This is a genomic window from Pseudomonas agarici (genome assembly GCF_001543125.1).
Taxonomy (GTDB): Bacteria; Pseudomonadota; Gammaproteobacteria; order Pseudomonadales; family Pseudomonadaceae; genus Aquipseudomonas; species Aquipseudomonas agarici.
Genome location: NZ_CP014135.1, coordinates 2972081 through 3028212, shown reverse-complemented (window position 1 = coordinate 3028212; position 56132 = coordinate 2972081). Strand labels below are relative to the sequence as shown.

Genomic DNA, 56132 nt, shown 5'->3' with positions numbered 1-56132 from the left:
TGCTGCACAACCCGGACCCGAAACTCTTCCCACCGCCCAAGGCTACCATCAGTCCGTGGGGTCTGCCGCTGCTTAACACCATCCTGCTGGTCAGTTCCAGTGTGACGGTCACCATTGCCCACCATGCGTTGAAGAAAGGTCATCGCGGGGCGCTGAAGATCTGGCTGGCGCTGACGGTACTGCTGGGCCTGGCTTTCCTCGGGTTCCAGGCCGAAGAATACCTCCACGCCTATCACGAACTGGGCCTGACCTTGGGTTCGGGCGTCTATGGCGCGACGTTCTTCATGCTCACGGGGTTCCACGGCGCCCACGTGACCATCGGTACGCTGATCCTGTTCGTGATGCTGGTGCGGGTCATGCGTGGGCACTTCAACGCCGACCATCAGTTCGGCTTCGAAGCGGCGGGCTGGTACTGGCACTTCGTGGATGTGGTTTGGATCGGCCTGTTCGTTTTCGTCTACGTGCTGTAGCTGCGCCTGCCTACCAGGGGGCACTGGACACCAACTGGCCGCTGTAGAAGCCCCAGCTGATCAATGCCAGGGTGGCGACGGCCAGACCGACGCGGACCGTCAGCGCGGTGAGCAGGCGGCGAGACGGTCCCTCGTCCTTGACCAGAAAAACCAGGCCGCTGAACAGGCTGATAAGCGTGGCTATCAGCATCAGGACAATCGCCGCTTTGAGCATGGTGAGACTCCGGGGGAGATACGCGTGTATTTGAGTATAGCGAGTCGAGTTGCTGCCAATGGAGTGCCGTCATGAGGCGCTTTCACCCCGGCGTGGCACCGACGCTGGTGGTGCTGGTGGTGTTGCCGTTGCTGGTACTGCTGGGTTTCTGGCAGTTGGCGCGGGGCGAACAAAAGCGCGTGTTGCTGGACAGCTATGCCCAGCGCCGCACGGCCGAGCCGCTGAGCGGCGAGCAACTCAAAGGCAGTGCCGACCCGGCTTTTCGCCGCGTACAGCTACGTGGCCAGTTCGATGCCGAACACAGCTACCTGCTGGATAACCGCGTGCGTAATGGTCAGGTGGGCGTCGAGCTGATCCAACCCTTTCACGATTTAGCCAGCGGGCTCTGGTTGCTGGTCAATCGCGGCTGGTTGCCCTGGCCGGAACGGCGCACGCCGCCGGTCTTCGGCACGCCTGGGCAAGCGCTGAATATCGACGCCTGGGTCTATGTCGCTCCGGGCAGCACCTTCCAGCTCCATGCCGACCCGCTGAACGCACTCTGGCCGCGCGTGGTGACAACGATTGAGCCCGGCAAACTGTGGACGGAACTGGGCCGTGAAGGCTTCGCCTACGAGCTGCGCCAGGAGCCCGGTCCTGGCGCCTATGAAACCGGATGGCCAGTGGTGGCCGAAGGCATGGGCCCAGAAAAACACCTCGCCTACGCCGTGCAATGGTTCGCCATGGCCTTGGCGCTGTTGGTCCTTTACCTCTACCTCGGATGGCATAACGCTAGGGAGAAACACCATGGGAGCGGCCTTGAATCGACTCAACACAGTTGAAGCCCGACGGCCGGGAGGACGCGCTCGCGGGCGCTGGCAACTGATCCTGATCGTACTGATGGTCGTTGGCCCGATGATCCTTGCCACCGGCATGTACAAGCTGCAGTTCTGGGTGCCGCAAAGCCGCAGTTATCACGGCGAACTGATTGGCAATGGCCAGGGCCGTGCCGACCTCGGCGTACAGGCCGACGAACAACGCTGGCAAATGCTGGTGACGGCCCCCCAGGAGTGCTCGATGGATTGCCAACAATTGGTCTATCTGGCGCGGCAGATCCAGATCGGCCTGGGCCGTGACGCTTCCCGGGCCAGCCATGCCCTGGCGACTGCGCAACCACTGGACCGCGAGTACGGCGTCAAGCTGCAACGCGAATACCCGCAACTGCAACGTTACCCGCTGAACCTTCCCGCCTACACCCGGGAAGCTCGGGGCAACGGTGCGCCGCAGCTGTGGATCATCGATCCGCACGGCAACCTGGTGCTGCGCTACGACGCCCAGGTCAAGGGCAAGGACTTGCTCAACGACCTGCGCCAACTGCTGAAACTGTCGAATATCGGATAAGGGCATCGTCATGGCCAAACCTGGATTTCGCCTCGCTGTGTTCGCCACCCTGCTGGCACTGATCGTCGTGCTGCTTGGGGCCTATACCCGCCTGACCCATGCCGGTCTCGGCTGTCCGGACTGGCCGGGTTGCTACGGCTTTATCAGTGTGCCCAAGAGTGAAGCCCAACTGGCCCATGCCGAGCTGCACTTCCCCGATACACCGGTCGAGGCCCACAAGGGTTGGAACGAGATGATCCACCGCTATTTTGCCGGCACCCTGGGGTTGTTGATTGTGCTACTAGCGAGCCGCTCCTGGATGGAGCGGCGGCGCGAGGGGCAGCCGCTGAAGTTGCCGTTACTGCTCCTGGCAGTGGTATTCGCCCAGGCTGCGTTCGGCATGTGGACGGTCACCCTCAAGCTCTGGCCACAGGTGGTGACCGGGCATCTACTGGGTGGTTTTGCCACCTTGAGCCTGTTGTTTCTGCTGGCCTTGCGCCTGTCCGGCGTGCTGCCGGCGTTGGCCGTACCGCGACGGTTGCAGCGCTGGGCGAGCGCCGGGCTGCTGCTGGTGATCTTGCAGATCGCCCTGGGCGGCTGGGTCAGTTCCAACTATGCCGCCGTCGCCTGCATCGATCTACCCACGTGTCACGGTCAATGGTGGCCATCAGCCGACTTTGCCAACGGTTTCCACCTGACCCAGCATATCGGTCCGAATTACCTCGGCGGCCAACTGGACAGCGATGCCCGCACAGCGATTCACTTGACTCATCGTGTCGGCGCCCTACTGGTGACGCTGGTCCTGTTGGGGCTGGCCTGGCAACTGCGGGTGGTTGGCATGAGTCGTCTGGCCGGGCTGCTATTGATTGCCCTGGTGGCGCAGATCAGCCTTGGCCTGAGTAACGTCTACTTCCATTTGCCGCTGCCCGTGGCCGTGGCCCATAACGCCGGCGGCGCAGCCCTGCTGCTGACCTTGGTGCTGATCAACTATCATGCGCGGACCGCCCTGGTCCGGGTCCGGCAACGGACGCCGGTACGCTGGCGACTCAGCCCGCGCAAATCCGTCCACGGCCCGATAACAATAAAAGGAGAAATGCCATGGCGACTGTAGTCGTTGAACGTCACCGCCAGGCGATCTGGCGCGACTACCTGGAGCTGACCAAGCCCAAGGTGGTGATATTGATGCTGATCACTTCGCTGGTCGGCATGTTTCTCGCGACCCGTGCCGGCGTGCCGTGGACAGTGCTGGTGTTCGGTAACCTGGGTATCGGCCTTTGTGCGGGCGGTGCGGCGGTGGTCAATCATGTGGTGGATCGGCGCATCGATGCGGTCATGGCGCGGACCCACAAGCGGCCGATAGCCGAAGGACGGGTATCGCCGCTGGCGGCGCTGAGCTTTGCCCTGCTACTGGCGGTGCTCGGGCAGGCGGTGTTGCTGGCGTTTACCAACCCGCTGACGGCCTGGCTGACGTTGGCTTCGCTGCTTGGCTATGCGGTGATCTACACCGGCTTCCTCAAGCGCGCCACGCCACAGAATATCGTCATCGGCGGCCTGGCCGGGGCGGCTCCACCGCTGCTGGGCTGGGTGGCGGCGACCGGGCATGTCAGCGCCGAACCGCTGTTGCTGGTGCTGATCATCTTTGCCTGGACCCCGCCGCATTTCTGGGCCCTGGCGATCCATCGCAAGGACGAATACGCCAAGGCCGATATCCCGATGCTACCGGTGACCCATGGCGAGCAGTACACCAAGGTACATATCCTGCTGTACACCTTTGCCTTGCTGGCGGTCAGCCTGTTGCCGTATGTGATCCACATGAGCGGCATGCTCTACCTGCTGTGTGCCCTGGGCCTCGGCGCACGCTTCCTGCAATGGGCGTGGGTGCTGTACCGTGGCGTCCAGCCGCATGCGGCGATCAACACCTTCAAGTATTCTATTTACTACTTGTTCCTGCTGTTTATCGCGCTGCTTGTCGATCACTACTTATTGTTGAATCTATGACTCGAACTCAGAAAACCGTCTTTATTCTCGTCGCGCTGGTGGCCCTGGTCCTGGGGTTGACGGTCAACAAGGTCCTGAGCGGCAAGGGCCAGGGCGATCCCACGGCGCTGATCGATGCGGGAATTATCCTGTTACCGCAGAGCCGTTCCCTTCCTGATGTGCAAATGACCGATCAGGACGGCCAGCCGGTGCAGGTCAACCAGTTGAAGGACAAGTGGACGATGTTGTTCTTCGGCTATACCTTCTGCCCGGATATCTGTCCGACTACTCTGGCGCAATTGCGTCAGATCAAGAGCGAATTGCCCAAGGATATCGTTGGCAAGTTGCGGATCGTCCTGGTCAGCGTCGACCCCAATCGGGACAATCCCAAGCAGCTCAAGCAGTACCTGGGCTACTTCGACCCCCAGTTCACAGGGTTGACCGCGTCTTCCATCGAGGACCTGCAGAAGCTGGCGAATGCGGTGAGCATTCCGTTTATCCCGGCCGATACCAGCAAGCCGAACTACACCGTCGACCACAGCGCCAACCTGGCGATTGTCGGACCCGACGGCAGCCAGCGTGGGTTTATTCGGGCGCCCTTGAACAACCAGAAGTTGGTGGCGCAGTTGCCGGATCTGCTCAAGCGCCAGTAACTGTGATGTCTGTTGCGGCCTCTTCATGACCTTGCCCGCGAAGAGGCCCTGGCGGTCTCAGATGATCATTTGGCGAACATCTGCCCGATATCCTTGAACGCCTTGAACTCCAACGCATTGCCGCAAGGATCGAACAGGAACATGGTCGCCTGTTCCCCCACCTGCCCTTTGAAGCGCACATAAGGCTCGATCACGAAGCGCGTGTCCCTGGCTTTCAGGCGTTCGGCCAGGGCTTCCCATGCCTGCCATTCCAGTACCACGCCAAAATGCGGCACCGGCACGTCATGGCCGTCCACCGGATTACTCAAGGCGTGTTCCTGGGCGGCGCTCTTGGCCTGATGGTGGATGACCAATTGATGGCCGAAGAAATCGAAATCCACCCAATGATCGCTGCTACGTCCTTGCGGGCAGCCGAATACCTCGCCGTAGAAGTGTCGGGCCGCTGCCAGGTCATGGACAGGGATTGCCAGATGAAAAGGAGAGAGTGCCATGGCGGATACCCAGAAAGAGGACATGAGCTTCTAGTCTAGAGCTAATGGCCTGTGTGGCTAGTGGCTTGTACGGTGAGTTCGTTAGCTCAAGTTCGGATGCCATAAGTTCATGGCTAAGGCGCTGTGACGAGTCATAGCCGGGCTATGGCGAGGAACAGCAACGCAAGCCAGGGATTTATGGCGCCGAAATTGACTAATAGAACTAACCACACAGGCCACTAGTTCCGCGAGTCAATTTCGGCGTCACCAGCCGGCCCCTGTTTTTTGTTTACGCCAGCTATTTACGCGAAAAACGTGCCACCAACTTGTCGCCGAGGCTTTGCAGCAGTTGGACCAATACCACCAGCATGACCACGGTCACCAACATGACATCGTTCTGGAAGCGCTGATAACCATAACGGATTGCCAGGTCGCCGAGGCCGCCGGCACCCACCACACCGGCCATGGCGGTGTAGCCCACCAGGGTAATGGTGGTCACGGTGATTGCTGCCAGGATGCCTGGGCGAGCTTCCGGCAGCAGGGCATTGAAGACGATCTGGCGGGTGGTCGCTCCCATGGCCTGGGTCGCTTCGATAATGCCGCGATCGACTTCCCGCAGCGCGGTTTCCACCAGCCGCGCGAAAAACGGCGCAGCACCGATCACCAGGGGTGGGATGGCGCCGGCCACGCCCAGCGAGGTGCCGGTGAGGAACACGGTGGTGGGGATCAGCACGATCAGCAGGATGATGAATGGCAGCGAACGCACCACGTTCACCACGAACGCCAGGGCCGAATAGGTCGCTTTGTGCTCCAGTAGCTGGCGCGGGCTGCAAAGAAACAGCAGCACCCCCAGCGGCAGGCCGAGCAGCACGGTGAACAGCAGCGAACCGCCGAGCATCAGCAGGGTGTCGCCGGTGGCTTCCCAGATATCCATCCAGTCGATATTGGCGAAAAAGCTCAGAAACAGGTCCATCAGCGCAGTACCTCCATATGGACGTCCGCCGCGATGAAGCGGGCGAATGCTGCGTCTATGTCGCCGCCGGTGATGGCGAGCGTCAGTTGCCCATAAGGGGTGTCCTTGATGCGGTCGATGCGCCCGGCGAGGATGCTGTAGTCCACGCCGGTTTCACGGGCGATGGTGCCCAGCAAGGGTGCGTAGGTGGCCTCGCCCTGGAAGGTCAGGCGCACGATACGACCCGGCACATGGGCGAAATCGTCACGTTGTTCGCTTTCGTCGATCTGTTCGTCCTCTTGCACGAAACGCCGGGTAGTCGGGTGCTTGGGGTGCAGGAAGACCTGCGCCACCGGCCCCTGCTCGACGATCACGCCGGCATCCATCACGCCGACCACGTCGCAGACCCGACGGATCACATCCATCTCATGGGTGATCAGGACGATGGTCAGTTTCAGCTCGCGGTTGATCTCGGCCAGCAGTTGCAGGACCGACGCAGTGGTCTGCGGGTCGAGGGCGCTGGTGGCTTCGTCGCACAGCAGGATCTTGGGCTTGGTCGCCAAGGCGCGGGCAATGCCGACGCGCTGCTTCTGGCCGCCGGATAACTGGGCTGGATATTTCTTCGCATGATCGGACAGGCCGACGCGCCGCAGCAACTCGGCGACGCGCTGGTCGATGTCCCGGCGGGACAGCTCGCCGGCCAGGGTCAGCGGCAGCGCAACGTTGTCGGCGACGGTCTTGGAGGCCAGCAGATTAAAGTGCTGGAAGATCATTCCGACCTGTTGGCGAAAGCGCCGCAGGCCGCTGGCGTCGAGGGCGGTGACTTCTTCACCGTCCACCGTGATCGTACCGCCGCTGGGGGCCTCCAGGCGATTGATCAGGCGCAGCAGGGTACTTTTGCCCGCGCCGGAATGACCGATCAGGCCGAACACCTGGCCATCCTCGACACGCAGGCTCGTCGGATGCAGGGCGGGAATATCCTTACCGGCGACCCGGTAGGTTTTATGGACGTTATGAAACTCGATCACGTAGCGAACCTTGTGGGGCGCAATGGAAATAGGTCAGCGGTTAGCCGGGCGGGTATTTTAGCCTGTCCGTATAGAGGCGATTAGCATTTATTTCGCATTCAATCTGTCATTTTGGCAATAACGCGATCAATGGTCGGAAAAAAGGAACGACGCAAATTAGCGACAGTCACTCGTAAGGCAACTCGAATCCTGCCCCATTGTCCGGCATCGCCGGGCGACTGCAAACGAGGAGTCAGTCTGATGAGTACCAAGAAAACTTCTGCTACCCGACACGCGACCACCAAGAGTCAGCTGGCGGGAACCGATACTCTGGATCGCAGCAACACCAACGGCAAGCTCGAAAGTCTGGAACCCTTCCGCTCGGATGCCACCGGGCAGGCGTTGCGCACCAACCAGGGGGTGAAGGTCGCCGATAATCAGAACACGTTGAAGGCCGGTGCTCGCGGGCCGTCGCTGTTGGAAGACTTCATCATGCGTGAAAAAATCACGCATTTTGACCACGAGCGGATTCCGGAGCGGATCGTTCACGCCCGAGGTACGGCTGCCCATGGTTACTTTCAGGCCTATGAGAACCATGGGGCGCTGACCAAGGCCGGTTTCCTCCAGGACCCTGAGGCCAAGACGCCGGTCTTCGTGCGTTTCTCCACGGTCCAGGGCCCACGGGGTTCCGGCGATACGGTGCGGGACGTGCGGGGTTTTGCGGTGAAATTCTTCACCGATGAGGGCAACTTCGACCTGGTTGGCAACAACATGCCAGTGTTCTTCATCCAAGATGCGATCAAGTTTCCTGACTTCGTCCACGCGGTCAAACCCGAACCTCACAATGAAATACCCACGGGCGGCTCCGCCCACGACACCTTTTGGGATTTTGTCTCGTTGGTGCCGGAGTCGGCCCACATGGTGATCTGGGCCATGTCCGACCGAGCGATCCCGAAAAGCCTGCGGACCATGCAAGGTTTTGGCGTGCACACCTTTCGCCTGATCAACGCCGAGGGCCGCTCGAGTTTCGTCAAATTCCATTGGCGCCCGACTGTCGGCACCTGTTCGCTGGTGTGGGACGAAGCGCAAAAGCTGGCGGGCAAGGACACCGATTTCCATCGCCGCGATCTCTGGGAATCGATTGAGAGTGGCGACTACCCTGAGTGGGAGTTCGGCGTGCAGATCATTGCCGAAGAGGACGAGCACGCGTTCGACTTCGATATCCTCGACCCGACCAAGCTGGTCCCCGAGGAGCTGGTGCCCATCACGCCCCTGGGCAAAATGGTGCTCAACCGCAACCCGGACAATTTCTTCGCCGAGACCGAGCAGGTCGCATTCTGTCCAGGGCATATCGTGCCGGGGATCGACTTCTCCAACGACCCGCTGCTGCAAGGTCGGTTGTTTTCCTATACCGATACACAGATCAGTCGATTAGGTGGCCCGAACTTCCACGAGATTCCGATCAATCGGCCCGTGGCGCCCTTCCCTAGTAGCCAGCGCGATGCCCTGCATCGAACGGTGATCGACAAAGGACGGGCCTCCTATGAGCCCAACTCGATCGATGGCGGTTGGCCGAAGGAAACCCCGCCCGCTGCCCGCGACGGCGGTTTCGAGAGTTACCCGGAGCGTATCGATGCGGCCAAGATCCGTCAGCGCAGCGAGTCCTTCGGCGACCACTTTTCCCAGGCGCGATTGTTCTTCAACAGCATGAGCCATCATGAGCAGGAACACATCATTGCCGCCTACAGCTTTGAACTGGGCAAGGTCGAGCGGGAGGCTATTCGCGCACGTCAGGTCAACGAGATCCTGGCCAATATTGATTTGGAATTGGCCGGACGTGTCGCTGCCAACCTCGGCTTGCCGGCGCCGAAAGCCGGCAGTGTGACGCCGCGCAAGACCAGTCTGGAGCGGTCGCCGGCGTTGAGTCAGGCGAACCTGCTGTCGGGGAACATCAAGACGCGCAAAGTGGCGATTCTGGCGGCCAACGGCGTCGATGGTGCGGCGATCTCGGCGTTGAAGAAGCTGCTGGCGGCAGAAGGCGCCCATGCCCGGCTGCTTGGACCGACGTCGGCCCCGGTGACCACTGCCGATGGCAAGAGCCTGGCAGTGGACGGTTCGATGGAAGGCCTACCGTCAGTGGCCTTCGATGGGGTTTATGTGCCGGGTGGCGCGGCTTCGGTCAAGGCGCTCGCGGGCAACGGGGTGGCTTTGCACTATGTGCTGGAGGCCTACAAGCACCTGAAGGCGATTGTCTTGCACGGTGAGGCGAAACAATTGTTGGAGGTGCTGCATGTGCAGGCGGATGCGGGGTTGATCGTCGGCAGCGACGCCAAGACGCTGAAGGCGTTTGTGACGGCGCTGGCCCGGCATCGGATCTGGGCGCGCGAGGAAAGGGCCAAGGCGGTGCCGGCTTGAGCGCTTTGGTGGCATCGATCACTATCGCCGGCAAGCCGGCGTTAGCGGTTTCAAGGCTTGCGCGGACTCAAGACCACTTGGGCGCGCACCTGCCGGTCGATCTGCTTGTTCATCTGCAAGGCGAAGTCCGGGTCGAGCTTCTTCACTCGTTTCTCCAACAGGGTCGCTAGCCATGGGTAGTCCAGGGTGCGCGGGACTTGGAAGGTGACCGTACACTGGTAATTCACCACGTCCGCCGCCAGCGCATCCATCTGTTTGCGCAGGTGCGCGATGTCGTGGATATTCAGGGCGATGGTGCTGCTTTCGGCGCTGGGATCGATCAGCCGGGCAGCCGGCTTGGCTTCGGCGGCCTTGAGGGCAGCCTCGACCTTCTCCAGCTCGGCCTTGCGGGCCTGGGCAATGGCGCCGTCGACCCCACCCGTCAAGGCCGGGGCCTTGGGCATCAGGGCTCGGGCACGGCTCAGTGCGGTGGCTGCGGCGTTGACGTCACCCTTCTGCAGCACGATTTGGCTGCGTTGCAGATAGGCTTCGGCCAGTTGCCGCTGGTAGGGCACGAGCTGCGGGTCGTCTGCGGACGACACTTGCAGGGCGACCAACTGATCTTCGGCGGTGGCCAGTTCGTTGCTGTTGATGTTCTGCTCCAGCGCGGCAATCGCCGAGGCCCGGACATCGAGCACGACGGTATCGGCCGGCGGGTTACTTTGGCACGCACCCAACAGCAGGCAAACTGCGACAAGGAGCAGATAACGGAAGGCGGAAAGCTTCATTCCTGCGACTCTCTAATTGCGCAAAAAACGAGCAAGTCTACACCCCTCTGCGTGGCAGGACAAAACTCAGCAGAAATAGACCGGCGGCGCTGACCACGATCGACGGGCCGGCGGGGGTGTCCTTGAACCAGGAAAGCGCCAGCCCGCCGCATACCGCGAACATCCCCAGGAGGCTGGCACCGAGGGCCATCTGTTCCGGCGAGCGGGCATGGCGCTGGGCCGCCGCCGCCGGAACGATCAGCAGTGAAGTGATCAGCAACACGCCGACGATCTTCATCGCCACCGCGATCACCACCGCGATCAGCAGCATCAGCGCCAGGCGCAAGGTCGCGACCGGCAGGCCTTCGACCGTTGCCAGTTCCTCGTGCACGGTGATCGCCAGCAGCGGTCGCCAGAGGCTGACCAGCAGCACCAGCACCGCCGCGCTGCCGCCGAGGATCCAAGTCAGGTCGGTGCTGCTGATCGCCAGCAGGTCGCCGAACAGGTAGGCCATCAGATCGATTCGCACCTCGTGCATGAAGCTCAGGACCACCAGGCCAAGGGACAGGGTGCTAGGGGCGAGAATCCCCAGCAGTGTGTCGGAAGCCAGTGGTTGGCGCTGTTGCAGGGTCACCAGCAGCACCGCCAGCAGCAGGCAGCCGACAGTCACCGCCAGGGTCGGACTGACATCCAGCAAAAAGCCCAGGGCCACGCCGAGCAAGGCGGCGTGGGACAAGGTATCGCCGAAATAGGCCATGCGCCGCCAGACCACGAACGAACCCAAAGGGCCGGCTACCAGTGCCAGAGCCAGGCCCGCGAGCAAGGCGTAGAGTAAAAAATCAGCCATGCTTGCAGCTCTCTCCGTGAACGTGAGCCGCCGGGGCCTCTTCGCTGACCACCGCGCCATGTAGGTCATGGGCGTGGTCGTGGTGATGGTGATAGATCGCCAGGCTCCGTGCGTTCTTGCCGAACAACTCGACGAAGGCCGGGTCGCCGCTGACCTGCTCGGGGTGCCCGGAGCAGCAGACATGGCGATTGAGACAGACTACCTGGTCGGTGGTGCTCATCACCAGGTGTAGATCGTGGGAGACCATCAGCACGCCGCAGCCGTGACGGTCGCGCAACCGGGTGATCAGGCCGTAGAGCTCGGCCTGGCCGGCGACGTCGACACCCTGGACCGGTTCGTCGAGCACCAGCAGCTCAGGTTGGCGCAACAGCGCTCGAGCCAGGAGCACGCGCTGCATTTCACCGCCGGAGATGCTTTGCACCGGGCTGTCGATCACCTGCTCGGCGCCGACCTCGCTCAGGGCGGCAATCGCCTGGGCTCGGTCGACGCCCGGCACCAGCCGCAGGAAGCGTAGCACCGACAGCGGCAAGGTCGGATCGACATATAGCTTCTGCGGCATATAGCCGACCCGCAGCTTCGGCTTGCGCCAGACACTACCGCGCTCGGGCTTGAGCAAGCCGAGCACGGCGCGTACCAACGTGGTCTTGCCCGCGCCGTTGGGGCCGATCAGGGTGACGATCTGCCGGGGCTCGACGCTCAGGTGAATGTTGTCGAGCACGTTCTGCCCGGCAAAGGTCACGCCCACCTGTTCAAGGCGAATCAGCGCAGTGCTCATTAAGCCCCCTGGCAGCCCGAGCAGAGCCCGACCACTTCCACGGTCTGGGCTTCGACGATGAAGCCGACATCCCTGGCGCCCTGGATAATCGCGTCGCTGATGGTCTTCTGTTCGAGCTCGATGGCCGCGTGACAACTACGGCAAATCAGAAACTGACCCTGGTGGGTGTGTTCCGGGTTGTTGCAACCGATAAAGGCGTTGAGCGAGGCGATGCGGTGGACCAGGCCGTTGTCGAGCAAGAAGTCCAGCGCTCGGTAGACTGTCGGCGGCGCGGCGCGGCGGCCGTCTTGCTCGCTGAGCACGGCGAGGATGTCGTAGGCGCCCAGCGGCTTGTGGCTCTGCCAGACCAGTTCCAGCACCCGTCGTCGCAGGGCAGTCAGGCGCAGGCCTTGCCGTGCGCACAGGGTATCGGCCTCGGACAGCGCGCTGTGCACGCAGTGAGAGTGATCGTGGGGACGGCTGGCGAGAGGGGTTTTAGGCATGTGAGCGACGATTGTGGTGAGAGACGTTATTATGTTACCTGTTCCTGTCGCCTTGAGTGCCCATCGTGTCCCGTCTTTTTAGCTTTTTTATCGTTTTAAGCACCGGTTTGTTGATGATCGGCCCTGTCCAGGCCCAGGTCAGCGTCCTGACCAGTATCAAGCCGCTGCAACTGATTGCCGCAGCGGTGCAGGATGGCGTGGACACGCCCGAGGTGTTGTTACCGCCGGGTGCTTCGCCGCATAACTATGCGCTGCGGCCTTCCGATGTGCGCAAGGTGCAATCGGTGGCTCTGCTCTACTGGATCGGTCCGGACATGGAAAGCTTCCTGCCACGAGTGCTCCAGGGGCGCGGACTGCCGAGCGTGGCGGTGCAGGATTTGCCCGGCATGAAGTTGCGCCGCTTCGCCGAGAGCGGCCACTCCCATGCCGAAGGCGCGAATGAGCACGACCATGACCACCGTCCGGGCTCGGTGGATGCGCACTTGTGGCTGTCGACCATCAATGCGCGGGTGATTGCCGCGCGTATGGCCAGTGACCTGAGCGAGGCCGATCCGGCCAATGCCCAGCGTTATCAACACAATGTCGAAGCTTTCGACAGTCGTCTGGATGCGTTGGATGCCCGTCTGAAAGCGCGCCTGGCTGGCGTTGCCAACAAGCCGTACTTCGTTTTCCACGAGGCTTTCGATTACTTCGAAGATGCCTACGGGCTCAAACATACCGGCGTGTTCAGCGTGGCTGCCGAAGTGCAACCGGGTGCCCAGCATGTCGCGGCGATGCGCACGCGGCTGCAGGAAGTCGGCAAGACGTGTGTGTTCAGCGAGCCGCCGTTGCGTCCACGGCTGGCCGAGACGCTGATATCCGGCCTGCCGGTGAAGCTGGCGGAACTGGATGCGCTGGGCGGCTATACGCCAGCGGCTGCCCATGGTTATGAGCAGGTGCTGGAGAAGCTCGGCGACGACCTGGCAGGCTGCCTGGAGTCCCTGTAGGCATTTTCCGTGGCGGGAGGGCTTGTCAGGACACCGCATCGCCGCCCTGGGCTGAAACCACAGAATAGTCCCAGCACCTGGAAAACCGTTTGTTACATTGCCAGCGGCAACGGTGTGCTGATCTTCTGCCGCTGTGCCAGGCGCAATTGGAACTCCATCGGGTCGTGAATCAGTACGTCCTGTCCGGCAAAGGACTCGGCGGCAATCAGCCGTGACAGCCAGAATCGCACGCAGGCCACCCGCAGCAGGGTCGGCCACAACTCGGCCTCCGCCGCGGTAAATGGTCGCAGGCTGGCATAGGCTGCCAGCAGCGCCCGCGCCCGTTGGCCGTCGATCTGGCCGGCGTCATCCGAGCACCAATCATTCAAGGCAATGGCAACGTCGTACAGCATTGGCCCGGAGCAGGCGTTGTAGAAGTCGATCAGGCCGGTCAGGTGCGTGCCTTCGAACATCGCGTTGTCGCGGAACAGGTCGGCGTGGATATTCGCCCGTGGCAAGGCCAGGATCTGCGCCTTGCGTCGGCTGATCTCGTCCAGCGCCGCCTGCAGCAGCGCCTGTGGCTCGGCGTTCAGGTGCGACATGAGCTGAGCACCCTCTTCGAGCATCCAATCCAGGCCGCGATCGGTTTTGCGTTCGATGGGCTGGTCGCGGGTTGCCAGGTGCAAGTGACCGAGCAGTTCGCCCACCTGCGCGCAATGCTGGGCATTGGCCTGCTTGATGTGCTTACCAGCCAGGCGCGGTTGCAGCAGCGCCGGCTTGCCGGCCAGTTCGCGTAAGGCCTGGCCATCGGTGGTGCGCAGCGCATAGGGCACCGGCAGATCGGCGCCATGGAGCACGTCCAGCAGATCGATAAAGAACGGCATTTCCTGGACCGGTCCACGTTCCACCAGGGTCAGGACGTACTCGCCCTTCTCCAGGCTGATAAAGAAATTGGTGTTTTCGCTACCGGCGGCAATTCCCTGGAAATCGAGCAAGCGACCGAGCCCGTAAGGGGCGAGAAAGGTTTCCAGCTCAGGTCGAGCCAGGGGGGTAAACACAGACATGGTGAGAACTGCCAGTACGGGCGCCGCGATTGAGCCGGCGCCGATCAAGGTTAAAGGGTTATTTCCATTCGAAGATCTTCCATGACGGAATCAGCATATCCGGCTGATCCGAGCGGATAAAGTTTGCATCAGTTCCGTCGGCGCGCACCAGGAAGTAAGGCGGGGCACCCTTGGGAGTGACCTTGATGGCGTACAGAAAGCCATTTTGCCGGTATTCCTGGATGACTTTATCGCCTTCCGTGCGGATGGTGACTTCTGGATCGGCCGAGGGTGCGCCCTCCGCGGCGATGGCCGCCAACGGAGTGATTGCAAACAGGCCGGCCAACAACAGGCGATTGGGTGTGCGCATGATAACCTTGTCCCTTTGTCGTCAACGGTTCCGCTATTCTAGCGCCGGACCCGCCGAAAAGGTTGATCGTACTCATGAGCAAAGCCCCTCTCGTCCTGGTGGACGGCTCTTCATACCTCTACCGCGCGTTTCACGCGATGCCGCCGCTCACCACTTCCAAAGGCCTGCCGACCGGCGCGGTGAAGGGCGTCCTGAACATGCTTCGCAGCCTGCGCAAGCAATACCCGGACAGCCCGTTTGCCGTGGTGTTCGACGCCAAGGGCAGCACCTTTCGCGACGAGATGTACGCCGATTACAAAGCCAACCGTCCGAGCATGCCCGATGACATGCGCGTGCAGATCGAACCGCTGCATGCCAGCGTCCGCGCCATGGGCTTCGCGCTGTTGTGCGTGGAAGGTGTGGAGGCCGACGATGTCATCGGCACCCTCGCGCGCGGCAGCGCGGCGGCGGATCGCCCGGTGGTGATCTCCACCGGCGACAAGGACATGGCGCAGTTGGTCGATGAGCACATTACCCTGGTCAACACCATGAACGAAACGTCCCTGGACGTAGGGGGCGTGAAGGCCAAGTTTGGTGTCGCGCCCGAGCAGATCATCGATCTGTTGGCTTTGATGGGCGATTCTTCCGATAACATTCCTGGGGTCAAGGGCGTGGGCGAGAAGACCGCCGTCGCCCTGCTGGTGGGGGTCAACGGTGGCCTGAAAGAGCTCTATGCCAATCTCGACCTGGTGCCGAGCCTGCCGATCCGTGGGGCGAAAACCCTACCGGCCAAGCTGCGCGAACACGAGGAGATGGCGTTCCTGTCCTATCGGCTGGCAACGATCAAGGTCGATGTGCCGCTGGATATCGGGCTCGATGACCTGCACCTCGGCGAGCCAGACCGGGAAAAGCTAGCTGAGCTGTATGCCACGCTGGAGTTCAAGAGCTGGATCGACGAGTTGCAGCGTGAGGCCAAGCGTGCCGAGCTCCAGGCCAATGCCGAGTCTGCCCCGGCGCTGCCCGAGGAGGCCACCCAGGGCGCGGTCGAAGTGACGGAGCCGGCTTCCAACGAACCGCAGTACGAAACCATCCTGGATCAGGTGCGCTTCGAGGTCTGGCTGCAGAAGCTCAAGGACGCCAAGCTGTTCGCCTTCGATACCGAAACCACCGGGGTCGATGCCCAGCAGGCGCAGTTGGTTGGGCTCTCCTTTGCCGTGCGGGCCAATGAAGCGGCCTATATCCCGCTGACCCACTCCTATATCGGCGTGCCGGACCAACTGGACCGCGACAACGTGCTGCTGGCCTTGAAGCCGTTGCTGGAAGATCCGGAAAAACTCAAGGTCGGCCAGCACGCCAAGTTCGACATGAATATCCTGGCCAATTGCGCCATCGGTGGCGATCAGTCACAGGGCATCACCGTGCGCGGTATTGCCTTCGACACCATGCTCGAATCCTATGTGCTGAACGCCACCGCGACCCGCCACGACATGGACAGCCTGGCGAAGAAGTACCTTGAGCATGACACGGTCAGCTTCCAGGACATCGCCGGCAAGGGCGCCAAACAACTGACCTTCGACCAGATTGCCCTGGAACAGGCCGGTCACTATGCAGCAGAAGACGCCGATGTGACCCTGCGCCTGCACCAGGTGCTGCATGAGCAACTTGCGGCGATCCCGAGCCTGGCCAGCGTGCTGAGCGATATCGAGATACCGTTGGTGCCGGTGCTGGCTCGGATCGAGCGCCAGGGTGCCCTGGTCGACAAGGACCTGCTGGGCGTGCAGAGCATCGAGCTGGGCAACAAGTTGGTCGAGCTGGAGCGCCAGGCGTTCGAGATCGCCGGTGAGGAGTTCAATCTCGGGTCGCCCAAGCAGTTGGGGGTTATTCTCTACGAGAAACTCGGCCTGCCGGTGTTGAAGAAGACCGGCAAGGGCCAGGCTTCCACTGCCGAGGAGGTCCTCGCCAAGCTGGCCGAAGACGACTATCCGCTACCCAAGGTGCTGATGCAGTACCGCTCTATGAGCAAACTCAAGAGTACCTACACCGATCGCCTGCCGGAGCAGATCAATCCGCGCACCGGGCGTATCCACACCTCTTATCACCAGGCCGTGGCCGCTACCGGGCGCTTGTCCTCCAGCGATCCGAACCTGCAGAACATTCCCGTGCGCACCGCTGAGGGGCGGCGGATTCGCCAGGCATTTGTCGCGCCCAAGGGCTACAAGTTGCTGGCGGCGGACTATTCGCAGATCGAGTTACGGATCATGGCGCACCTGTCGAAGGACGAAGGCCTGCTCAATGCCTTCCGCGACAACCTCGACGTGCATACGGCTACGGCGGCCGAGGTGTTCAAGGTCGAGTTGGACGACGTCAGCCCCGATCAGCGACGTAGTGCCAAGGCGATCAACTTCGGCCTCATCTATGGCATGGGCGCACAAAAACTGGGCAAGGACATCGGCGTCGGCACCAAGACCGCCAAGGCCTATATCGATGTCTATTTTGCCCGTTACCCTGGGGTTCGCGAGTATATGGAGCGTACTCGCGTCCAGGCGTCGGAGCAGGGCTATGTCGAGACCTTGTTCGGTCGCCGGCTGTATCTGCCGGATATTCATTCCAACAAGCCCCAGGAGCGCGCGGCGGCCGAGCGCACCGCGATCAACGCGCCAATGCAGGGCACCGCGGCGGACATCATCAAGAAGGCGATGGTCAAAGTGGATAGCTGGCTGGCCAGTTCAGGACTGGACGCCAAGGTCATTCTCCAGGTACACGACGAACTGGTGCTCGAAGTACGCGAGGATCTGGTAGCCGAGGTCAGCGAGAAGATTCGCGAACACATGAGCGGTGCGGTGCGACTGGATGTGCCGCTGCTGGTGGAGGTCGGAGTGGGCAACAACTGGGACGAGGCGCACTGAGCCTGGATCGGCCAGATAGCCTGCGAAGGGCATCCATTCTGAAATGTTCAGGAGTTATGCCAAATAGTTTTTGAAACCACTCGGAACTAAATCGATGAAGTCGGACTCAGAGTTACCGAATGGCTGATGAAGCCCTTCGATGCTCCTATGTTGTGTTAAGTGTTGGCAGATATCTGGATCCCGCCCTAGCGGTCCGGAACTTGGACCCCGAACTTCCCCTCCCCATACGAAGTCCGGGGTTTTTTTTTACCCCCCAAACGGTCTGTGGCGTGCTCAGGCTGCGTTAAAGGCGCGGTTCGAAATGCTCATTTAGGCCGCTAAACTCCGCTTTCGAACCGCGCTTTTGCCTTGTCTGAGCGCACCACAGGCCGTTTGGCGTAAGCCTGCCGAGTCTCAAAAAAGCGGGGAGCGGGTTACTCGTTGGCTTCGCTGCCGTTGTCCGCCAGTTTCATCCAGTGCGCCAATACGGTGTAGGCTTCTTCCAGGCCCATGCGCTTGGGTGCCGAGAACAGTTGGAGGGTCACCGCGTCGCCCCAGCCCTTGCGGATTTGCGACTGGACCTTGAGCAAGGTGTTCTTCGCTGCCCCATAGGTCAGCTTGTCGGCTTTGGTCAGCAGGACGTGCATCGGCATGCCGCTGGCAACCGCCCAGTCGAGCATCAACAGGTCGAAGTCGGTCATTGGATGACGGATGTCCATCATCAGAATCAGGCCCTTCAGGCTCTCGCGGCTACCCAGGTAGGCTTCCAGGTGACGCTGCCAGTGTTGCTTGAGCGGGATCGGTACTTTTGCATAACCGTAGCCCGGCAGGTCGACTAGACGGCGTTCATCGTCTAGCTTGAAGAAGTTCAATAGCTGTGTGCGTCCCGGAGTTTTCGAGGTGCGCGCCAGGCTGGCGTGGGTCAAAGTGTTCAAAGCGCTGGATTTGCCGGCATTGGAACGGCCGGCAAAGGCCACTTCAAAGCCTTCATCGTCCGGGCACTGGTCGACTTTGGCCGCGCTGAGCATGAAGGTGGACTGTTGGCACAGGCCGAGAATGGGATTCTTCAGTTGCATGGGATTTCCGATGTGGGCGGTGCCGGGGAGGCGCGAGAAGCTGTGTCGTTTCCGTTTCAGTAGCACCAGTATATAATGCCGCAGATTTTGTGTGCGCTTTGTCCCAACGTAGGATAAAGAACACGGGAGCGATTGACCTAGACTGCGCGATAGAACGCGGTACGTTCCCAACCCTGAAAAGGTCGTTTCATGACTAGATGGCTGCTCGTTGTCGGTGTCTTGATGCCGCTTTACGGCGCTCAAGCCACACAGGATCCCGAAGCCGTGTACAACCGTGTTTGCAGTGCCTGTCATGCCGGACAGTTGCCGATGGCCCCACGCAAGGGCGATCAGGCCGCCTGGAAGCCAAGAATGGCCCAAGGCATGAACGTGCTGGTACAACACGTGACTCAGGGTTTCCAGGCGATGCCGCCGCGTGGTTTGTGCGTGGACTGCAGTACCGAGGATTACCGAAGCATCATCCGATGGATGAGCGAGTAAGCCCGGTCCATAACTCTTAACCCTTAGCCGTAGTTGGATTAGCTGATGAACAAATTGATCGTGAGTCTGCTGTTGACCCTGGGGATCGCCGGCCTTGCTCATGCCGCGGGCGACGCCGCTGCCGGGAAGGCCAAGGCCGCCGTGTGTGGTGCCTGTCATGGTCCTGATGGCAATAGCATGGCGCCCAACTTTCCGAAACTGGCGGGCCAGGGTGAGCGTTACCTGACGAAGCAACTGCACGACATCAAATCGGGCAAGCGTACCGTCCTGGAAATGACCGGCTTGCTAACCAACCTCAGTGACCAGGACATGGCCGACATCGCCGCTTACTTTTCCAGCCAGAAAGGCAGTGTTGGCGCCGCCGATCCGAAGGTCGTAGCTCGCGGTGAGGCATTGTACCGTGGTGGCAATCTGGATCAGGGCATACCGTCCTGCACCGGCTGCCATTCGCCCAACGGCGCGGGCAACGCCGCCGCCGGCTTCCCGCACCTGGGGGGCCAGCACGCGCAATACGTTGGCAAACAACTGACCGACTTCCGCGAAGGCGCTCGCACCAATGACGGCGATGCCAAGATCATGCAGAGTATCGCCGCGAAGCTGAGCAACAAGGATATCGAAGCGGTCTCCAGCTATGTGCAGGGTCTGCACTAAAAGGGCGATTGGACACGCTGATGAAAGAGGCAAGTCTTTCTGCGCGTTAATGATCGATTAATCCTTGGCTGCGACAATAGAGGGGTGGCCTTGGCCGCCCTTTTTTGTGGCCGCTGCCGTTACACTAACGAACTAGAGCCCGCTCGGTCTGTCTGAAATACAGGTCGCGAGGGAAGCGACGTCCCAATGTCCAGGAGTAAAGCATGCGTAATCTGATCCTCAGCGCCGCACTCGTCACCGCCAGTCTGTTCGGCATGACGGCCCAGGCCGGCGAACCGATCGAGGCCGGCAAGCAGTATGTCGAACTGAGCAGCGCTGTACCTGTTGCGGAGCCAGGCAAGATCGAAGTGGTCGAACTGTTCTGGTACGGCTGCCCGCATTGCTACGCTTTTGAGCCGACCATCAACCCGTGGGTCGAGAAGCTGCCGAAGGACGTCAACTTCGTGCGTATCCCTGCCATGTTCGGTGGTCCGTGGGATGCCCACGGCCAGTTGTTCCTGACCCTGGAAGCCATGGGTGCGGAGCACAAGGTGCACGCCGCGATCTTCGATGCTATCCAGAAAGGGCACAAGCGACTGACCGATCCTAAGGACATGGCGGACTTCTTGGCTACCCAGGGTGTCGACAAGGACAAATTCCTGAACACCTTCAACTCCTTCGCCGTCAAAGGCAAGATTGTCCAGGCCAAAGAGCTGGCCAAGAAGTATGAAGTCAGCGGCGTACCGACCCTGATCGTCAACGGCAAGTACCGCTTCGACCTCGGCACCGCCGGCGGTCCAGAGGCTGCGCTGAACGTGGCCGATCAACTGATCGCCAAAGAGCGAGCGGCCGGCGCGACAGTCGCCAAGTAAGGCGCCCGGCCATGGCTCGCTGGGGTTCGGAACGCGTCGTTGGCCTTCATGAGCCGAAGGTCAACGAACACCACCTGAAAGCCAGCGGCCTGCCGGCGGACAACCGCCTGAGGTTGCTCAGCTTCAATATCCAGGTAGGTATCAGCACCCTGCGATACCGGCATTACCTGACCCGTGGCTGGCAGCACCTGCTGCCGCACACTGGAAGGGCCGACAACCTGCAGAAGATCGGTGGCCTGCTCGGTGATTTCGATCTGGTGGCCTTGCAGGAAGTCGATGGCGGCAGCCTGCGCTCGGGCTACGTCAATCAAGTTGAGCATCTGGCTCAGCTTGGGTCCTTTCCCTACTGGTACCAGCAACTCAATCGTAACCTCGGCCGTCTGGCCCAGCACAGCAACGGCGTGCTCAGCCGCCTGCGTCCCTGGGTGATCGAAGATCACCCGCTGCCCGGCCCTGCCGGTCGCGGGGCTATCCTGGTGCGTTTCGGCGAAGGTCCGGACGCGCTGGTGGTGGTCATGATGCACCTGGCGTTGGGCGCTCGTACACGGACCCGGCAATTGGCATATATTCGCGAGCTGATCGGCGGTTTCAAGCATCAAGTGCTGATGGGCGATATGAACACCCATGCCAGCGACTTGCTGCAACACTCGCCCCTACGTGATCTCGGGCTGATTGCACCGCAGGTCGAGGCAACCTTTCCCAGTTGGCGTCCACAGCGCTGCCTGGATCATATCCTGCTCAGTCCGACCCTGACCCTGGAGCGGGTCCAGGTGTTGGCCCTGCCGATTTCCGATCATTTACCGGTTGCCGTTGAAATTCGCCTGCCAGGTGCCATCGGTTCTGATACGTTGCCGGCCTTGAGTCGCTAAATCTCGCGGACGCCGTGTAATGAGCAGCGAAGAAGCCCTGCGCTGGAAAGAGAAGTACCTTAAAAGCATCGAACAACAGGAAAAGCTCGAGCGCCGCTGGGAGGCTCGCCTGGATTTGCTTCGCCGTGGGCTGGTGCGCAGCACCCTGGCGGCGGAAGGCAGCGATCGCGCGGTCGACCAGTGCATGAAGGAAATGCGCGAAGTGGTGCGCACCGACGATATGGACGGGCCTCTGGCCGCGCTGCTGCCACGCCTGGAAAAAGCCGTGCTCGACTCCGAGCAGCGCCGTGAGACGCGTGTCGAACAGATCGGCGTCGCCTTGTTGGCCCTGGTCACCCAGCTCCAATCCCTGCCGCTACCGCGAGAGGTCAGCAGGCCGCTGAAAAACTTCGCCAAGCAGCTCGATGGCCGGGTCGGCCAGGCCCGCGAGATTCCTCTGCTGCTCAGCGAGTTGAGTGGTTTGCAGGGCAAGGCGCTGACACAACTTGAACAGCCTGTCGGACCGGAGCGCCCGGGATTATTGCAGCGCTTGTTCGGGTCCAAAGAGACGGCGGAACCGACGACCGACACCGCATCGGCCCAGGCGCCGGTCGCTGCCCCTGCGGCCGCCACGTCAGTTGTCGCGCGAGCGTCGATTGAGGCGGCGGCGATTGATAGTACACCGCCTGCTCCAGGAGTCTCGGCGGTCGAGCCGGAACCCGGATCGGAGTCGGAGGCAGCATTACCGGCGCCCCCCGTGGAGGTTGTCGCCTACAAGCCTCCCGCCGGGCTATCCGAGCCGGCAGCCGTGCCCCTTAGCGTGCCTGCGCCCGACGCCCCCTTGGTTGTAGCGGCCACGCCAGTGATCGAGGCTGCCTGCGTGGCATGGGTACCCGTAGAGCCTGTTGAGCCTCTCGATCAGCCCGAGGCGATCACCCCCGTGCCGCCACCTGTGTTGGCACCCCTCGACAGCGAGCCGTTGCCTTCGGTGATGGCCGAGACCCCGGCGGCGGTCGATCCCGAGCCGGAGGTGTCCTATGCGCTGCCGGAGTCGCCGGAACCGTCCTACAGTTCCGTGGCCGAGCATATCGCGTCCACCTTGCTCGGCCTGCTGGGCGACCTGACGCTGCCCGAGCGTCATCGGCCCCATGCCGAAGCCATGCGTCACCGACTCGACCACGGGCTCAACTGGTACGAATTGCTGCCGATCCTCGATGATCTGGCGGTGCTGATGCTGGCGATCAACAACAGCGGCCAGCATGAGTTCGAGACTTATCTCAGGCAGCTCAACGAGCGGCTGGAGTCATTCCAAAGCCATCTCCAGGTGACCCGCGAAGATCATGCCGAGGGCTGCTCGCAGGCGGATAAATTGCACAACCGGTTGCGCGAGCACGTTGGTGGTTTGCAGAGCGGCGTGCAGGACGCCGTCGATCTGGAGAGTCTTAAGCAGGTATTGGAAAACCGCCTCGAAGGTTTGCTGGGTACCCTGGACCAACATCAGCAGCAACGCGATCTGCGTGAGCAGGACGCCGCCGCCCGCCTGCAAAGCCTGGCCGAGCGTGTCGCGCACATGGAACAGGAAGCCCAGGGCTATCGCGATCATCTCGAAGAGCAACGGCACAAAGCCCTGATTGACCCGCTCACCGGCCTGGCGAACCGCGCCGCTTGGAGCGAGCGTCTGGACCATGAGGTCGGGCAATGGCAGCAGCATGGCAACAACCTGTTGATCGCCATGCTCGATCTCGACCATTTCAAGCGGATCAACGACAACTACGGCCATCTGGCCGGCGACAAAGTGTTGAAGATCATTGCCAGCGTGCTGCGTGAACGCCTGCGCCCCGGCGATTTTATCGCCCGCTTCGGCGGTGAGGAGTTCGTCCTCCTGATGCCGGAGACTCCGCTGGCTGTGGCTCTCAAGCTGATCGAGAGCATGCGAGCGGCTATTGAAGCCAGCCCTTTCCACTTCAAGGGCGAGCGCGTCACCATCACCGCATCGATTGGGGTATCGGCGTTCCAGGCCGGCGAGCGTAGCGATCATGTGCTCAAAAGAGCCGATGAGGCGCTCTACAGGGCCAAAGGTGCCGGACGCAATCGGGTGGAGCTGAGCTGAGCAGGACCTGCTGTTTTGTGACAGGGTCTTGCTTTGGCCGGTACCGCTGCCTTGGTTACGTTATACTAATGCGTTACCGTCTTGGCCTGTCATCTCTCATGAAATTGCTCTCCCTTCTGTTCGCAGCCCTGGTGCTTGCGGGTTGCTCCAGCGGTCCACGCATCGATAACAGCCACCCGTCGGTCAATCATGATAATCGCGTGCAGTTCGTCGTCGTCCACTACACCTCGACGAACATGGACAATTCACTGCGCCTGCTGACCCGTGGCCAGGTCAGCAGCCATTACCTGATCGGTGACAACAACCCTGCGACCCTCTATCAGTTGGTGGATGAGAGTCAGCGCGCCTGGCATGCGGGCGAAAGCGAGTGGCGAGGACGTACCTGGCTCAACTCCAGCTCGATCGGTATCGAAATCGTCAATCCGGGCTTTCGTGACACGCCTGCCGGGCGCGTCTGGTATCCCTACAGCGAGGCCCAGGTGCAAGCGTTGATCGTCCTGCTCAAGGATATCGTCAAGCGCAACAATATCGAGCCGCGCGATGTGATCGGCCATAGCGATATCGCTCCGCTGCGCAAACAGGACCCGGGCCCGCTGTTCCCCTGGAAGCGCCTGGCCGCCGAAGGACTGGGGGTGTGGCCGGACGAGCAGGCGGTGATGCGTCAGCAAGAGGTCTACGCCTATCAGTTGCCGAGCCCGACCTGGTTCCAGCAGCAGCTCCAGTACCTGGGCTACAGCACACCGCAGACCGGCGAATGGGATGTGGCCACACGGCATGTACTCGCGGCGTTCCAGATGCATTTCCGTCCGGCGCGTTTCGATGGCGTGGCCGATGCGCAGAGCGCAGCGATCTTGCAGGTGCTTAATCAGTCAAAATAACGTCACTGCCGAACGGCTAGCGCTATTGTGTCAATGAATTGCTATAAGTCATGAGTGACTCTTCGGATATTTCATCATGCCGGCCGCTCGCGAGACATTGCGCTCCTGGTTCTTTCGTCCCTGGTCGCTGGCGTTGCTCGCGGCCTTGATCAGTGCTGCCGTGCTGTTGAGTGCCAGCCTGGTTCTGGTGGCGCACCAGGTTCGGCGGCACGAAAGCGAGCAGATGAATGCCCAGGGCCAACGCTTCCTGGAGCGCCTGGAGCAGCTTTTCGGTCAGTTGCGCGAGGGTCTCGATCTGCTTGAGGTCCAGCCGTTGCATGATTACGGTGCGCAGATGATCGCTACCTTGCAGCAACTGAGCTTCAGCTATCGGTTTATTTATGAAGCGGTTTACATCGATGCCTTCCAGTCCTGTTCCAATCGGCCTCGACGGGATTGGGTTGCCTCCCAAGCTCCGGATATTCGCGGTCCAACCTACAGCTATTGGCTCAACACCTCGGCCCAACCCGACGATAATCTCGCGGCGTTGATACTCGGGCGTGGCAACTTCCGGGTCTCGACCTCCCGTGGTCATCTGACCGATGTCGTCGAGCTGCCGCCCGGTGCCGGCCTGCTGGTGGTGGTCAATCACGACCGGCGGGCGATTCCGATCCTGGGACCGATTCAGCGCTGGCCGCCGCTAGGTTGGCCGACCCGAGACGGCGACCCGCTACTGATCACTGATCAGCAATTGATCTATCGCATGCCAACCCACACCCCCGAGTATCAGTTGGTGATGGTTGCGCCGCGTAGCGCCATGCAGTTGCGGTTCAACCCGCTCTGGTGGTGGTTGCTGCCCGCCAGCCTGCTGATCGCGGTCTGTATGGGTGGCTTGACCCTGCAGTTCGCCCGAAAGCACCAGTCGCTTAACGGCAAGTTGCAGGGGGCGTTGCGTCGAGGCGAGTTGCAGGTGCTGTACCAGCCGATCTTCGAGCTGAGCAGTCGTCATTGCGTCGGTGCCGAGGCGCTGATCCGCTGGCGTCGTCCTGACGGTACGTTGACCAGCCCGGATCTGTTCATTCCCCTGGCGGAAGACACCGGGCAGATCCGCCAGATCACCGACTTTGTCCTCCAGCGTCTGCTGGAGCAGCTCGGACCGGTGTTACGCGCCAATCCGCAACTGTATATCTCGGTCAATCTAGCGGCTTGCGATGTGATGATCCCGCGTATCGGCGAAGTCATTGGCCGGCTGCTACGGACGCACCGAGTGGCAGCCAGCCAGATTGCCTTCGAAGTGACGGAGCGCAGTCTGATCGATGTCGCGGTAGCGCGGGACAACCTGCAGGCCCTGCGCGATGTCGGGCACCAGGTGTTGATCGACGACTTCGGTACCGGTTACTGCAGCCTTGCTTACCTGCAGACGCTGCCGGTGGACTGCCTGAAGATCGACAAAGCGTTCATCGATGCGCTAGGGCATGATGCGGCCAGCAGCGGCATCGCCCCGCATATCATCCGCATGGCCCATTCCCTACGGTTGCAGGTGATTGCCGAAGGTATCGAGGACGAAGCCCAGGCGCTATTGCTCAGCAGCGAAGGCGTCAACTATGGACAGGGCTGGTTGTTCGCCCGAGCCCTGACCGCTGTACAGTTTATCGAGATGATCAGCTGTGGCCGGAGTCGGGGTGCCCGGCGCCTGGATGACGAGACCTAACTGGTGGCCGCACAGGCCGCTAGAGCGGCAGAGCCATGTAGAACTGGGTGCCCTGCCCCGGTCGCGAATAGACCCCCATACGTCCGCCATGCAACTGGACGATTTCCTTACAGAGTGCCAGGCCCAGGCCAACCCCGCCTTTCCTGCGTCCGATCTGCACGAAGGGTTCGAAGATCCGCCCTTGTTGGCCGTAGGCAATGCCTTCGCCATTGTCTTCGACACTGATGATTACCCGCTCGCCATGCCGCCGTGCCTGCAAACGGATCTGCCCGCCGTTGGCAGTGTGGCGTAGGGCGTTGTCCAGCAGGTTGTCGATCACCTGCTTCAATTGCGGGTGGTCGGCATGCAGGCGCGGTAGCGGTGGCTGGACCTCGACTTGCAGGTCGATGTCATGAGCGAGGGCCTGGTCGGCGAAGCGTTCACGGGCGTTTTCCAACAGTTCTTCGATATCGCAGGGCGCCAGCGTGAGCTTTTGCAGGCCATTCTGGTAACGCGAGAAATTCAGCAGGTCATTGATCAGTTGCATCAGACGCTGCATTTCCTCGTTGACCGTGTTCAGCAGGTCGGCTTCCCTCGATTCGCTGTCGAAGTGCAGGCGCTCCTGCAAGAGGCCGAAAGCCATGTGTATGCCGGTCACGGGAGTACGCAGCTCATGGGAGGCACGCAGGACGAACTCACTGCGCACGCGCTCGAACGCCCGCTGCTCGGTGACGTCGTGCAAGACCATGACCGCTCCGAGGATGTGGCCCTGGGGGTGGCTGACCGGCGTCAGGCTGTAGGTCAGCAGACGGGATTCGCCTTCGACTTCGACTTTGAGATCTTCCGGCGCCCGCTCCAGGCCGCCGCCGCGTAGAATCAGGCTCAGTTGCTCGTCCAGCTCCGGCCGTCCGAGAGCCTCGCCCAGGCCTTGGCCGAGACGCTCGACGTCCCAGCCCAACTGGCGCTGGGCCACCGGGTTGAGGTGTTCCAGGCTGCCCTGGCGATCGATCATCAGCAGCCCGTCGTCGATGCTGTCGAGTACCGATTGCAGTCGCTGCTGGCCGCTCAGCAGTTCATCGATATTGGTCGCCTGATGCTGGCGCAAGGCTTCGGCCATGATCCCGAAACGTCGGGTCAATTGGTTAATCTCCACAGCCGAGGAGATCGGTAGGGTGACTTCGAAATTGCCTCGGCCGATATTATCCGCCGCTGTGGCCAGGGCCTCGATCGGTGCGCCGAAACGCTGGGCGATGCCATGGGCGGTGATAAAGCCAATGATCAGTACCGCCAGCCCGACCAGTCCGAGCAGGCCGGCGATCAGCAGGGCGCGGTCACGGGCTTGGCTTTCCATGGCGCTGATATTGTCCAGAGCCTGCTGGTTTTCGACGATCAGGCCGTTGCGCAGGGTGTTGAAGCTGGCGGTGAGCTCTTCCTTGCTGGCCATCCCGCGGCGTGAGCGGTCGAAGACCTGCAGGAAGTCCTGGTAGTCGGTTAGGGCCTGGGCGAAGCCGCGGCGCAGGTTGCTGTTCGGCTCATGCTCGATGCCTTCGCGCAGCAGCTCCAGATAGTGCGTGCGCGAGGCTTGGAGGGTCGTCTGGTCGGGTTTCTCGCTGAGCATGATGATCAACTGATCGCCCAGGCTCTGGCGCAGCTTTAGGCTCAGGTCGAGGGTGATGAAGTTGTCGCTGACCGATGACTCCCGATTTTTGGCCATTTGCATCACGCTGACCAGTCCCAGCAGTAATCCCAGCAGGGCCACGGTGATCAGCGCCGAAATGCTCAGGAACAACCGAGTGCGCAACTTCATAGCGGTGAGCTTCATGGGGGCTGGCTCACAGGTTGTACTGTTTACGTTTGCGGTACAGCGTCGAGGCGTCGATACCCAGGGTCTTGGCGGCCTGGTCGAGGGTGTCGCTGGTGGCCAGGACCGCGCCGATATGAGCTTTCTCCAGTTCGTCCAGGCTCATCGGCGCGCCGATGCGCGGGGCGTTGTTGGTCGGCTGCTCGGCCATGCCGAGGTGGCCGATCTCCACGCGCTCCTGCGAGCAGATGATGCTGGCACGTTCGACCACGTTACGCAGTTCGCGGATATTGCCCGGCCAGCGATAGTTGATCAGCGCTTCACGGGCTTCGTCGCTGAAGGCGCGGGCGGGTCGGGCATACTCCTTGACGAAGCGGGCCAGGAACCGATCGGCGAGGGTCAGGATGTCCTCGCTACGTTCGCGCAGGGGTGGCAAGTGCAGGGTGATGACGTTCAGTCGGTAGAGCAGGTCTTCGCGAAAGCGCCCGGCGCGCACCATGTCTTCCAGGTTCAGGTTGGTGGCGGCGAGGATGCGCACATCGGCGCGGCGGGTCACGGGGTCGCCGACACGTTCGTATTCCTTGTCCTGGATAAACCGCAGCAGCTTGGGCTGCAGGGTCAGCGGGAAATCCCCGATTTCGTCGAGGAACAGCGTCCCGCCATCAGCCTGATTGACCCGGCCCAGGGTGCTTTCGCTGGCTCCGGTAAAAGCTCCCCGGCTATGGCCGAACAACTCGCTCTCCATCAACTCGGCGGTCAGCGACGGGCAGTTGATGGTGACGCAGGACTTCTTTGCGCGTTTGCTCCAGCCGTGGATGGCCCGAGCCAACTCGCCTTTGCCGGTTCCGGACTCGCCGAGAATCAGAATATTGGCATCGGTACTTGCGACTTGGCGAGCGGTTTCCAGCACCACCATCATTGACGGACTGTGGGAGTCGAGGCCGTCGCTGGGTTTGCGTACTTCGCCTTCAAGGGCTTCGAGGCGCGCGGACAGTTGCCGGACTTCCAGCTGTTTGGCCGTGGCCAGGCGCAGTTGATCGGGGCTGCAAGGCTTGACCAGATAGTCGGCGGCACCGGCCTGGATCGCATCGACAGCAGTATCGACGGCAGAGTGGGCGGTGACGATCACCACCCGCATCCAGGGTGTCTGGATACGCATCTGGGCCAGCACATCGAGGCCATTGTCTTCGCCCAAGCGCAGATCGAGGAAGCACAGGTCGAATACCTGGCGCTGTAGCAGGGTCTCGGCCTGGGCGGCACTGTTGGCCGTGCTGACACTGTAGCCTTCGTCTTCCAGGCAGTAGCGAAAAGTGCGAAGGATGGCGGACTCATCATCCACCAGTAGAATGCGGCCTTGGTGTTCCGTGGCTGATTCCATGTCCCACGCTCCTTAAATATGACTGTTTCTGACGGATCCCGGACAGGTCGGGCAGGTTGTAGGGTTTCTTCGGGTCGAGGCCAAGGCCAGCAGGGTAACGGTCTCTTTCTCTGATTGCTAACCCGCTGATTTAGGGAATTTTTTGATCTCTTTGCTTCCGACAGCCGACGCCTCAGCTAATTCCGGCGGATTTGCCGCTGATTTGCTCTCGCATTCCAGGCGCTCTTGCGTGAACCGATCGTGCATTTCGCACGACCACAACCCCGGTATCGTGCAAGATGCCGCTTCGAGTTTTGTTTTGCCGTTTATAACTTTATGATTTTATTGATTTTTACCTGACAAAAAAGCTGGCATGCGGGCTGCAACAGTCCTCTTGCCAGAGGTTGAACAGGTGTGTCGCCGCTTCAACCTAGAATAAACACTGTATCGGAGGAGCTTCAGGATGAAACGCCAACGTACCGTCTCATTTCACGTCTCGCCACTGCACTGGCAGCAAGGACTCTTTGCGCTCTTTGCGTTGCTCGTGACGCTGATCGTGGGCCAGGCGTTTCAGCGTTGGAGTCAGCCCTTGGCCGAGGCGCGATCAGTACCTTTCCATGCCCCGATCCAGACCCATTTTAGCGCTGTCGGCAGTGCTTCAGACGACGGTGGCGTCTATACCCTGACGCCGGTCGAGCAAGCCGAGCCGGTGGCTGACATGCCGCTGCAGGAGCGTTGGGTGTTCTAGAGGGCAAGGCTGCAGGGCCCACAGCAGTGAGCCGTCACAGGCAGCGGCAAAAAAACGCAGGTCAAGGTAAGGAGAATCATCATGTTGAGCTGGGCAATCACATTCCTGATCATTGCCATTGTTGCCGCGGTGTTGGGCTTCGGTGGTATCGCGGGCACCGCCACGGGTATCGCCAAGATTCTCTTTGTCGTGTTCCTGGTGATGTTTATAGCTTCGTTCTTCTTCGGTCGGCGTGGGCGAGGTTGATATGTCCGTGCCAGCCCTCAAAGTCCTCGTCGCCGGCCTGATGGTGGGCGGCGCTGGTTGGGCCCTGGCGGCCAATGATGGCCAGGCGCGGGTCAGTGAGCTGTTGAGCGCCTCCCCCGAGTACCGTCAGGCCTGGCGGGACGTCGTAGGGAAAGAAGAGCGCCTGCCGGAATGGGTGATAAACCTGTCGGGCAGTGCCGAGCAGATGAACGCAGTGGAAGAGGACGGCGACAAATACCTCGTCGGACCTTTGTGCGAGACCGTCGACTATCGTTTCCTCGGCCAGCCGGACGCAGGTATGCAGGCCTTGTTGAAAGAGCAACTGCGCAAAGACCCGAACGGACACTGAGTTCGATGTATTGAACGAGCAGAAGCTCGACGCGAGCTTCTGCCCCTGCACCGCTCGAAGACAGCGGGTGCATGACCAAGGGGCCGGGATGTTCTGATTGTTTCTGGATCGGAGCGACCTACGGGTACAGGGAGTGCCTGCGCAAGGGCCGGGTCAGGCGAAGGTAACAGGCGGCAAACTGCAGGTGGTCCCTGTGGCTTGCCGCTGTTTGGTCTATATGTCATTACGACATTAAGCGCTGATTAATAATGGATCCGATCCTCGCTGCCACCGTATATCTAGAAAACTTCCCTCCGCGGCGTTCTGCCGATGCTTGAACCTCTAAGACTTTTACGCAAATACAGCGGTCTTTTATTCATCTATCGAGACAAGGCAAATAGCTCTGGAATGGCCGGTTCACGGTGGCCTCAACGGCAGAAATGTCTTGTTTTCAGGGATTGAAAAGGGGAATTGTTAGATAAAGATCATGCTGATTCGGCATGGGGTAGGCGTTTACGGCATTAGACGTGCCACTCTTGCATCGGAATAGTTGCGCCTTTTTTCGCCCGCCAAAGAGCCTTTCGGCTTGCTTGCGGTGACCTTCCATGGGGCAGATGCCGACGCTTTGCGCACGCCAAGACGTGCGGGCGAGACGCTTGTGTCTGAGTCAACTTGAAGTAAGGGTAATGACATGAAGAAGGCTAAGCTCAGCCTTGCCTGGCAGATCCTCATCGGTCTGGTACTGGGGATTGCAATCGGCGCGCTACTCAACCATTTCAGTGCGGAAAAGGCCTGGTGGGTCGGCAACGTCCTGCAACCGGCGGGCGATATCTTTATCCGTTTGATCAAAATGATTGTGATCCCGATTGTCATTTCCTCGCTGGTGGTCGGCATCGCCGGTGTTGGCGATGCGAAGAAGCTGGGGCGCATTGGCCTCAAGACCATCATCTACTTCGAAATCGTCACCACCATCGCCATTGTTGTCGGCCTGTTGCTGGCCAACGTGTTCCATCCGGGCACGGGCATCGACATGAGTACCCTGGGTACCGTGGATATCTCCAAGTACCAGGCGACCGCCGCCGAAGTGCAGCATGAGCATGCGTTCATCGAAACCATTCTCAACCTGATTCCCTCGAACATCTTTGCCGCCATGGCGCGTGGCGAGATGCTGCCGATCATCTTCTTCTCGGTGCTGTTCGGTCTCGGGCTGTCGAGCCTGCAGGCGGAGTTGCGCGACCCGTTGGTGAAGATGTTCCAGGGCGTCTCGGAAAGCATGTTCAAGGTCACCCACATGATCATGAACTACGCACCGATCGGCGTGTTCGCCCTCATCGCGGTGACGGTGGCCAACTTCGGCTTCGCCTCGCTGTTGCCATTGGCCAAGCTGGTGGTGCTGGTTTACGTGGCGATTATCTTCTTCGCCTTTGTCGTGCTCGGCTTGATTGCTCGCCTGTTCGGTTTCTCGGTGCTCAAGCTGATGCGGATCTTCAAGGATGAGCTGGTACTGGCCTATTCCACCGCCAGTTCGGAGACCGTGCTGCCACGGGTGATCGAGAAGATGGAAGCCTACGGTGCGCCGAAGGCCATTTGCAGCTTCGTGGTGCCAACCGGCTACTCGTTCAACCTGGACGGTTCGACCCTGTACCAGAGCATCGCGGCAATCTTCATTGCCCAGTTGTATGGCATCGACCTATCCATCAGTCAGCAATTGCTGCTGGTACTGACGTTGATGGTCACCTCCAAGGGCATCGCCGGTGTACCGGGCGTGTCCTTTGTGGTGTTGCTGGCGACCCTGGGCAGCGTGGGCATTCCGCTCGAAGGCCTGGCCTTTATCGCGGGCGTCGATCGCGTGATGGACATGGCGCGTACTGCCCTGAACGTGATTGGCAATGCCCTGGCGGTGCTGGTGATCGCTCGTTGGGAAGGCATGTATGACGACGCCAAGGGCCAGCGCTACTGGAATTCCCTGCCGCACTGGCGCAGCAAGGAAGTGCCGCCGGCCGGCGAGATTGCCAAGGGCTGACAGGATTAGCCTGCCGGGACAGCGGAGCGCCGCGAAGCTTTTAGCAATCTGCGCAGTCCCTTCCTGAGCAGGCTCTGCTCCCACCAGCACAGTGCCGGCCCCACAGGTTTGGGGTATTTGCAGCGACACGGACCAACCCCGGATTTTCCGGGGTTTGTTGTTTTTGGCCCGACCGTTATCATTCGCCGCATCTTTAAGGAGTTCTTTCGATGCTCAATGGCCTGTGGCTCGGCTTTTTCCTGGTGGCAATGGTCTCGGCCCTGGCGCAATGGCTGGCGGTCGGCAACAGCGGGATTTTCGCCGCCATGGTGGAAAGCATCTTCGCCATGGCCAAGTTGTCGGTCGAGGTGATGGTCCTGTTGTTCGGCACCCTGACGCTCTGGCTGGGCTTTCTGCGGATCGCCGAAAAGGCCGGGATCGTCGACTGGCTAGCCAAGGCCCTCGGTCCGTTGTTCAGTCGCCTGATGCCGCAAGTCCCTCGCGGCCACCCGGCTATCGGCCTGATCACCCTCAACTTCGCCGCCAATGGCCTGGGCCTGGACAACGCTGCCACGCCCATCGGCCTCAAGGCCATGCGTGCCCTGCAGGAGCTCAATCCGAGCCCGACCGTGGCGAGCAACGCGCAAATTCTGTTCCTGGTGCTCAACGCCTCGTCCTTGACCCTGCTGCCGGTGACTATTTTTATGTACCGCGCCCAGCAAGGCGCGCCGGACCCGACCCTGGTGTTCCTGCCGATCTTGTTGGCAACCAGCGCCTCGACCCTGGTGGGCCTGCTCTCGGTGGCGGTGATGCAGCGCTTGCGTTTATGGGATCCGGTGGTGCTTGCCTATCTGGTGCCCGGCGCATTGCTACTCGGCGGCTTCATGGCGGTGCTGGCCGGTCTGTCGGCGACGGCCCTGGCCGGTTTGTCATCGATCCTCGGCAATCTGACACTGTTCGGCCTGATCATGCTGTTCCTGATGATCGGCGCGCTGCGCAAGGTGAAGGTCTACGAAGCGTTTGTCGAAGGCGCCCAGGAAGGGTTCGACGTTGCCAAGAACCTGCTCCCGTACCTGGTGGCGATGCTTTGTGCAATCGGTGTGCTGCGAGCTTCCGGGGCGCTGGACTTCGGCCTCGACGGCATTCGCCATTTGGTGCAGTGGGCCGGCTGGGACACCCGTTTTGTCGATGCGTTACCGACAGCGATGGTCAAACCCTTCTCTGGTAGCGCGGCTCGGGCGATGCTGATCGAAACCATGAAAACCCAGGGCGTGGACAGCTTCCCGGCCTTGGTGGCGGCGACCATTCAGGGCAGCACCGAAACCACCTTCTATGTCCTGGCGGTGTATTTCGGCGCGGTGAATATCCAGCGCGCGCGACACGCGGTAGGTTGCGCCTTGCTGGCGGAGCTGGCCGGGGTGTTGGCGGCTATCGCGGTGTGTTATTGGTTCTTTGGTTGAGTTCCCACAAGTCCGCTTGCCACAACTACCCTCAGCGCGCCGTGGGAGTTCTTTCGTTCGCCTGTTGCACCGCCCAACCGATCAATTGTCCGGTCAGTTTGTCTCCGGCCTGGCCGAAGCCCGCCACTACGCCGGGCACCTGCTTGTCAGTGATCGGCTGGCGCACTTCAAAGCGCCGGCTGGCAAGAATCCGCTGGTCGTTGCCGCGCACCAGCCGTGCGTCGAAGCGGATCACCACCTCGGCGTCCTGCCCGCGATACTCGGTCTGGAACGCCTGCAACTCGCCACCCAGCTCGAAATCGGCCTGCAGGTTGCTATCGTCGGTGCTCAGCAGGCGCACCCGGCCATCACGCTGGAAAGCGTCGAGGATGCGGTTACGCAGCAGCACCGGCGCCGGATCGCTCCAGCGCGAGGCCTTGTAGTGGCTGATCAGGTCGCCCTGGGGCAACACGGCGATGTTCGGGTTGTTCAACGCATCGCTGGCGACGGGCTTGGCAATGCGCAACGACCAGTTGAGCGGCAGGCTGTTGGGGGCCGGGATGCTGTTCTGCGCGGTCGGTAGTCGATAGACATCCGCGGGTTCGGCCTGGGGTAGGATCGAGCAGGCGCTGCCCAGGGCCAGTCCGGTGAACAGGGTCAGTTGGCTCAGGGTGCGACGGGCAAGCCTCATGGGGTGAATTCCTTGTTCTTGTCACGGCCGAGCAAATAGCCGCTGGGGTTGGCGTTCAGACGTTGCGAAATGGCCCGCAAGGCACTCAGGGTGTCGCGCAGCTCGCGGATCGCCGGAGCCAGTTCATTGAGTCCTTGCAACCCGCTGTCGACCGAGTTCTGGTTGTTGACTAGCAACTGGTTGATGGTCGCGCTGGTCTGCTCCAGTGATTGCATGGCGCGTTCGGCACTACCCAGGGCCTGGGAGCCTTGCTGGTCCAGCAGGTTGTTGGCATTGCGCATCAGCCGCGAGGTCTGTTCCAGGGTGGCGCTCATCTGCTTGCCGACCTGAGGCATCTGGCGCAGGGTCTGACGGATATCGTCGCGCTGGCCGGCGATAGCCTCGGTGGCTCGCTGGAGGTTGTCGAGGGTTTGGCTGACGCGTTCGACGTTCTCCCGAGAGAACAGGGTATTAACGTTGTGCAGCAGCATGTTGATGCCGCTCATCAGGTCATTGCTGTCGCTCAGCAGCCGGGAAATCGGTGACGGCGAAGCGATGATTTCCGGCAGTTTGCCATCCCTGCCCTTGAGTTCCGGGCTTTGCGGGGTGCCGCCACTGAGCTGGATCAACGAGGTGCCGGTAATGCCGGTCAGGGCCAGCTTGGCCTGGGTATCTTCCTTGATCGGGGTGTCGCCGACCAGGCGGATGCGCGCCAGTACCCGGCGTGGGTCCTGCGGATCGAGGCTCAGTTGCAGTACGTCGCCGACCTTGATCCCACTGTATTGCACCGGGCTGCCCCTGGACAAGCCGCTGACCGCCTCGTTGAAGACCACCTCATAGTCCTTGAACGCGGTATCGACGCTGGACTTGGCCAGCCACAGCCCGAAGAACAAGGCACTGAGCACCACCAGCACGCTGAACAGGCCGATCATCACGTGATGGGCGCGGGTTTCCATCTCATCCCTCCTTAAGCGGTGTAGCCGCTTCGAATGCGGCGCGGCCACGGGGGCCATGGAAGTATTCGTGTACCCACGGATCGTCGGTCTCGGCAACCCGATCGATCGCATCCGCCACCAGTACACGCTTGTGCGCCAGCACCGCGACCCGGTCGGTGATGGTGTAGAGAGTGTCGAGGTCATGGGTGACCAGAAACACGCTCAGGCACAGGGCATCGCGCAAGGTGAGGATCAGTTGGTCGAAGGCGGCGGCACCAATGGGATCGAGACCGGCGGTGGGTTCGTCGAGAAACAGAATGTCCGGGTCCAGCGCCAGGGCGCGAGCCAGGGCGGCGCGCTTGATCATGCCGCCGGACAGCGACGCCGGGTATTTGTTGGCGGCGGTCGGTGGCAGCCCGACCAAGGCCAGTTTCATACAGGCCAGGTGTTCGGCCTCGATACGGCTCAGGCCGGCGTGCTCGATCAGTGGCAGGGCGACGTTCTCTCTGACGGTCAGCGAGGAAAACAGTGCGCCCTTCTGAAACAGCACACCGAAGCGGCGCTCGACCTGCGAGCGGGCCTGCTCCGAGAGGTTGGGCAGGTCCTGGCCGAACACCCGCACCTGACCCTCGCTGGGCTGGCGCAGGCCGATGATGCTGCGCATCAGCACCGATTTGCCGCTGCCGGAGCCGCCGACCACGGCAAGGATCTCGCCCTTGTACAGTTCCAGGTCGAGGTGCTCGTGGACACTCTGGCTGGCGAAACGATTGCACAGCCCGCGTACTTGGATCACCGCCTCGCTCGACGGCCGCATCACCCGGCTCACCAGCCCATCTCCACGAAGAACAAAGCGGCGACCGCATCCAGCACGATCACGATAAAGATCGACTGGACCACGCTGGACGTGGTGTGGGTACCGACCGATTCGGCGCTGCCGCTGACCTTGAAGCCCTCCAGGCAGCCAACGGCGGCGATCAGAAAAGCGAAGAACGGTGCCTTCACCAGGCCGACCAGCATGTGCTGGATGCCGATATCGGCTTGCAGCAACGAGAGAAACATCGCCGGCGAGATGCCCAGCGACAATGCGCAGACCACGCCGCCGCCGACAATCCCGCAGAGCATGGCGAGGAAGGTCAGCATCGGCAGCGCGATCAGCAGCGCTAAAACCCGTGGCAACACCAGCAACTCCATGGGGTCGAGGCCGAGGGTGCGAATGGCGTCGATTTCCTCGTTAGCCTTCATCGACCCGATCTGCGCGGTAAAGGCGCTGGCGGTACGACCGGCCATCAGGATCGCGGTCAGCAGCACGCCGAATTCGCGCAGAAAGGAGAATGCCACCAGGTCTACGGTGAAAATACTGGCGCCGAAGCTTGCCAGCACCGTCGCGCCGAGAAACGCCACCACGGCTCCCACCAGAAAGGTCAGCAGGGCAACGATGGGCGCGGCATCGAGGCCGGTCTGTTCGATGTGGGCGACCATTGCCGTGACCCGCCAGCGCGAGGGCCGGAACAGGCCGCGGGCGAAGGTTTCCAGGATCAGGCCGATAAAACCCAGCAGTTGCAGAGTGTCTTTCCACACCTGGTCCACGGCGCAGCCGATCCTTTCGAGCAACTGCATGCCGGCTGCTGGCTCCGCCTCCTTGAGCGGTGCGCGGAAGTCGGCGAGCGCCCGGTAGACGGTTTGCAGCAGCGCCCGGTTGGCGGCGGACAGGTGCTCGGCGTGGTCGGCCAGTTGCCCGAGGCGTTCGGCACCCAGCAGTTCCACCAGCAGCGAGGCGCCGACGGTGTCAAGGGCGCCCAGTTGGTCGAGGTCGACGGCGGTGGTGGCGTCATACTTGCCCATCAGCCCGCCGGTATGCTTTTTCAGTGTGGTGTAATGGGCCAGCGTCCAGTCGCCGCTGATGCGCAGGCGTCGGGGCGCGCTTGAGGTATCCAGTTGGGCGTTACCGGCCATCGTGCTGATGATCATAAACTCCAAGGTTGATAGGCATTGACGCAAGGCACTTTAATAGCATGACCGCTAGAATTGCACGGTGTTTGCCGACGACTCTTGGTCGGTGATCTTAAAACGCAACACGCCGAGCATCTGTCCATCTTCGGTGAGCACCCGCACCAGCCAGTTCCCGCTCGGATTGGCCGGGAAGTTCTGCTTGTGGGTCCAGGCACGGTAGCCTTCCTTGCGGCCACCGTGGATATCCAGGGCGATACGGTCGACTTCATGTCCGTTGAACTCCCAGACATGGTAGATCCGCTCGTCCAACCCACGCGGTGCATTGATCGAAGTGTAGGCATAGAGTCCGGCGTTGCGAACCTGGCTGGCGCTGATTTGTTTCAGGCTATCGCCGGGGGTGCGGTCCTGCAATTGCGTGGTCAGCGCGACCTCGGTCATCCACAGCGTCGCGGGCGGTACCCAGGAGCGCAGCAGCCAGCCCGAGCCGCCGATGGCCAGAGTCACACTGACCAGCATCAGCCAGCCGCGCACGCCACGCGGCGGCAGACTGACCGCCAGGCTGGGGATCGACAGCAACATGGCGGTGCCCAGTGCCAGTTTGTAGCTCTCGGCGGTGGTCAGGTGCAAGATGATCGGCAACGCGGTGAGCAAGGCGGCGAACAGTGTCAGGGTGTGCAGGCCGAGCAGCAGCCAGCGTTTCGGTGCCAGCCACTTGTAGTACAGCGGGTCAATGATCGACACCAGCGCCGCCGCACCGAGCAGGCTGGTGAACACCAGTTGGCCGCTGTTCCAGGTGGTGGTAATGAAAAAGAACGGCAGAACGAAGAACAGGCTTTCCTGGTGGATCAATTGTGTCGCGTAACGCAGTAGCGGTTCCGGGATCTCGCGTTTGAACAGGCGGCTGAACAGTTGGGTCAGCACGCCTTCCAACATCAGCCAAAGCCAGCTCAGCAACAGTACGATGGCGATTAGGCTGGCCTTGCTCTGCTGGCGGTCGACCAGGATGAAGCTGGCGATCCCCGAGCAGAAGCCAAAGGCTGCGATAACCCCCGGATAACGCTTCATCAATTCGAGGAGGCGCTGGATTAAAAGGGCTAATTTCGGCATTCGGCGATTCACAGTGCTGGCGGGAGAAATACCCAGACACAATACCGTTTTAGCGCGGAGGATGGGAGCTGGCTTGCCGGATGGACACGCCACAGGCCCTGGTGGCCTGTGTGGTTAGTTCTATGAGTCAATTTCGGCGCCCTAAATCCCTGGCTTGCGTTGCTGTTCCTCACCATAGCCCGGCTATGACTCGTCACAGCGCCTTAGCCATGAACTTATGGCATCCGAACTTGAGCTAACGAACTCACCGTACAGGCCACTAGCGACGACGGGCGCGCCAACCCAACAGAGCCAACACGATCAGCCCCACCAGACCCGTGCCCAACCACAGCAACTGGTCATAGCTCAACAATGGCTTCTCGATCCGCAGGTAGCCCGGCTGTTCGAACAGTTTGCGCAGGGCCAGGTTGGCTTCCTTGAGCGTCACGGCCGCCAGGGCTTTGGCCGGGTCGGTGAAGTGGCCGTCCTGGTAATCCTCCAGCGCGCTCCAGTAGTAATCGGCCAGGGCGCTATTGCCCTGCACCGCCCAGGCCTGGCGGGCGATGGCGGCTTGTTGCAGGCGCGCGAAGGTCGCCGGGTCGAGACCGTCCTTGAGCAGCTGCTCTTTCAGCTCGGTCAACACTTGTTGCGCCTGGCCGAGGTTCTCCCGTTCGACATCGGCATTGAGGCTGAAGAAGCCGACGCCGCCGAGCACTTCGCGTTCGCTCCAGGGGCCATAGGACAGACTGTGGGCCAGTCGCAATTGGCGATAGAGCGTCCAGTCCAGGTAGTCCTTGAGCAGGTCGATGGCTTCGTCCGATGGGCCTTGCGATGCAGGCTCCGGAAACAGCCAGTGGATCTTCGCGCCGTTGCCGATCCAGCCACGGATCAGGTCGCGCTGTGCGGCGCCATGGTGGAGGATCTGCGGGAGAGGCAGGTGGTCGTTGGGCTCGATGGGTTCCAGTGCGCCAAAGGTCCGGTCCAAATAAGCCGGCAGCAGGCGATCGAGCCCGCCGACCATGATCAGGGTCATGTTGTTCGGCGCGTACCAGTTCTTGCGCACGGCCTCCAGTTGCTCGCGGGTCAGGTGCCCGACCTCTGCCCGACCGGGACATTTGAGGCCCAGTTCCATGGCCAATTGATCGCTACTGCGATGCCCGCTCGCTTGAATATCCAGCCAACGCTGCAAGTGTGAGTAGTGCCCGCCGTCCTCGCGTTCCACTACCTGCTTGGCGGTGGCGATATCGGCGTCGCTGAAGCGGGTCTGAGTGAGGACGGCCAGCAGCAAGTCGAGAATCTTGCGCTGGTTGCTGGCCGGCGCTTCGATCACGAAAGTGGTATCGGCGTCGCTGGTATAGGCGTTCCACTCGCCACCGAGGGCCTGCATGCGTTCCTCGAGGTCGCCCTCGCCGCCGCCGTCGACGCCACTGAACAGCAGGTGTTCGAGCAGGTGCGGCAGTTCCTTGTCGGCGCAGGCGAAATCGTCGAAGCCGACGCCCACCACCAGCCGGATCGCCACATGCCCGCGCTCGCTACCGGGCTTGAGCAGCAGTTGCAGACCGTTGGGCAACTGATAGCCCTCGACCTGGAAGCGATCAAGGGCATGGGCAGGGGCGAAGGTGAGCAGTAGGTACACGAGCAGCAGGTAACGCATAACCATTTTCCGAGGATAGGTTTCTAGTGGCCTTTACGGTTAGTTCGTCAGCTCAAATTCGGATGCCACACGTCCATGGCCGAGGCGCTGTGACGAGGCATAGCCGGCTATGGCGAGCTACAGCAATGCGGACCGGAGGCTGGTGTCGCCGCAATGGACTGACAGAACCAGCCACACAGGCCACTACGCACAGACAACAAGCCAACCGTGAGCGTTCAAGGCGAGTGTGTGATATCGGCTGTTTCTTCCAAAGCCAGTGCGCCGGTCTCGGAGGTTTCCAAGATCACATAAGCGCTACCGCAGAATAACGAATTCAGACGCTTCATGTCGGCAATCAACTCCAGATGCAAGGAGCTGGTCTCGATGCTCTGGACGATCTTGCGTTGCAGGCGACTGACATGGGCGTGGGCCAAGCGCCTTTCCTGGGCGCGGAAGCGGCGTTTTTCCCGCAGTAACTGACGGGCGCTTTTCGGGTCGGCGCTGAGAAACACCGAGAGGCCAAGACGCAGGTTGTCGATCAACTGGCTGTGCAGCCCGGCCAATTCTTCCAAGCCAACTTCCGAGAATGAACGGCGTTTTGCGGTCTTCTGCTGCTGAACCTTGCGCAACATACGCTCGATCAGATCGGCTGCCAGCTTCAGGTTGATCGCCAGCTCGATAATTTCCGCCCAGCGGCGGCTGTCGTGCTCGCCGAGGTCCTCGCGAGGCATCTGCGCCAGGTAGAGCTTGACCGCGCTGTACAGCACTTCGACATCATCGCTCAGGCGACGCATCTCAATGGCCACGGCGGTCTGTTTGCCTTGCAGCACATCCAGCATGGCGGCGAGCATGTTGTCGATCAGGTCGCCGATGCGCAGGGTTTCGCGCACGGCGCTGGACAGCGCCAGGCTCGGCGTATCGAGGGCGGCCGGGTCGAGGTGTCGGGGCTTGACCTTGCCGTTGGCCTCGGGCCGCTCCGGTAGCAGCCAGGCGCACAACCGGGCCATGGGGCCGACGCTGGGCAGCAGTAGCAGGCAGCGCACGGTGTTATAGATCAGGTGGAAGCCGATGACCATTTCCTGCGGGCTGAAGTCCAGGCTGTCGATCCAGCGCACCAGGGGACTGAGCACGGGGATGATCAGTAGCAGGCCGATCAGCTTGTACAGCAGGCTGCCCAGGGCGACCTGGCGGCCAGCGGCGTTGCGCATGCTGGTGCCGAGAAAGGCCAGCACGCCGCTGCCGATATTCGCGCCGATCACCAGGCCGATGGCGACCGGCAGGCTGATCACCCCGGCCCCTGCCAGAGTGGCGGTCAGCAGCACGGCGGCGAGGCTGGAGTAGGAAATCATGGCGAACAACGCGCCGATCAGGGCATCGAGCAGGATGTCGCCGGTCAGCGAGGCGAATACCACCTTCACGCCCTGGGCTTGAGTGATCGGCACGGCGGCTTCGACGATCAGTTGCAGGGCGAGGATGATCAGCCCCAGGCCGATGCCCACGCGCCCGAGTTGTCCGGCGCGGGTCTGCTTGCGCGAGAGGAAGAAGATCACTCCCAGAAAGATCAGCAACGGCGACAGCCAGGACAGGTCGAAGGTCAATACCCTGGCCATCAGCGCGGTGCCGACGTCGGCGCCGAGCATGGTTGCCAGGGCTGGAGTCAGCGCCATCAGGCCCTGGCCGACAAAGGACGTCACCAACATCGCCGTGGCGTTGCTACTCTGGACCATGGCTGTGACCAGGATACCGGCGACAAAGGCCAGCGGGCGTCGGGCCATGTTCTGGCCGATCACCTGGCGCAGGTTGGAGCCGTAGACCCGCAGGATACCGGTCCGGACGATATGCGTACCCCAGATCAGCAGGGTCACGGCGGAAAGCAGATTGAGCAGGGTCAGCATGGAGGGCCCCCTGGAATTGCTCTGGCCAAAAAGGGCCAATGTAGATTTACCGCGCGCCTTTCCACGACTTGTCCTTAAGCTTTAGTTGGCTCTCGGGCCAAGCGCCAGCATCGCACAGCCAAAACCTGTTTTGAAACAAATCTGTCACAAAGCCGATTGCATGCAACTGCAAAAAAGGGGCAAATCAAGCCCCTTTTCGGTGTTCTGCCAACGTTTCGAGTTTATTGACCCGGAACATCCTTGCGCAGTTTCACCGGATCCTGTTGTTGTTTCTTTTTCTGCATGGCGGTGCGCATCTTGATATTGATTGCTTCCACGGCCAGGGAGAATGCCATGGCGAAGTAGACGTAGCCTTTTGGCACATGCACTTCGAAGGCTTCGGCGATGAGCACGGTGCCGACCACGATCAGGAACGACAGGGCAAGCATCTTCAACGACGGGTGCTTGTCGATGAAGTCGCCGATGGACTTGGACGCCAACATCATCACCAGTACTGCCACCACGATGGCCGCGACCATCACCGGCACATGGGAGACCATGCCGACTGCGGTGATCACCGAATCCAGCGAGAACACGATGTCGATGATCGCGATCTGGATGATGGTGTAGAGGAAGTTGCCGCCTTTGCCTTTCGGGCCGTCACTGACGTTCTCCTCCTCACCTTCCAAGCCGTGGTAGATTTCCTGGGAGCTTTTCCATAGCAGGAACAGGCCACCGAAGAACAGGATCAGGTCACGACCGGAAATGCCCTGGCCGAAGACCACGAACAGGTCGGCGGTCAGGCGCATGACCCAGGTGATCGACAGCAACAGGAGGATCCTTGTGATCATCGCCAGGGCGAGGCCGAAGATCCGGGTGCGCTGTTGCATGTGTTTGGGCATGCGACCGACCAGGATCGAGATCATGATGATGTTGTCGATGCCCAGGACAATCTCCAGGGCGGTCAAGGTGAAGAAGGCAACCCAGATTTCCGGGTTGGTCAGCCATTCCATGTGTATTCCTTTGCGCGAGTGTGGGCTACCCCGGCAGCCGCCTTCGTGCTGCTAAGTCCGATTGCCGGGGTGGCGGTGAAGCGTTGTCTTTATAGGCTACCGAAAAACGGGAACGTCCCCATCAGCAGTGCTCCGGCTAGTATGCACAAACACACCAGTACTGCCCATTTGAGGGTAAACCGTTGGTGGTCGCCAAACTCGATACCGGCCAGGGCGACCAGCAGGTAGGTCGATGGTACCAGCGGGCTCAACAAGTGGACGGGTTGGCCGACGATCGAGGCACGTGCTATTTCCACAGCGGTGACGCCGTAGTGGCTGGCGGCTTCGGCCAGCACCGGCAGCACGCCGTAGTAGAACGCATCGTTGGACATGAAGAAGGTGAATGGCATGCTGACCAGGGCCGTGATTACCGCCAGGTAAGGCCCCAGCCCCGGCGGGATCACCGCTAACAAACTCTTGGACATGGCCTCGACCATGCCGGTGCCGGACAGGATACCGGTGAAGATGCCGGCGGCAAAGATCAACCCGACGACCGCCAACACGCTGCCGGCGTGGGCCGCAATACGGTCCTTCTGCTGTTGCAGGCATGGGTAATTGACGATCATGGCGATACTGAACGCAACCATGAACAGTACCGGCAGGGGCAACAATCCGGCGATCAGCGCGCACATCAGGCCCAGGGTCAGGGCACCGTTGAACCAGATCAGCTTCGGTCGACGGGCATCGGGGAATTGCGAGACGCTGATTTCACTATGGTCGATATCATCGCCGAGCACAGACAGTTCACCGAGGCGGGTGCGCTCACGCTTGCCGTAGAAGTAGGCGATCAGCAGGATCGCCGCGACCCCGGCACACATGGCTGGGATCATCGGCACGAAGATATCCGACGGGTCGACATGCAGCGCACTGGCGGCACGGGCGGTCGGGCCACCCCAGGGTGTCATGTTCATCACCCCGCCGGCGAGAATGATCAGCCCGGCCATGATTCGTGGGCTCATGCCGATGCGACTGTACAGCGGCAGCATGGCGGCGACGCAGATCATGTAGGTGGTGGCGCCGTCACCGTCCAGGGACACCACCAGGGCCAGTACGGCGGTGCCGACCGAGACTTTCAGCGGATCACCCTTGACCAGCCTGAGGATCTTGCGCACGGCCGGGTCGAACAGGCCGGAGTCGATCATCAGGGCGAAATAGAGAATGGCGAACATCAGCATCACGCCGGTCGGCGCGAGCTTGGTGATGCCTTCGATCATCATCTTGCCGATACCCACGGCGAAGCCGCCGAACAGGGCGAAGATGATCGGCACGATGATCAGGGCGATCAGCGCGGACAAGCGCTTGGTCATAATCAGGTACATGAACGTAATGACCATGGCGAAGCCAAGGAAAGTCAGCATAGGGATACTCCGGGCGTAACGCGGCTAGGGAAGGCGAAGCGACTAGTGACGCTCAGTCAGCGCGGGAAGCACGGAAGCAGTTGCAGCGAACAGGCAGGTCGTAGCGGACATCGGCATCACCAATTGTTGTTGTTAATGGGCCGTCGAGCGCCTATGAGGCGCGCCACGACCGACCGGTCTGGTGCCGGCGGTGAGGCGATGCTAATGGGGCAAGCTTTCAGCCAGCTTTCGTTGCGCAAAGTCGGACGCAAGGTCGTGTGGCGGCGAATCAAGGCAGCTCCAGCCCGCCTGCCGCTTTATGCAGGCTGCGCAAATGCTCGCCGAGCCGCTTCAGGTTGGCTTCGCTGGCTTCGATCTCGGCTTCGCGAGCCGGGTCGAGGAGTTTGCGCACTTCCTTGTCCAGGTCGCCGGTGAGTCGTTGTAGCTGTTGCTGACGCTGGCTGCTCTCGGCTTCCAGGCGCTGCCATTCGCCCGGTTGCGGCAAGCCATAGCCGCCACTGCCGAGCAGTTCCGCCGGGCGGCTGAGGAAGCCGCTGTTGGCGAGGATAGCCTGCAAGGTACGGTTGGCCTGGTCCATGCCGCTGTCCTTGATATCGCGTCCGCTCAGGTACTTCTGCTTGACCTCGTCCTGGGCCAACAGCAGTTGCCGGCGATACCCCGCCTGTTCCAGCAGCAGCAAGGCGGCGCTGGTGCGCAGGTCGGCCTGGGCGAACCACGGGCGGCGGTCTTCGGGGGACAGTGACAGCCAGTCCTCGACGGTTTGCTGTCGGATCGGCAAATGCTTCTTCAACACCTCGAACATCGCCTGGTAACGGTCCCGGTAAGAGTCGAAGCGATAGCCCAGGCGCAAGGCTTCGCGCGGGTCGTCGAGCACGCTGGTGTCGGCCAGGCCACGACCCTTGAGGACTTCCAGCAGGCCGTTGGGCATGATGCTGTCCAGGCCCTTGAGTTGAGTATTATCAGTGCCGCTGCGCAACAGCTTGAGTGTCTCCACCGCACAGTTGTTGGTCACGAAGTAGTAATTGCCGTCGTAGCTCCAGTGCATTTCGGCGGCGTGCTCGACCACTTCCTCGATCTCCCGGCGCGACAGTGTCAGCGGCACGGAGGCCAGACTGCGCAGTTCGGTCTTGGTGTATTCATCGATGACCTGGGCCAACGGCAGGACGAACAGTCGCGATGGATAGGCACCGGTCAGGCCGCCCCAGGTCGAGAGCTGCACATCGTTGACGAAGGCGCGGTACGACAATACCAGGTGCTGGTCCAGGTCCAGCCGGCAATCCGGTCCGCGTGGGCGGCCTGGCGCGCAGATTACCAGGCGTAACATGCTATGGCCCCAGCGGCTGACCCAGTTCTGGTTGGCTTCGGCTAGCAGGTAGTCGACTTCATAGACTCGCTCGGGATCGATCCGGCCCAGTGGGGTCTTGCCGAAGTCGTTGCCGGCATTCAGGAAGGGGAAGGTCTTGTCGCAGCGGTCCTTCTCCCGTGGCGCCCAGCCGAAGCGTTCCTGGTAATAGCGATACAGCGCTGGACGGCGGCAGGCATAGGCTGGGTCGAGGAGAAAGTACTCCATGTTGACCGCGACGAACTCCTTGGGATTGGTGATCTCATAGCTATCCGGGCTGCGGGCGACTTGCTTGTTGTGCTGTTCGCGTTGGCCGCGAGTGCCTACCGACTGCTGCCAGCCGGCCAGGTCCAGCAGGCGCGGGTCATCACTGAGGGTAAAGCGCCGGCTGGTCTGGCCCCGACACTGATCGGGCAGGCCGACCAGGCCGGTATTCCCGCTTTGTCGGCGGCAGCGCTGGATCAGCGTGCGTTCGGCGTCGGGCCATAAGCGGGCGCGGTCATAGATATGGGTGAGTTCATGCAACACGGTGGCGAGCATTTCCTCGCGTACCGTGCCGTGGGGGCGCAAGGTTTTTTTGCTGGCTGCCGAACCATCCACCAGACCGGGCAGTAGGTTGCGGTTGAGATCCAACTCCGCGACCAGCGTCGCCTGTCCGTAGGCATTGGCGGGCATATCGGTCGACCAGCCGACATCGATGCGTCGGTCCAATTGCTCGATAAAACGTGGCGGTAGGTGCGCCATGGCTTCATCGAGCAGGATTTGGCTAGCCTGCTGCTCGGCCTTGCTCAGGCCGTCAGTCTTGAGCCGTAGTTGCAGGCCGGCCTGGGCCGCGTTACTACCTAGCAACAGCGCGCAGGCCAGCAGCCAGCCGGCAAATGGCTTCACAGGGCGAGAATGGCTTCGGCGAGGGCCTGGTCGCTGGCGTCGCGGGCTTGCGGCACTTGGCTGCGCAAGGCATTGAAGGCGGCTTCCAGTTGCGCTCCGCGGATCTCGCCATGACTGGCGACAAAGCTGGCGGCATCGTCGTGAGCTTCGCGAACCACTTTCGAGTCGCGGATCGAGGTGGTGGTGTCCGAAGTGAAGTCGATGGTGCGCCCGGAGGCCCGCACGATGATGTTACTGGTGGCCACCAGGGTATGCGCCGAAGCCACGTCAGCCAGCAACAGCAGGCCGAGGGTAGCGACGATCAGGGGGGTACGCATGAAGTGTCTCCGCAATACAAAAGTGACTATTGGACGAGAATTGCTTCGGCCAGTTCAAGGTCGCTGGCATGAAGTTTTGGTCGGGTCTGGCGCAGGTAGGCCAGGGCTGACTCCAGTTGCGCGCCGCGCCACTGGCCTGCGCTGGCGACGAAGGCGGCGGCGTCATCCTGGGCCGCTATCAGTTTATGGTCGAAGGGCGCGGTAGTCACCTGGCTGGTGGCATAACCGCTGATAACAACGCCTTGTGTGGTCAGGTCGAATGCGTGGGCCTGCGTGATCCAGCAAAGTGCTATGAACAATAAGGAGAGTGAACGCATGGGTCTCGATGGCTGAGTGAAGGAGCGTCAAGGCTAGCGGAATGCATGGATCGGAACCAGCGCGCCCATTGTCGTTGACATATCGTGCAATCTTGCAGGAGCGGTCGAGCCACGTTCCTGCAAGTTCGCTGGTTCAGATCGCCAGGATTGCCTGGGCCAGTTGCGCATCGCTGGCTTGCAGTTGGGGCGCCTGGCGTCGAATGGTGTCGAACGCGCTTTCCAGCTTCACGCTGCGGATCTGGCCATCGCTGGCGACGAAACTCGCGGCATCGTCCTGGGCGGCGCGCACGATCTTGTTGTCACGCAACGATGAAGTGGCGTCGGACGTCGCGTCGGAGGTGGCCTTGAGGGCATCGACCAGGGAGTCGGTGGTGACGATGAAGCTGCTGGCATTGGCCGCGGCGGCAATGCAAAACAGGGCGGCCGCGCTGAGCAGGCGAGAACGGAACATGGTGAATCTCCTGAACGTGAAATAGGAACGGTGACACAAGGCGACAACGGCCACTCCAACGCGATGAGCGATGAACCTCAGACGCACATTCCGCGCCGTAGGCTACCTATGACCGTGATAGTAGGCGCAGTTCCCTGCGACGCAAAGCCGGTTCTTTGGTCCTGATAGTCGGCTCAGGGCCTTTTTATCGAGCTTTATAAACTGTACTGGTTGTTTTTCAAATAATTTAAAACTGTACGTGCCGACACGTTCTTCCATTCCCGCCTGAAAATCCTGGGACCAGGAACGACAAAGCCCGCCGCGATTGCTCGCGACGGGCTCGGTTTTTTCAATTCGGGTGCTGGCGGTGGACCCGATGGGTCAGGGCCAGCGAGCGCTATTTAGCGCCAGAACGGCTTGCTCAACTCTTCGTAGCGCTGTGCTTCGCTGATACCGGCATCGGCCAGCAGACGAGCATCCAGGCGAGCCAGTTGATGGCGGCTAGCGATGCGGCGCTGCCACAGCATCAGGTTGGCGAGAACGCGCAGAGGCAGGGTAGCTTGAGCGTTGGTAGCAGTGTTTTCGTAGAACAGCTCGGAACTGAGTGTACGTTCCATGATTGACATCCTTCCGCTTATGGCGGGATTAGGTAGTGGTTTAACTGATGCCAATGATCCTCTTCTTTGCCTAGTCTCTCTAGATACAGTTCATCTGTATTGTGAGGGACCAGTTAACTGTTTATAGGCGCTGTACTGCTCATAATTTAGACAACTGTACCTATGCGCCCGATATTGGTGCGTTTGTGTGTGATGTTGAGGGGTTGAAGGCGTTCTGAGCTGAAAAATGACCAGTACAGCAGTACAGTTTTTGTCTGTTATCTGCAAAAGGTTCGCCCGCTGAAGAAACTGTGTTTGCACCAGCAGAGAACTGTGTCAATCAATCCGCCAGCATTTTCCCGGTTTTTTCCAGATTGATGTGCCAGCTCAGTGCATCGCGCAGGTCGCCAAGGCCGGTCCCAACCCTCGATTCAGAGCCTTTGGTGGGTTTTGCGCTGACAAAGAAAAATCCCATCTTGCTCAAGGATGGGATTTTCGATCGGGCACTACAGCCAGTGTTATTCGACAGCCTTGACCATGTCCTCGATGACTTTCTTCGCATCGCCGAAGACCATCATCGTCTTGTCGAGGTAGAACAGCTCGTTATCCAGGCCGGCGTAGCCGCTGGCCATGGAGCGTTTGTTGACGATGATGGTCTTGGCCTTGAAGGCTTCGAGAATCGGCATGCCGGCAATCGGCGACTTCGGATCGTTCTTCGCCGCTGGGTTGACCACGTCGTTGGCGCCGAGCACTAGCACGACATCGGCCTGGCCAAACTCGGAGTTGATATCCTCCATCTCGAACACCTGGTCGTAAGGTACTTCGGCCTCGGCCAGCAATACGTTCATATGGCCGGGCATGCGCCCGGCCACCGGGTGAATCGCGTACTTCACGGTGACGCCACGGTGGGTCAGCTTCTCGGTCAGTTCCTTCAGCGCGTGCTGGGCACGGGCCACCGCCAGACCGTAGCCGGGCACGATGATCACGGTATCGGCGTTGGCCAACAGGAAGGTGGCGTCGTCGGCTGAGCCGGATTTCACCGGGCGAGCTTCCTTGGCGCCGGCAGGACCGACATCGGCCTTGTTGCCGAAACCGCCAAGCAGCACGTTGAAGAACGAACGGTTCATCGCCTTGCACATGATGTATGAAAGGATTGCACCCGACGACCCCACCAGCGAACCGGCAATAATCAGCATCGAGTTGTTCAGCGAAAAGCCGATGCCCGCTGCCGCCCAGCCGGAGTAGCTGTTGAGCATCGACACCACCACCGGCATATCCGCGCCGCCGATAGGAATGATGATCAGTACCCCTAACACGAAGGCCAGGGCCAACATCAGCGCGAAGGCGCCGAGGTTGCCGGTCAGCATGAAGGCCACGCCGAGGGCCAGTGTCGCCAAACCCAGCAGCAGGTTCAGTGGGTGCTGGCCGCCAAACTGCACGGGTGCGCCTTGGAACAGGCGAAATTGATATTTGCCCGACAGCTTGCCGAAAGCGATGACCGAACCTGAGAAGGTAATTGCACCAATCGCCGCGCCGAGGAACAGTTCCAGGCGGTTACCGGCGGGAATCGAATCGCCCAGTTGCTTGACGATACCTAGCGATTGCGGCTCGACCACCGCCGCAATGGCAATGAATACTGCGGCCAGGCCGATCATGCTGTGCATGAAGGCCACCAGCTCCGGCATCTTGGTCATCTCGACGCGCTTGGCCATGATCGAGCCGGCGGTGCCGCCGATCAGCAGGCCGACCAGCACGTAGCCGATACCGGCCGTTGCCAGCTCGGCTCCGAGCTTGAACACCAGGCCGACGGTGGTGATGATTGCCAGGGCCATGCCGAGCATGCCGAACAGGTTGCCGCGTCGCGAAGTGGTCGGATGCGACAAGCCCTTGAGAGCCTGGATAAAGCAGATCGAGGCGATCAGGTAGAGCGTCGTTACGAGGTTCATGCTCATGACTTCGGCGCCTGTTCTTTTACCGCTTTCGGGGCTTTTTTCTTGAACATCTCAAGCATTCGGCGCGTTACCAGGAAGCCGCCGAACACATTCACCGCCGCCAGGGCCACGGCCAGTGTGCCCATGGTCTTGCCCAGTGGGGTCACGGTCAGCGCCGCCGCGAGCATGGCGCCGACAATCACGATTGCCGAGATGGCGTTGGTCACGGCCATCAACGGTGTATGCAGCGCGGGTGTGACGTTCCAGACCACGTGGTAACCGACATAGATCGCCAGCACGAAGATGATCAGGTTGTAGATACCGGGGGAGATAAGCTCTTGCATCGTCTGAATCCCTGCTTAGGCGTTCTTGCGGATGACCTGGCCGTCGCGGCACATCAGGCACGCGGCGACGATGTCGTCTTCGAGGTTCACTTCGAATTGGCCTTCCTTGTTGAAGACCAGCTTCAGGAAGTCCAGCAGGTTGCGGGCATACAGCGCCGAGGCGTCCGCCGCGACTTCACTGGCCAGGTTGGTTGGGCCACAAATGGTCACGCCATGTTCGACCACCACCTGGTCGGCCACGGTCAGCGGGCAGTTGCCGCCCTGGGACGCAGCCAGGTCGATGACCACCGAGCCGGGTTTCATCTGCTCCACGGTCTCGGCGCTCAACAGTACCGGGGCCTTGCGCCCGGGAATCAGCGCGGTGGTAATGACGATATCGGCTTGTTTGGCGCGCTCGTGCACGGCCTGGGCCTGGCGCTGCATCCAGCTGGCTGGCATCGGTCGCGCATAACCGCCGACGCCGACCGCGCATTCGCGTTCTTCGTCGGTCTCGTAGGGGACGTCGACGAACTTCGCCCCTAGGGACTCGATTTGCTCTTTCACCGCCGGACGCACGTCCGAGGCTTCGATCACGGCGCCCAGGCGCTTGGCGGTGGCGATGGCCTGCAACCCGGCCACGCCGGCACCGAGGATCAGCACGCGAGCAGCTTTCACCGTGCCCGCTGCGGTCATCAGCATCGGCATGAAGCGCGGGTAGTGATGGGAAGCCAGCAGTACGGCCTTGTAACCGGCAATGTTGGCTTGGGACGAGAGTACATCGAGGCTTTGTGCGCGGGAGGTGCGTGGCGCGGCCTCCAGGGCGAAAGCGGTAATGCCTTTAGCCGCCAGTTTGGCGATAGTTTCGTTGTCGAACGGGTTGAGCATGCCCACCAGCACGGTGCCGTGGCGGATCAGCGTCAACTCACTGTCGCTGGGGGCGACCACTTTGAGGATCAGCTCGGCGGCAAAGGTCTCGGTGGCGCTGCCAATGGTGGCGCCAGCTGCCTCATACGCCGTGTCGACAACGCTGGCCCTGAGACCGGCACCGCTTTGCACCGTGACCTTATGGCCCTGGCCGACCAGCTTCTTGATGGTTTCCGGGGTAGCGGCAACCCGCATTTCACCCGACTGGGTTTCGAGAGGAACACCGATGTGCACATCAAATCTCCTGCATGATCTTTTTTATAAGAAGGCCAGCGCACTACGGGGGTGCGATTGGAGCGGCCGATCAGCACGATCCCGCCGATTGGCGACGGGGCGCGGCATTTTTCGGGCGAAAACTGCACCCTTCAAGATATTCTGAAAGTTAACTTCATATTAACTACAAGTCACCCTGTGACTTAGTGCCCCATGAGATGATCTTGAGCCAGTAAAATACCGGCTTCGCAAGAATTCTGGCCGAAAATGGAGAAATTTCGAGTCGATAATATGCACAATGAATCTGCCGGGGAAAAATAGGCTAAAACCCTTGTTATCAGGGACTTTCGTACAAGATTTCAGTTGCGCAAGCGGCTATCTTAAAAGCGATATTTTGTTATATCTGTAGTGCGTTATGGTTATAGCCACTAAATTGGCTTGTCGTTGAAGGCCATCAAGTCAGCAGGTTGTAGCCCCGAGCTTGACTAACCAGCCAGTCACGAAATGCCCTTAGGGATGCCGATTCGACTTTGCGATCGGGAATCATCAGGTAATAGGCCTTGATGCTGGAAAGCGCATTGGGGTTAGCGATCACCAGGCGCTTCTCGGCCAATTCGCGCCGAATCAGGAACGGCGGAATCAGTGCAATCCCCATCTCGTGCATGGCGGCCTGGGCCAACATGGAGAATAGCTCGTAGCGCGGACCTGTCATGTCGCGAGGGATATTCAGTGCCTGGGCATTGAACCATTGGCGCCAGGCATAGGGCCGTGTGGTCTGTTGCAGCAGTGGCAAGTCGGCGATCTGCGGCGCGCTCAGACTCTGGCGGGCGCCGAGCATGGTCGGGCTGCACACCGGCATCGGGTTCTCGCCCATCAAGTGGTGGGATTCGGTACCCGACCAGTCGGCATCGCCGAAGTAAATGGCGGCGTCGAAGTCGGTATCGGCAAACAGGAACGGTCGGGTACGGTTGGTCAGGTTGACCGTGACTTGCGGGTGTTGTTGCTGGAAGTCCTTGAGTCGCGGCAGCAGCCACTGAGTGCCGAATGTCGGTACCACTGCCAGTTCGATCACGTTGGCGCCCTGCTGGCCCATGACTGACAGCGTGTCGCGTTCGACCGCATCCAGTTGCGTGGCGACCCGGCGGCTATAGGACAGTCCTGCCTCAGTGAGCTTCACACCCCGTCTTGAACGCCGGAAGAGCTCGATGCCGAGGAACTCCTCCAAGCTGGCAATCTGTCGGCAAATCGCGCCCTGGGTGAGGGAAAGCTCTCCAGCCGCTTTGGTAAAGCTCTCGTGGCGGGCGGCGGCTTCGAAGCTGATCAGCGCGGCGGTGCTGGGGATCTTCCGGCGCATGTACGGCAACCTCACTAAATGTAGTGCGAGAACGCGTTCAACAGAGTGTCGGAGTGAGAAATTAGCACAACAGCATGCAAAATCCTCGTTTGCCGGATCCTCGGGTGGCGCCTAGGATCAACCCACAATATTTGATCTATTCGCGAGGGCTCTCTCATGGGCGGTAAGGCTAGCTTCAACTGGATCGATCCCCTGCTTCTGGATCAACAGCTCACCGAAGAGGAGCGGATGATTCGCGACGCCGCCCAGCAGTTCGCCCAGGACAAGTTGGCGCCACGGGTTCTCGAAGCTTTCCGCCATGAAAAAACCGACCCGGCGATCTTTCGCGAAATGGGTGAGGTCGGCCTGCTGGGCGCGACCATCGCGACCGAGTATGGCGGCAGTGGCCTGAACTATGTCAGCTATGGCCTGATCGCCCGTGAGGTGGAGCGGGTCGATTCGGGTTACCGCTCGATGATGAGCGTACAGTCTTCCCTGGTGATGGTGCCGATCAACGAGTTCGGCACCGAAGCGCAGAAGCAGAAATACCTGCCGAAGCTGGCCCGCGGCGAATGGATCGGCTGCTTCGGTTTGACCGAGCCTAACCACGGTTCCGATCCGGGAGCGATGATCACCCGGGCGCGCAAGGTCGAAGGCGGTTACAGCCTGACCGGCAGCAAGATGTGGATCACCAACAGCCCGATCGCCGATGTGTTTGTGGTCTGGGGCAAGGACGATGCGGGTGATATCCGTGGCTTTGTGTTGGAGAAGGGCTGGAAAGGCCTGAGCGCTCCGGCGATTCACGGCAAGGTCGGCTTGCGCGCCTCGATCACCGGCGAGATCGTCATGGACAACGTCTTTGTGCCGCAAGAGAACATCTTCCCGGATGTCCGCGGCCTGAAAGGTCCCTTCACCTGCCTTAACTCTGCCCGTTACGGTATCTCCTGGGGAGCGCTGGGGGCCGCCGAATTCTGCTGGCACACGGCTCGCCAGTACACCCTGGATCGCCAACAGTTTGGTCGTCCATTGGCAGCCACCCAACTGATCCAGAAAAAACTGGCTGACATGCAGACTGAAATCACCCTTGCCCTCCAGGGTTGCCTGCGCCTGGGGCGGATGAAGGATGAAGGCACGGCGGCGGTGGAAATCACTTCGATCATGAAGCGCAACTCCTGCGGCAAGTCCCTGGACATCGCCCGCATGGCGCGAGATATGCTCGGTGGCAACGGTATCAGCGACGAATTCGGGGTTGCGCGTCACTTGGTGAACCTGGAAGTGGTGAATACCTATGAAGGTACCCACGACGTGCACGCGCTGATTCTCGGGCGCGCACAAACCGGCCTTCAGGCGTTTTACTGATAGGAGCTTGGTTTATGGGCGCGCTTTCGCATCTGCGGGTATTGGATTTGTCGCGGGTACTGGCCGGGCCTTGGTCCGGTCAGATCCTCGCGGACCTGGGGGCCGAGGTGATCAAGGTCGAGCGCCCAGGTCACGGTGATGACACTCGTGCCTGGGGGCCGCCCTTCCTGAAGGACGCCCATGGCAAAAACACTTGCGAAGCGGCCTATTACCTATCAGCCAACCGCAACAAGCAATCGATCACCATCGACTTCACGCAACCCGAGGGGCAGCGGCTGGTGCGCGAGCTGGCGATGAAGTCCGATATCTTGATCGAGAATTTCAAGGTCGGCGGGCTGACTGCCTATGGCCTGGACTACCCGTCGCTCAAGGTGCTCAACCCGAACCTGATTTATTGCTCGATCACCGGCTTTGGTCAGACCGGGCCGTATGCCAAGCGTGCCGGTTATGACTTCATGATTCAGGGCCTGGGCGGGCTGATGAGTCTGACGGGCAGGCCCGAAGGCGATGCAGATGCCGGTCCGCTGAAAGTGGGCGTGGCCCTGACCGATATCCTCACCGGCTTGTACTCCACCGTAGCGATTCTGGCGGCTGTGGCTCACCGGGATCGCGACGGCGGTGGGCAACATATCGACATGGCCCTGCTGGATGTACAGGTGGCGTGCCTGGCCAACCAGGCAATGAACTACCTGACCACCGGGGTGGCTCCCAAGCGCCTGGGCAATGCCCATCCGAATATCGTCCCGTATCAGGACTTCCCTACCGCCGATGGCGACTTCATTCTGACGGTGGGCAATGACGGGCAGTTTCGCAAGTTTGCCGAGGTGGCTGGTCAGCCGCAGTGGGCCGACGATCCGCGATTTGCCAGCAATGCGGCGCGAGTGGCGAATCGGGCGGTTTTGATTCCGCTGATTCGCCAGGTCACCGTCTTCAAAACGACGGCTGAGTGGGTGACGCAGTTGGAGTTGGCTGGTGTATCGTGCGGTCCGATCAATGACTTGTCGCAGGTGTTTGCCGATCCCCAGGTGCTGGCGCGGGGGCTGGCTATTGAGCTGCCTCATGTACTGGCCGGGCGAGTGCCGCAGGTGGCGAGTCCTATTCGGCTTTCAGAGACGCCGGTGGAATATCGCAATGCCCCTCCTCTATTGGGCGAGCACACGCTGGAGGTCTTGCGGCGGGTATTGAACCTGACACCGGAAACGGTGGCCGGGTTGCGCGAGGCGGGGGTGCTCTAGGCGCCCCGCTCTATCCATTCTATATAGAAGCGCCCTTCTGATCCTCTCGGCAGAAAATGAAAATAAGGGTTGACGGCGAATTCCATGGGCCTATAATTCGCCCCACTTCCGACGCGGTCGAAACGAAAAACTCCTTTTCATTCAGTGAGTTAAGTAGATTTAGAACGATGTGGTCTTCAGTTCATCGAAGCCCGGAAGCGCTGTAAAAGAGGTGTTGACAGCAGCGTGTAACGCTGTAGAATTCGCCTCCCGCTGTCGATAGGTCGACAGCGCAAG

At 61.0% G+C, this 56132-nt stretch carries 55 protein-coding genes (1 of these 55 cut by a window edge); 23 read left to right on the top strand and 32 right to left on the bottom strand.

All coding sequences use genetic code 11. From position 1 onward, the window contains the following. Positions 1-470, top strand: the 3' portion of a protein-coding gene (locus tag AWM79_RS13190) for a cytochrome c oxidase subunit 3 (RefSeq protein WP_017132151.1). 427 nt of this gene lie to the left of the window's left edge; only the last 470 of its 897 coding nucleotides appear in the window; its start codon lies beyond the left edge, outside the window; it ends in the stop codon at positions 468-470. 10 nt (positions 471-480) lie between these two features. Here AWM79_RS13190 and AWM79_RS13185 read toward each other — a convergent pair whose 3' ends face one another. After that, positions 481-684 (bottom strand): twin transmembrane helix small protein, encoded by a 204-nt coding sequence (locus tag AWM79_RS13185; RefSeq protein WP_017132150.1) that lies wholly within the window; start codon positions 682-684, stop codon positions 481-483. Positions 685-755: 71 nt separating this feature from the next. Between AWM79_RS13185 and AWM79_RS13180 the strand changes: the two genes are divergently transcribed. Genes AWM79_RS13180 through AWM79_RS13160 form a run of 5 tightly spaced genes read left to right on the top strand, consistent with a single transcriptional unit; the run spans position 756 to position 4670 of the window. After that, a complete protein-coding gene (locus AWM79_RS13180) occupies positions 756-1502 on the top strand; it encodes an SURF1 family protein (protein WP_017132149.1) in 747 nt (248 codons plus the stop codon). Then, the gene (locus AWM79_RS13175; protein ID WP_017132148.1) at positions 1468-2061 is read left to right on the top strand and encodes a hypothetical protein; all 594 of its coding nucleotides are present in this window, start codon (positions 1468-1470) and stop codon (positions 2059-2061) included. Before AWM79_RS13180 ends, AWM79_RS13175 begins: the two co-directional genes overlap by 35 nt. 10 nt (positions 2062-2071) lie before the next feature. After that, positions 2072-3151, top strand: coding sequence for a COX15/CtaA family protein (locus AWM79_RS13170; protein ID WP_017132147.1), 1080 nt, complete (start codon positions 2072-2074; stop codon positions 3149-3151). Further along, a complete protein-coding gene (gene cyoE, locus AWM79_RS13165) occupies positions 3139-4038 on the top strand; it encodes a heme o synthase (RefSeq protein WP_017132146.1) in 900 nt (299 codons plus the stop codon). The genes AWM79_RS13170 and cyoE overlap by 13 nt, the downstream gene beginning before the upstream one ends. Continuing rightward, the gene (locus tag AWM79_RS13160; RefSeq protein WP_060783039.1) at positions 4035-4670 is read left to right on the top strand and encodes an SCO family protein; all 636 of its coding nucleotides are present in this window, start codon (positions 4035-4037) and stop codon (positions 4668-4670) included. Before cyoE ends, AWM79_RS13160 begins: the two co-directional genes overlap by 4 nt. A 65-nt stretch (positions 4671-4735) precedes the next feature. On the opposite strand, the gene AWM79_RS13155 is transcribed toward AWM79_RS13160, so the two are convergent. From AWM79_RS13155 to AWM79_RS13145, 3 genes are all read right to left on the bottom strand, one after another. Beyond that, positions 4736-5161, bottom strand: a complete 426-nt coding sequence (locus AWM79_RS13155) for a VOC family protein (protein WP_060783038.1) — start codon at positions 5159-5161, stop codon at positions 4736-4738. A 277-nt stretch (positions 5162-5438) separates the two neighbouring features. Next, positions 5439-6113, bottom strand: a complete 675-nt coding sequence (locus tag AWM79_RS13150) for a methionine ABC transporter permease (protein ID WP_017132143.1) — start codon at positions 6111-6113, stop codon at positions 5439-5441. Then, entirely contained in the window at positions 6113-7120 is a 1008-nt protein-coding gene (locus tag AWM79_RS13145) for a methionine ABC transporter ATP-binding protein (RefSeq protein WP_017132142.1), read from the bottom strand. The genes AWM79_RS13150 and AWM79_RS13145 overlap by 1 nt, the downstream gene beginning before the upstream one ends. A gap of 240 nt (positions 7121-7360) precedes the next feature. On the opposite strand from AWM79_RS13145, the gene katE reads away from it, so the two are divergent. After that, on the top strand, positions 7361-9514 hold the full coding sequence (katE, locus tag AWM79_RS13140; protein ID WP_060783037.1) for a catalase HPII: 2154 nt from the start codon (positions 7361-7363) through the stop codon (positions 9512-9514). 50 nt (positions 9515-9564) lie between these two features. On the opposite strand, the gene AWM79_RS13135 is transcribed toward katE, so the two are convergent. Genes AWM79_RS13135 through zur form a run of 4 tightly spaced genes read right to left on the bottom strand, consistent with a single transcriptional unit; the run spans position 9565 to position 12364 of the window. Continuing rightward, entirely contained in the window at positions 9565-10281 is a 717-nt protein-coding gene (locus AWM79_RS13135) for a PA5502 family lipoprotein (protein ID WP_017132140.1), read from the bottom strand. A gap of 37 nt (positions 10282-10318) precedes the next feature. Next, positions 10319-11107, bottom strand: a complete 789-nt coding sequence (gene znuB / locus AWM79_RS13130) for a zinc ABC transporter permease subunit ZnuB (protein WP_060783036.1) — start codon at positions 11105-11107, stop codon at positions 10319-10321. Beyond that, the gene (gene znuC, locus AWM79_RS13125; RefSeq protein ID WP_060783035.1) at positions 11100-11882 is read right to left on the bottom strand and encodes a zinc ABC transporter ATP-binding protein ZnuC; all 783 of its coding nucleotides are present in this window, start codon (positions 11880-11882) and stop codon (positions 11100-11102) included. Before znuC ends, znuB begins: the two co-directional genes overlap by 8 nt. Then, positions 11882-12364, bottom strand: a complete 483-nt coding sequence (zur, locus tag AWM79_RS13120; RefSeq protein ID WP_026013196.1) for a zinc uptake transcriptional repressor Zur — start codon at positions 12362-12364, stop codon at positions 11882-11884. The genes znuC and zur overlap by 1 nt, the downstream gene beginning before the upstream one ends. Before the next feature lie 65 nt (positions 12365-12429). Between zur and AWM79_RS13115 the strand changes: the two genes are divergently transcribed. After that, positions 12430-13350, top strand: a complete 921-nt coding sequence (locus AWM79_RS13115) for a zinc ABC transporter substrate-binding protein (RefSeq protein ID WP_026013195.1) — start codon at positions 12430-12432, stop codon at positions 13348-13350. A gap of 92 nt (positions 13351-13442) precedes the next feature. Here the strand turns inward: AWM79_RS13115 and AWM79_RS13110 are convergent, their stop codons facing one another. Both AWM79_RS13110 and AWM79_RS13105 read right to left on the bottom strand, forming a co-directional pair. After that, on the bottom strand, positions 13443-14393 hold the full coding sequence (locus tag AWM79_RS13110; protein ID WP_017132135.1) for a homoserine kinase: 951 nt from the start codon (positions 14391-14393) through the stop codon (positions 13443-13445). Between the two features lie 58 nt (positions 14394-14451). Further along, positions 14452-14742, bottom strand: a complete 291-nt coding sequence (locus tag AWM79_RS13105) for a DUF2782 domain-containing protein (protein WP_017132134.1) — start codon at positions 14740-14742, stop codon at positions 14452-14454. A 74-nt stretch (positions 14743-14816) separates the two neighbouring features. Between AWM79_RS13105 and polA the strand changes: the two genes are divergently transcribed. Further along, positions 14817-17627 (top strand): DNA polymerase I, encoded by a 2811-nt coding sequence (polA, locus tag AWM79_RS13100; protein ID WP_060783034.1) that lies wholly within the window; start codon positions 14817-14819, stop codon positions 17625-17627. A 413-nt stretch (positions 17628-18040) separates the two neighbouring features. On the opposite strand, the gene yihA is transcribed toward polA, so the two are convergent. Then, positions 18041-18682, bottom strand: coding sequence for a ribosome biogenesis GTP-binding protein YihA/YsxC (yihA, locus tag AWM79_RS13095; RefSeq protein ID WP_060783033.1), 642 nt, complete (start codon positions 18680-18682; stop codon positions 18041-18043). A gap of 189 nt (positions 18683-18871) precedes the next feature. Here yihA and AWM79_RS13090 point away from each other — a divergent pair, with 189 nt between their 5' ends. From AWM79_RS13090 to AWM79_RS13060, 7 genes are all read left to right on the top strand, one after another. Next, positions 18872-19162 carry a c-type cytochrome gene (locus tag AWM79_RS13090; RefSeq protein WP_060783032.1) on the top strand — a complete coding sequence of 97 codons (291 nt, stop codon included), beginning with the start codon at positions 18872-18874 and terminating at the stop codon, positions 19160-19162. A gap of 45 nt (positions 19163-19207) precedes the next feature. Beyond that, complete coding sequence (locus AWM79_RS13085) at positions 19208-19813, top strand: c-type cytochrome (RefSeq protein WP_060783031.1); 606 nt, start codon at positions 19208-19210, stop codon at positions 19811-19813. Between the two features lie 203 nt (positions 19814-20016). Further along, positions 20017-20664, top strand: coding sequence for a thiol:disulfide interchange protein DsbA (gene dsbA / locus AWM79_RS13080; protein ID WP_017132129.1), 648 nt, complete (start codon positions 20017-20019; stop codon positions 20662-20664). An 11-nt stretch (positions 20665-20675) separates the two neighbouring features. Further along, positions 20676-21533: an endonuclease/exonuclease/phosphatase family protein gene (locus AWM79_RS13075; RefSeq protein WP_017132128.1), complete on the top strand. Its 858-nt coding sequence runs from the start codon at positions 20676-20678 to the stop codon at positions 21531-21533. Between the two features lie 19 nt (positions 21534-21552). Then, entirely contained in the window at positions 21553-23622 is a 2070-nt protein-coding gene (locus tag AWM79_RS13070; protein WP_060783030.1) for a GGDEF domain-containing protein, read from the top strand. A gap of 98 nt (positions 23623-23720) precedes the next feature. After that, entirely contained in the window at positions 23721-24500 is a 780-nt protein-coding gene (locus AWM79_RS13065) for an N-acetylmuramoyl-L-alanine amidase (protein WP_017132127.1), read from the top strand. 76 nt (positions 24501-24576) lie between these two features. Further along, positions 24577-26190 carry an EAL domain-containing protein gene (locus tag AWM79_RS13060; RefSeq protein WP_060783029.1) on the top strand — a complete coding sequence of 538 codons (1614 nt, stop codon included), beginning with the start codon at positions 24577-24579 and terminating at the stop codon, positions 26188-26190. Between the two features lie 19 nt (positions 26191-26209). On the opposite strand, the gene AWM79_RS13055 is transcribed toward AWM79_RS13060, so the two are convergent. Both AWM79_RS13055 and algB read right to left on the bottom strand, forming a co-directional pair. Next, on the bottom strand, positions 26210-27991 hold the full coding sequence (locus AWM79_RS13055) for an ATP-binding protein (RefSeq protein WP_060783028.1): 1782 nt from the start codon (positions 27989-27991) through the stop codon (positions 26210-26212). Positions 27992-28001: 10 nt separating this feature from the next. Continuing rightward, positions 28002-29348, bottom strand: coding sequence for a sigma-54-dependent response regulator transcription factor AlgB (algB, locus tag AWM79_RS13050; RefSeq protein ID WP_017132124.1), 1347 nt, complete (start codon positions 29346-29348; stop codon positions 28002-28004). Between the two features lie 442 nt (positions 29349-29790). Between algB and AWM79_RS13045 the strand changes: the two genes are divergently transcribed. The 5 genes from AWM79_RS13045 (at position 29791) to AWM79_RS13030 (ending at position 34111) form a co-directional block, all read left to right on the top strand. Then, positions 29791-30075, top strand: a complete 285-nt coding sequence (locus AWM79_RS13045) for a hypothetical protein (RefSeq protein WP_060783027.1) — start codon at positions 29791-29793, stop codon at positions 30073-30075. An 81-nt stretch (positions 30076-30156) separates the two neighbouring features. Beyond that, on the top strand, positions 30157-30321 hold the full coding sequence (locus tag AWM79_RS24395) for a DUF1328 domain-containing protein (RefSeq protein ID WP_003170804.1): 165 nt from the start codon (positions 30157-30159) through the stop codon (positions 30319-30321). Position 30322: 1 nt separating this feature from the next. Then, positions 30323-30670, top strand: coding sequence for an Ivy family c-type lysozyme inhibitor (locus AWM79_RS13040; protein WP_060783026.1), 348 nt, complete (start codon positions 30323-30325; stop codon positions 30668-30670). 670 nt (positions 30671-31340) lie between these two features. Then, positions 31341-32672, top strand: coding sequence for a glutamate/aspartate:proton symporter GltP (gene gltP, locus AWM79_RS13035; RefSeq protein ID WP_017132121.1), 1332 nt, complete (start codon positions 31341-31343; stop codon positions 32670-32672). Between the two features lie 209 nt (positions 32673-32881). Next, entirely contained in the window at positions 32882-34111 is a 1230-nt protein-coding gene (locus tag AWM79_RS13030) for a nucleoside recognition domain-containing protein (RefSeq protein ID WP_017132120.1), read from the top strand. A 31-nt stretch (positions 34112-34142) separates the two neighbouring features. Here the strand turns inward: AWM79_RS13030 and AWM79_RS13025 are convergent, their stop codons facing one another. From AWM79_RS13025 to AWM79_RS12940, 19 genes are all read right to left on the bottom strand, one after another. After that, positions 34143-34781, bottom strand: a complete 639-nt coding sequence (locus AWM79_RS13025; protein ID WP_017132119.1) for an ABC-type transport auxiliary lipoprotein family protein — start codon at positions 34779-34781, stop codon at positions 34143-34145. Then, entirely contained in the window at positions 34778-35716 is a 939-nt protein-coding gene (locus tag AWM79_RS13020) for an MlaD family protein (protein ID WP_017132118.1), read from the bottom strand. The genes AWM79_RS13025 and AWM79_RS13020 overlap by 4 nt, the downstream gene beginning before the upstream one ends. A 1-nt stretch (position 35717) precedes the next feature. Then, the gene (locus AWM79_RS13015) at positions 35718-36509 is read right to left on the bottom strand and encodes an ABC transporter ATP-binding protein (RefSeq protein ID WP_218165207.1); all 792 of its coding nucleotides are present in this window, start codon (positions 36507-36509) and stop codon (positions 35718-35720) included. A gap of 8 nt (positions 36510-36517) precedes the next feature. Further along, complete coding sequence (locus AWM79_RS13010; RefSeq protein WP_017132116.1) at positions 36518-37663, bottom strand: ABC transporter permease; 1146 nt, start codon at positions 37661-37663, stop codon at positions 36518-36520. Positions 37664-37714: 51 nt separating this feature from the next. After that, positions 37715-38752 carry a DUF5924 family protein gene (locus AWM79_RS13005; RefSeq protein WP_060783025.1) on the bottom strand — a complete coding sequence of 346 codons (1038 nt, stop codon included), beginning with the start codon at positions 38750-38752 and terminating at the stop codon, positions 37715-37717. A 259-nt stretch (positions 38753-39011) separates the two neighbouring features. Further along, positions 39012-40385 (bottom strand): M16 family metallopeptidase, encoded by a 1374-nt coding sequence (locus AWM79_RS13000; RefSeq protein ID WP_060783024.1) that lies wholly within the window; start codon positions 40383-40385, stop codon positions 39012-39014. A 215-nt stretch (positions 40386-40600) separates the two neighbouring features. Next, positions 40601-42259: a Na/Pi cotransporter family protein gene (locus tag AWM79_RS12995; protein WP_060783023.1), complete on the bottom strand. Its 1659-nt coding sequence runs from the start codon at positions 42257-42259 to the stop codon at positions 40601-40603. Between the two features lie 221 nt (positions 42260-42480). Further along, complete coding sequence (locus AWM79_RS12990; RefSeq protein WP_017132112.1) at positions 42481-43251, bottom strand: TerC family protein; 771 nt, start codon at positions 43249-43251, stop codon at positions 42481-42483. A gap of 89 nt (positions 43252-43340) precedes the next feature. Continuing rightward, positions 43341-44648, bottom strand: a complete 1308-nt coding sequence (locus tag AWM79_RS12985; protein WP_017132111.1) for a CitMHS family transporter — start codon at positions 44646-44648, stop codon at positions 43341-43343. Positions 44649-44916: 268 nt separating this feature from the next. After that, positions 44917-46878, bottom strand: a complete 1962-nt coding sequence (locus tag AWM79_RS12980) for a DUF7844 domain-containing protein (protein ID WP_060783022.1) — start codon at positions 46876-46878, stop codon at positions 44917-44919. Continuing rightward, on the bottom strand, positions 46875-47195 hold the full coding sequence (locus AWM79_RS12975) for a DUF2388 domain-containing protein (protein WP_017132109.1): 321 nt from the start codon (positions 47193-47195) through the stop codon (positions 46875-46877). The genes AWM79_RS12980 and AWM79_RS12975 overlap by 4 nt, the downstream gene beginning before the upstream one ends. A gap of 26 nt (positions 47196-47221) precedes the next feature. Then, positions 47222-47512 (bottom strand): DUF2388 domain-containing protein, encoded by a 291-nt coding sequence (locus AWM79_RS12970; RefSeq protein ID WP_017132108.1) that lies wholly within the window; start codon positions 47510-47512, stop codon positions 47222-47224. A gap of 133 nt (positions 47513-47645) precedes the next feature. Then, positions 47646-47963, bottom strand: a complete 318-nt coding sequence (locus tag AWM79_RS12965; protein WP_017132107.1) for a DUF2388 domain-containing protein — start codon at positions 47961-47963, stop codon at positions 47646-47648. Positions 47964-48343: 380 nt separating this feature from the next. After that, entirely contained in the window at positions 48344-48559 is a 216-nt protein-coding gene (locus tag AWM79_RS12960; RefSeq protein WP_017132106.1) for a DUF1127 domain-containing protein, read from the bottom strand. Positions 48560-48878: 319 nt separating this feature from the next. Next, positions 48879-49022, bottom strand: coding sequence for a hypothetical protein (locus tag AWM79_RS24990; protein ID WP_156430109.1), 144 nt, complete (start codon positions 49020-49022; stop codon positions 48879-48881). Between the two features lie 34 nt (positions 49023-49056). Continuing rightward, on the bottom strand, positions 49057-50490 hold the full coding sequence (locus AWM79_RS12955) for an NAD(P)(+) transhydrogenase (Re/Si-specific) subunit beta (RefSeq protein ID WP_017132104.1): 1434 nt from the start codon (positions 50488-50490) through the stop codon (positions 49057-49059). Then, positions 50487-50813, bottom strand: coding sequence for an NAD(P) transhydrogenase subunit alpha part 2 (locus AWM79_RS12950; RefSeq protein ID WP_017132103.1), 327 nt, complete (start codon positions 50811-50813; stop codon positions 50487-50489). The genes AWM79_RS12955 and AWM79_RS12950 overlap by 4 nt, the downstream gene beginning before the upstream one ends. Positions 50814-50828: 15 nt before the next feature. Next, positions 50829-51950 carry a Re/Si-specific NAD(P)(+) transhydrogenase subunit alpha gene (locus AWM79_RS12945; protein WP_060783021.1) on the bottom strand — a complete coding sequence of 374 codons (1122 nt, stop codon included), beginning with the start codon at positions 51948-51950 and terminating at the stop codon, positions 50829-50831. A gap of 433 nt (positions 51951-52383) precedes the next feature. Beyond that, positions 52384-53283 carry a LysR family transcriptional regulator gene (locus AWM79_RS12940; RefSeq protein WP_017132101.1) on the bottom strand — a complete coding sequence of 300 codons (900 nt, stop codon included), beginning with the start codon at positions 53281-53283 and terminating at the stop codon, positions 52384-52386. Positions 53284-53439: 156 nt separating this feature from the next. Between AWM79_RS12940 and AWM79_RS12935 the strand changes: the two genes are divergently transcribed. Together AWM79_RS12935 and AWM79_RS12930 are read left to right on the top strand one after the other, a co-directional pair. Further along, complete coding sequence (locus AWM79_RS12935) at positions 53440-54621, top strand: acyl-CoA dehydrogenase (RefSeq protein WP_017132100.1); 1182 nt, start codon at positions 53440-53442, stop codon at positions 54619-54621. Positions 54622-54635: 14 nt separating this feature from the next. Then, positions 54636-55856: a CaiB/BaiF CoA transferase family protein gene (locus tag AWM79_RS12930; protein ID WP_017132099.1), complete on the top strand. Its 1221-nt coding sequence runs from the start codon at positions 54636-54638 to the stop codon at positions 55854-55856. The last annotated feature ends 276 nt before the right edge of the window (positions 55857-56132 follow it).

Excerpts from the sequence above, each read along its gene's own strand:
- AWM79_RS13185 (WP_017132150.1), bottom strand. The coding sequence starts at position 684 with ATGCTCAAAGCGGCGATTGTCCTGATGCTGATAGCCACGCTTATCAGC.
- AWM79_RS13180 (WP_017132149.1), top strand. The coding sequence starts at position 756 with ATGAGGCGCTTTCACCCCGGCGTGGCACCGACGCTGGTGGTGCTGGTG.
- AWM79_RS13175 (WP_017132148.1), top strand. The coding sequence starts at position 1,468 with ATGGGAGCGGCCTTGAATCGACTCAACACAGTTGAAGCCCGACGGCCG.
- AWM79_RS13170 (WP_017132147.1), top strand. The coding sequence starts at position 2,072 with ATGGCCAAACCTGGATTTCGCCTCGCTGTGTTCGCCACCCTGCTGGCA.
- cyoE (WP_017132146.1), top strand. The coding sequence starts at position 3,139 with ATGGCGACTGTAGTCGTTGAACGTCACCGCCAGGCGATCTGGCGCGAC.
- AWM79_RS13160 (WP_060783039.1), top strand. The coding sequence starts at position 4,035 with ATGACTCGAACTCAGAAAACCGTCTTTATTCTCGTCGCGCTGGTGGCC.
- AWM79_RS13155 (WP_060783038.1), bottom strand. The coding sequence starts at position 5,161 with ATGGCACTCTCTCCTTTTCATCTGGCAATCCCTGTCCATGACCTGGCA.
- AWM79_RS13150 (WP_017132143.1), bottom strand. The coding sequence starts at position 6,113 with ATGGACCTGTTTCTGAGCTTTTTCGCCAATATCGACTGGATGGATATC.
- katE (WP_060783037.1), top strand. The coding sequence starts at position 7,361 with ATGAGTACCAAGAAAACTTCTGCTACCCGACACGCGACCACCAAGAGT.
- AWM79_RS13135 (WP_017132140.1), bottom strand. The coding sequence starts at position 10,281 with ATGAAGCTTTCCGCCTTCCGTTATCTGCTCCTTGTCGCAGTTTGCCTG.
- znuB (WP_060783036.1), bottom strand. The coding sequence starts at position 11,107 with ATGGCTGATTTTTTACTCTACGCCTTGCTCGCGGGCCTGGCTCTGGCA.
- znuC (WP_060783035.1), bottom strand. The coding sequence starts at position 11,882 with ATGAGCACTGCGCTGATTCGCCTTGAACAGGTGGGCGTGACCTTTGCC.
- zur (WP_026013196.1), bottom strand. The coding sequence starts at position 12,364 with ATGCCTAAAACCCCTCTCGCCAGCCGTCCCCACGATCACTCTCACTGC.
- AWM79_RS13110 (WP_017132135.1), bottom strand. The coding sequence starts at position 14,393 with ATGTCTGTGTTTACCCCCCTGGCTCGACCTGAGCTGGAAACCTTTCTC.
- AWM79_RS13105 (WP_017132134.1), bottom strand. The coding sequence starts at position 14,742 with ATGCGCACACCCAATCGCCTGTTGTTGGCCGGCCTGTTTGCAATCACT.
- polA (WP_060783034.1), top strand. The coding sequence starts at position 14,817 with ATGAGCAAAGCCCCTCTCGTCCTGGTGGACGGCTCTTCATACCTCTAC.
- yihA (WP_060783033.1), bottom strand. The coding sequence starts at position 18,682 with ATGCAACTGAAGAATCCCATTCTCGGCCTGTGCCAACAGTCCACCTTC.
- AWM79_RS13090 (WP_060783032.1), top strand. The coding sequence starts at position 18,872 with ATGACTAGATGGCTGCTCGTTGTCGGTGTCTTGATGCCGCTTTACGGC.
- AWM79_RS13085 (WP_060783031.1), top strand. The coding sequence starts at position 19,208 with ATGAACAAATTGATCGTGAGTCTGCTGTTGACCCTGGGGATCGCCGGC.
- dsbA (WP_017132129.1), top strand. The coding sequence starts at position 20,017 with ATGCGTAATCTGATCCTCAGCGCCGCACTCGTCACCGCCAGTCTGTTC.
- AWM79_RS13075 (WP_017132128.1), top strand. The coding sequence starts at position 20,676 with ATGGCTCGCTGGGGTTCGGAACGCGTCGTTGGCCTTCATGAGCCGAAG.
- AWM79_RS13070 (WP_060783030.1), top strand. The coding sequence starts at position 21,553 with ATGAGCAGCGAAGAAGCCCTGCGCTGGAAAGAGAAGTACCTTAAAAGC.
- AWM79_RS13065 (WP_017132127.1), top strand. The coding sequence starts at position 23,721 with ATGAAATTGCTCTCCCTTCTGTTCGCAGCCCTGGTGCTTGCGGGTTGC.
- AWM79_RS13060 (WP_060783029.1), top strand. The coding sequence starts at position 24,577 with ATGCCGGCCGCTCGCGAGACATTGCGCTCCTGGTTCTTTCGTCCCTGG.
- AWM79_RS13055 (WP_060783028.1), bottom strand. The coding sequence starts at position 27,991 with ATGAAGCTCACCGCTATGAAGTTGCGCACTCGGTTGTTCCTGAGCATT.
- algB (WP_017132124.1), bottom strand. The coding sequence starts at position 29,348 with ATGGAATCAGCCACGGAACACCAAGGCCGCATTCTACTGGTGGATGAT.
- AWM79_RS13045 (WP_060783027.1), top strand. The coding sequence starts at position 29,791 with ATGAAACGCCAACGTACCGTCTCATTTCACGTCTCGCCACTGCACTGG.
- AWM79_RS24395 (WP_003170804.1), top strand. The coding sequence starts at position 30,157 with ATGTTGAGCTGGGCAATCACATTCCTGATCATTGCCATTGTTGCCGCG.
- AWM79_RS13040 (WP_060783026.1), top strand. The coding sequence starts at position 30,323 with ATGTCCGTGCCAGCCCTCAAAGTCCTCGTCGCCGGCCTGATGGTGGGC.
- gltP (WP_017132121.1), top strand. The coding sequence starts at position 31,341 with ATGAAGAAGGCTAAGCTCAGCCTTGCCTGGCAGATCCTCATCGGTCTG.
- AWM79_RS13030 (WP_017132120.1), top strand. The coding sequence starts at position 32,882 with ATGCTCAATGGCCTGTGGCTCGGCTTTTTCCTGGTGGCAATGGTCTCG.
- AWM79_RS13025 (WP_017132119.1), bottom strand. The coding sequence starts at position 34,781 with ATGAGGCTTGCCCGTCGCACCCTGAGCCAACTGACCCTGTTCACCGGA.
- AWM79_RS13020 (WP_017132118.1), bottom strand. The coding sequence starts at position 35,716 with ATGGAAACCCGCGCCCATCACGTGATGATCGGCCTGTTCAGCGTGCTG.
- AWM79_RS13015 (WP_218165207.1), bottom strand. The coding sequence starts at position 36,509 with ATGCGGCCGTCGAGCGAGGCGGTGATCCAAGTACGCGGGCTGTGCAAT.
- AWM79_RS13010 (WP_017132116.1), bottom strand. The coding sequence starts at position 37,663 with ATGATCATCAGCACGATGGCCGGTAACGCCCAACTGGATACCTCAAGC.
- AWM79_RS13005 (WP_060783025.1), bottom strand. The coding sequence starts at position 38,752 with ATGCCGAAATTAGCCCTTTTAATCCAGCGCCTCCTCGAATTGATGAAG.
- AWM79_RS13000 (WP_060783024.1), bottom strand. The coding sequence starts at position 40,385 with ATGCGTTACCTGCTGCTCGTGTACCTACTGCTCACCTTCGCCCCTGCC.
- AWM79_RS12995 (WP_060783023.1), bottom strand. The coding sequence starts at position 42,259 with ATGCTGACCCTGCTCAATCTGCTTTCCGCCGTGACCCTGCTGATCTGG.
- AWM79_RS12990 (WP_017132112.1), bottom strand. The coding sequence starts at position 43,251 with ATGGAATGGCTGACCAACCCGGAAATCTGGGTTGCCTTCTTCACCTTG.
- AWM79_RS12985 (WP_017132111.1), bottom strand. The coding sequence starts at position 44,648 with ATGCTGACTTTCCTTGGCTTCGCCATGGTCATTACGTTCATGTACCTG.
- AWM79_RS12975 (WP_017132109.1), bottom strand. The coding sequence starts at position 47,195 with ATGCGTACCCCCCTGATCGTCGCTACCCTCGGCCTGCTGTTGCTGGCT.
- AWM79_RS12970 (WP_017132108.1), bottom strand. The coding sequence starts at position 47,512 with ATGCGTTCACTCTCCTTATTGTTCATAGCACTTTGCTGGATCACGCAG.
- AWM79_RS12965 (WP_017132107.1), bottom strand. The coding sequence starts at position 47,963 with ATGTTCCGTTCTCGCCTGCTCAGCGCGGCCGCCCTGTTTTGCATTGCC.
- AWM79_RS12960 (WP_017132106.1), bottom strand. The coding sequence starts at position 48,559 with ATGGAACGTACACTCAGTTCCGAGCTGTTCTACGAAAACACTGCTACC.
- AWM79_RS12955 (WP_017132104.1), bottom strand. The coding sequence starts at position 50,490 with ATGAGCATGAACCTCGTAACGACGCTCTACCTGATCGCCTCGATCTGC.
- AWM79_RS12950 (WP_017132103.1), bottom strand. The coding sequence starts at position 50,813 with ATGCAAGAGCTTATCTCCCCCGGTATCTACAACCTGATCATCTTCGTG.
- AWM79_RS12940 (WP_017132101.1), bottom strand. The coding sequence starts at position 53,283 with ATGCGCCGGAAGATCCCCAGCACCGCCGCGCTGATCAGCTTCGAAGCC.
- AWM79_RS12935 (WP_017132100.1), top strand. The coding sequence starts at position 53,440 with ATGGGCGGTAAGGCTAGCTTCAACTGGATCGATCCCCTGCTTCTGGAT.
- AWM79_RS12930 (WP_017132099.1), top strand. The coding sequence starts at position 54,636 with ATGGGCGCGCTTTCGCATCTGCGGGTATTGGATTTGTCGCGGGTACTG.